Genomic DNA, 42017 nt, shown 5'->3' with positions numbered 1-42017 from the left:
CACAAGTGCCATGAACTTAAAGCACGATGCGAAAGAATATTTTTTCATTGTTTTCTACTTTTACTTTGTTCTTTTAGTTTATTACTCTCTGTTAGTATTCCATGCTGGCGTTTCTTCCTCGTATTCTGACATCCAACCTGGTGTTTGCTTAGCGTCTCCATGCGTTCCACCTAGTTGTGCAGGATTATGCTGACCATTAAAAGGAGAGCCTGCCATCAAATAAGTGCTTTCGTTTACCAAAACTATTTCACACTTTGGTGCAGAATAGTTCTTCTTTTGTTTCTTTTTCTCCATTGTTTTATCAATTAAAATAGTTATTATTTCGTGCTTAATTTCTTCTTATTTCGTTTACGTAGGGACACAAAAAAGCGAACAAAGGAAACTCCGAAAAGTCCTTTGTTTACAGGGGTTGCACGGCACGCCTCGCGCGCGTATGCGTGAAGAAAAAGTGGGGAGGTTAGGCCTGGCCTATATGAGAGAGAGAGAGAGAGAGAGAGAGAGTACAAAATTATTTGGAACTACCAAATAATTTGCGATATTTTTTTCATCTTTCTTCGTTAAAGAATCTAATGCAGCACAAAGTGTGTCTGCGCCTTTATTTCCTAATAAAGTGCAAACATTTGCTGAATTAATATTCTTTATGACTCTCATCGTTATTACGAGTTAATTTTAATTTAACTGGGCGCAAAGGTAGTGAGAATATATGAAACAAACAAGAAATTAGCAAAAAAATATAAAAAAGAAAGCGAATTATTGCTGTCCGATTTTCCCAAACTCTATGTGGCTACTCAAAGAAACCTTGTATTGAGACATAACTCATAAGTAGAATTCTTATCATTGTTGCCAAGCCTAAGAAGCCCCTGGATCTCTTTATTTTGTTCTTTACAAGTGTTATAGGCAGATTGGCTATAAGCGTAATCCATATTTGTATTTTTATATCATTCGCACTTTCTCCATAGAAGTATCTTAGAGGGAAATTCTGTTTTAATTGCTTAAATAAGGTCTCTATTTGCCATCCTCTCTTATAGATAGGTATAATATCTTCTGCCGACATCTGAAAATCATTGGTCAGCAGAGATATTAATCTGATCTTCCCTTTCTTGGTCTTATCCTGATATGTGATTTTTCCTACTTTATGGTAGATATCTTTTTCTCTGGTATTCTTCCTCTCACAGAGTTACACTGAAGAACAGGTTTCACAAAACCATTCAGAGGTGTTTAGCCAAACCGATAACAGAGAGCGTTTCAGCTATTGTTGGGTGTTAGGTGTTAATTGTTAGGTGTTGATGGTTAGCAGAAAGGCTCTGCGATATCTGTCGTCGCTTGCCGGCGTTTGTGGGTTCTCCCTGTGAGCATAAAGGTTTCTGTTCATCTGTGAAAATCTGTGAGAAAGAAAATATCCAACAAGCTTCTTGTGTTCTAAAAATTTATGAGAGACAAAAAGTTCAACGAGTTTTTCTTGTATTTGTACATCACAATATTCAACTTATCTATACACAAAAGTAAGGAAACAAGATTGGGGATATACTTCTCCTTTTATCCATACGAACATTAAAGTCGGATAAAAGAGACGTATATCCCCAAACTCTTTCTATCTAATTTATCAAGAACTTATTCCGTGTACAAGAAGCGTTTGATAGATTTCTTTGGTGTCTTCTCAAACTCTTCTTCATGAATACGTATCTCTGAAACCTTACAATAGGCTGGTACAATAGCATTCAACTGTGTACGATTCTCTTCCATAATATTCTTAATGTCATCAGCATTAAGTCCTAAGTTCTGAGCTTCATCATAATCAGGGTGTACCAAAGCTATAAGCTTCTCGCCACTCTGAATAACCAAGCATTCATTTACAAGAGGAAGAGAGTTTAACTTGTCTTCTATCTCTTCTGGATAGATGTTCTGCCCATTACTACCTAAAAGCATATTCTTCGAACGTCCTTTAATAAAGACATTCCCGTCTTCGTCCATCAGACCAAGGTCACCAGTATGGAACCATCCGTCCTTATCAATTGTCTGACTTGTGTCTTCTTCGTTCTTATAATATCCTAAGAGGACATTAGGACCCTTGGTAAGAATTTCTCCTGGAATGTTCGTTGGATCAGAACTATCTATACGTACTTCTTGATGTAAGGCAGCTTGTCCACAAGAACCTTGCTTAAAGCTATGCCAATCACGATAACAAATAATTGGACCACACTCCGTTGCACCATAACCTACCGTATACGGGAACTCTATACGACGTAAGAAAGATTCAATCTCACCATTGAGGGCTGCCCCACCAATAATAATCTCATATAGATTACCACCAAATGCTTGATAAACTTGTTCACGTATTTTGGCACGCACCTTCTTATTAATAACTGGCATATTAAGAAGCAAACGCATACGATTGTTCTGTATCTTTGGAAAGACCTTCTTACGAATAATCTTCTCTATGACCAATGGTACGGCAATCATGATTACTGGCTTAACTTCCTGCAAAGCTTGCGAAATAATTGCAGGAGAAGGTATGCGAGTTAGGTAATAGATATGAACACCTGAGAGGAACTCAAAGATAAACTCAAATGCCATTCCATACATGTGGGCCATCGGAAGGATACTGATGACATTATCGCCTGGCTTTATGATATTACCTAACACATGCTTTGCGAAATCAGCATTACTCCACAAAGAACGATAAGGAAGCATAACACCTTTTGAACGTCCTGTCGTTCCACTGGTGTAATTTATCAAAGCCAATTCATCTGGACTCTGTTCACGATAGTAATGGATATTTTCTTGACGGAAATACTTCGGGTAACGACGCCCAAACTCCTCATTGAGATGTTCGCGTGCATAGGTTAATTTGTCCGTGCGACTTACTACCAATGAATAATCTGGTATATAGATGATACCTTCCAACTTTGGCATCTTCATGGCGTCAACCTGTGTCACTACGACGTCACCAACAAAGAGTAGTTTTGCATCAGAGTGATTAACAATATTATGAATCTGCTCTGGCATAAACTCATGTAAGATAGGTACAGCTACTGCGCCATAGGTGAGTACGGCAAGAAAGGCAGCTGCCCATGCAGAAGAGTTCCTTCCACAAAGCGCTATCTTATCTCCTCGTTTAACACCACTTGCCTCAAACATAATGTGCAATTTCTCTATCTTTCTTGCAACATCATGATATTGAAGGGTCTTACCCTTATAATCGGTTAGAGCATCACGATCCCAAAATTCGATGATACTCTTCTCTATTAATTCATTAAAACTTGGAATCTTTTCCATTGCACAATATTTCAAACTCTGTGCAAAGATACATATTTATAAGCACATTTCAAAATATTATGTGCAGAAAAGTACAAAGATGAATTGAAAAGAAACATAAAAAGCGACGCGTCTAAACGAACAAAAAAAATGCCCCCTTGACACCAACAATGGTGACAGGGGGGTGTCATACGTTCATACGACTTGCCCAAAACGAGTGTATACAATATTAAAGAACTCAAAGACAACAAGCCATTTTATCACAATTGTAACATCTTAGAAGACAAAGGGTACATCAGTACGGAAAATCAACTTGACATTTTTGATACTGTCAACATCAGGCTTGAATGTCCATATAGGCTTATCCAAAAGAACTGAAAGCCAACCTTCAACCCTATAGCAAAGGCAAGAAAGAGGATTGAAACAGTACTTTCACAACTTACAAACCAGTTCCTCGTCATCAGAAAGTACGCCAAAGAAACATGCGCTCTTTTTGTCCGAATAGTGGGAAAAGTCTGTGCGATGACCGCATTAGAACACATCAACTACATTATCAACAAGCCTATAAGCAGGTTCAAATACACACTGATTTAATTCCACCAATGGGTTGAGACTATCAAATATACCCGAAAAGCATAATATACATCAAATGTCAATACCCTTATAAAATTATGTTCAAAGTGTTTGGTAATCTCGAGAATATCGTAACATCTGCTCTGTGTATGACTCAGAATAATCTACGACAACATCTATTACTTCACCAAAATCATTATATATAGGTGTAAGGACTGGGTTTATAAACCCTTTATAAGGTGCTATATTCAAGTTTTCATAGCGACGTAATACTTCTGCATGAAGAACAGAATTCAGTTTGATAGCATACTTCTCCACTAAAGCACGAGCCATATAGAAGTCTCCTTCGCTCTTAATACGCTGTATCTCTGCAAGTTGATAAGCAAAGATATACCGTAAAGTTTCATAGTCATTAATACGCACAAATGTTTTTGATTGGCCTGTCTTTTCATCTTTACAAGTTACAAGCTCTACAACATTATCATCTTTTCCTAACTCCAAAGCCCATTGCGCAATAAGTGCACGGTTCTGCATGTGCGACTCTTCTATCTGTTTGCCAGGTTTAATACGGACTTGTTGGGTGAGCAAACCATTCATCATATAGCTATAATACTGCGCCTTATAAGCTTCTTCATTATCTAAGAGTCCAAGCTCTAAAAGTTTCAGATCTGCTATATAATATAACCCAAATAAATCAGCACGAGCCTCTTCTATAGTATTACCATAGTTCTTCAACGCATCAGGATCAGTACCAGGCAGTAATCGTCCACTCCCATGTCCTAAGCATTCATGAAGATCTGTATGAAGATCATCGGTCTTATCAGCATATAGTTCTAATAGTCTTCGTGTATCATCGTCAATGACAAACTCCTCCCGAAAGCCGTTTCCTTTTGCAGCCATATTGTAAGCATGGGTAAGATTAGATATTGTCACACTCTTCGAACCATGCTCTGCTCGAATCCAGTCAGCATTTGGCAGATTTATACCTATAGCTGAAGATGGATACTCATCACCTCCCAACATTGCAGCACAAACAACATTTGCTGTAACACCTTTTACAACCTCTTTCCTAAACAAAGGCTTAATTGGTGAATGGTCCTCAAACCACTGTGCATTAGCAGATATAGTTTGTGTACGATGTGTGGCTTTAAGATCTTTATATTCAACGATACCTTCCCATGAGCCTTTCAATCCCATAGGGTCACCATAGACCTCAATAAAACCATTGATAAAGTCTATTCGACCATTCTGCTCACGTAACCACTCTATAGAATATGTATCGAAATCATGTAAATCACCTGTCTCATAATAACGAATTAACAATTCTATCACACGTTGCTGTCGTTTGTTTTCAACAAATTCTTTTGCACGATTTAGCCAGAATACTATCTTTCTAATCGCAGCCCCATATTTCCCTTCTACTTTCCAGACATCTTCACGGATTAAATCACCTTCTTTTACAAGAGTAGAATTTAATCCATAAGATGGAACTTCACTTATTGGGCCTTCTTGCTTTAACTTAGCATAAAATTCTTCAACCTCCTGCTGAGAAACTCCGTCATAATAATTACATGCAGAGGAGCGTACAATATCTTTACCATCCGACTTATCAACTCGCTTTGGAAGAACTGTCGGATCAAATATTACAGGGCATAACTCATCAAGCAAAGACGTTACTGTCTCTCCCTCGTTAAGCGGAAGCTGATTAGTATCAAGCGCTAAGACTTCTTTACGAAAGAAATCTTCTGTAAATAATGGTGAGAACTTATCGCACGCATAATGATGATAAATACCATTAGCAAACCAAACGTGCTTCAGATATTCCTCTAAAGCACGAAAATTATAATCTAACTTTTCACCATTATAGTTCAAATAGACAGCCTCTAAAGTCTTTCTAATACGGAGGTTGTATTTGCCGAACTGATCAAATGTTATATCACGTCCAAATAGCGTAGCTTGCGACAAACAATATATTAACTGTTTTTGCCTAATTGTCAGTGATTCGAAATCCGGGAGCCGATATCGTAATAGTTGTATATCGGCAAACCGTTCATCCTGAAAGTTAAAAGTTTCCTCTCCTATTGATTCGATCATTTTTTATTTATTTCTTAAGCGGTTTCTTCACACGTACATCTTCAGATGAGTGTTGTGTTGAATGCCGCATTCTATAGTCACGTGGGGTGACACCATTTAGTTTATAGAAAGAAGCATAGAATGATTGTCTGTTTGAGAAACCCACCATATCACTGATATCTTCCATATTCAGCTCTTGATAACGTTTATCAACCAATAGAGCCATAGCCTCCTCTATTCTGAATTTGTTAACGAATGACGTATAGTTCATGTGAAATCTCACATTTACTACCGCCGAGATGTAGCGTGTATTAGTCCCCAAGTCCTCAGCAAGTTGCTTGGCAGAATAATTCTTGTCTTTGTAACGTTGCTGAATAAGAATGATATTAAGGATTTTCTCCTTTAATTCATCCATTAGTTGCGGACTGACCAAACTTCGGTAAGCAGCTACCTTCTCTTTCTTTTCAGTTAAATTGTACTTAGCCATAATCCGTGTATTTTTAGTTACCTATTTGTTATTACACTGCAAATATAACATTTTTAATTAAGAATGTCAAGTTTATAGCAAGTTTTTTAATATCTATTAGTTATTATATTTCACAAAGAAATAATTACACTCTCTATTATCCATGTATAAATTATTTACATATATAATCTTAACATCTTTTTATACAAAGCGTTTCCGATTTTATCTTTTTACGTTCTTCTTTACATAAGACAAATCTTATACGTCGTAAACAAAGAACCACTACCTTTATATTTTTTTAACCTTACCCCGTCACAAATGTTACCTTGTTCACTTTCTTTCATCATATACCTTTGCATCCGAAAATAACATTATTGAAATAAATATAGAACTAAGAAACATGGCAGAAAACAAAATGTTCTGTTTCCAATGTCAGGAAACAGCAAAAGGTACAGGGTGTACTATTCAAGGTGTATGTGGTAAGAAAGCAGACACAAGCCGTTGGCAAGATTTGTTACTTGGCGTTGTAAGAGGTGTTGCTACTATAGCAGATTCACTTCGCAAAGCTGGTATAGAAACGAATCAAGAGGTTGGTGATTATCTCGTAGACGCACTTTTCGCTACGATTACAAATGCCAACTTTGACGATCAAGCTATATTAAATAAGGTGGACAATGGTGTTCGAATTAAGCACGAACTTCTCTCTCTTGCAAAGGAGAAGAATGTAATTCTACCTGATTACCAAGAAGTAAATTGGGGAGGTGAGAAGGCTGACTACGAAGCAGAAGGTAATCGCGAAGGTGTACTCCGTACAGAGAATGAGGATATACGTTCGTTGAAAGAGTTGACAGTCTTAGGTTTGAAGGGTATGGCTGCTTACTACGAGCACGCTTCACACCTCAACGAGCGCAACGAAGACATCATCGCTTTCATGGAGAAGGCTCTTGCTACCATTTCAAACCCAGCTGCTGACATGGATACATTGCTGGCTACAGTAATGGAAACTGGTAAATTCGGTGTAGATGCAATGGCATTGCTTGATAAAGCGAACACGCAGGCTTACGGCAATCCAGAACTTACAAAGGTTAATATTGGTACAGGTAGCCGTCCAGGTATACTTATTTCTGGTCATGACTTGAAGGATATTGAGCAACTATTAGAGCAGACAGAGGGTACTGGTGTAGACGTTTATACTCATGGTGAGATGCTCCCAGCTCACTATTATCCACAGTTGAAGAAATACAAGCACCTTGTAGGCAACTATGGTAATGCATGGTGGAAACAGAAAGAAGAGTTCGAGACATTCAATGGTCCTATCGTCTTCACGACGAACTGTATTGTTCCTCCATCACCAAAGGCAAGCTATAAGGATCGTGTCTTCACGACTAATGCAACTGGTTTCCCTGGTTGGAAGCACATCGTAGCTGATGAGAATGGTCACAAGGACTTCTCTGAAGTAATTGAGATCGCAAAGACATGTAAGGCTCCAACAGCTATCGAACAGGGTGAGATCATCGGTGGATTTGCTCATGCACAAGTATTTGCGTTAGCTGATAAGGTCGTTGAGGCCGTTAAGAGTGGTGCTATCCGCAAGTTTGTTGTAATGAGTGGGTGTGATGGTCGTATGAAGAGCCGTGATTATTATACAGAGTTTGCAGCTCAGCTACCAAAGGATACTGTTATCTTGACCAGTGGTTGTGCTAAGTTCAAATACAATAAACTGAACCTTGGTGACATCAATGGTATTCCACGTGTATTGGATGCAGGACAGTGTAATGACTCTTATTCATGGGCTGTAGTTGCATTAAAGCTGAAAGAAATCTTTGGTGCAAACGATATTAACGACCTTCCTATCGAGTTCAACATCGCATGGTATGAGCAGAAGGCAGTTATCGTCCTACTTGCCCTACTCTACCTTGGTATCAAGAATATTCACATCGGTCCTACATTGCCAGCCTTCGTTTCTCCAAACGTTCTGAAGGTATTGGTTGAAAACTTTGGTCTGGGCGGTATTACCTCTGTTGAGGAAGACCTCAAGAACATGGTAGGATAAATTAATCACATATATAAACTTGAAGCTCATTCTTTTTTTGAATGGGCTTTTTTTATACCTTTCAGAGAAATGAGAAATAGAACCTGTTAAAGAAAGGAGATATACATCTACCTCCTTTCTTCCTTCTACAAGTGAAAATCTAAATAATAAGATTTCAGCTATAAAGAAGCTAATAAAAGAAGTGAGAACGTTAAACAAACACGAAGAATACGTTAGACATTTCTGTGGTTAATCCCCTTCTATTTGAGGAAAGGGCAGGAATAAGACTATTACTCATGCTTTTATGTCAATACTTTTCGCACCTATCAATCCTAACACATGCTCTATAAGTTCATAGAAAAGCCTTATCTACGTTCAAGAACATGCCCTTCTTACATATTGAAGACGCCCTTCTTGAAGCAAGAGAAGCACCTTCTTTTACTATGCATATAATCTACTGAAACACAATTTATTATACAACCAATGCCAAGAGGAGGTATAGTATTATTTTGAGAAGATTACACACATCTTAATGTCATGCTTTTTCATAATCCTACCGATTACCTTGAAGTGTAGAGCAATTACTGATACATCATTATGAAGATGCTGGCAAATAAAGTAAAGCAAATCCATCTTTCATTGAGAAATGAGAACTGCCAACGACTTTCTTGCGTGTTATCTTATGAGTAGAACGAAGTATCCAACAACTTGAGGTATACAGAGAGTGTACATGTGAAGAGCTTACAACAATCACAAACTTAATCAAAAAACATGCAGAGAAACAAGTTCTAAAGCATAGGAAAGTTTGCACATATCCCTCGAAAAGGATGATAAACTAAACAATAGTTGAGTTCAAACATCATAGTTAGAATTAAATTAAATATAAATTTAAGGTTTATTATCCGTAAAAAGATAAATTATTAATAATAATTTGTATCTTTGTGCAACCATAGGAATATAATAATATCATCATAAAATATAATGCAGAAAAAAGCACTTATCACGGGTATTACAGGCCAAGATGGTTCTTATTTGGCAGAATTGTTACTCGAAAAAGGTTATGATGTGCATGGAACTATCCGTCGTTCATCAGTAGATTTCCGTGAGCGTATAGCTCATTTAGAGGGACGTCCTCATTTCCATTTGCATTATGCTGACCTCAGTGATTCAATGAGTATTCTTGGAGTAATCAGCAAAGTACGCCCTGATGAGATTTATAATCTTGCAGCGCAAAGTCATGTACAGGTCAGTTTCGACTCTCCAGAATTTACAGCTGACGTCGACGCTGTGGGCGTATTACGTATTCTTGAAGCTGTTCGTCAGTTGGGAATGACAGAGACTTGTCGTATCTATCAAGCTTCGACATCCGAATTATACGGCAAGGTTGAGGAGGTTCCACAGAACGAAAACACCCCATTCCACCCTTACAGTCCCTACGCAGTTGCTAAGCAATATGGTTTCTGGATTGTGAAGGAATATCGTGAGGCTTATAATATGTATTGTTGCTCTGGTATTCTTTTCAATCATGAGAGTGAGCGTCGTGGAGAAACCTTCGTTACTCGTAAGATTACACTTGCTGCAGCTCGTATCAAACAGGGTAAGCAAGACAAGCTCTACTTGGGCAACCTCGGTTCTCTTCGTGACTGGGGATATGCTAAGGACTACGTAGAGTGTATGTGGTTAATCCTCCAACAAGAACAACCAGAGGATTTCGTTATTGCAACGGGTGTACAACATAGTGTTCGAGAGTTCTGCTATTACGCTTTCAAACGTGTAGGAATAGAACTTGAATTCCAAGGCGAAGGCATGGACGAAAAGGGTATTGACAAGGCAACTGGAAATGTTATCATTGAGGTAAGTCCTGATTTTTATCGTCCAACTGACGTTGTCAATCTCTGGGGAGACCCAACAAAGGCAAAGGCAAAACTTGGATGGAATCCTAACAGTACCAGCTTTGAAGAGCTTGTCAACATTATGGTAGACAGCGACATGGCAAAAGTTGCATCTGAAGGTGCTGCTGAGAAGGTTAGGACAAATCTTGAAGAGTATTTGGAGAAAGGTATCGTTAAGTAGGACATCTTTCGTCATTCTCTCTCCTCACAGATAGAGATAATTACCGCTTATGCTGATAGTTGGCGATTCTCAATAGTCGCTTTCTATCAGCTATTGTTACTTTTTACAGTCTATTCAACAAATACGCAATGAATAAAAATAGTAAGATATACGTCGCTGGACACAATGGATTGGTTGGCTCAGCAATATGGAACAATCTTCTACAACGAGGATACAAGAATCTTGTTGGACGAAGTCATAAAGAACTGGACCTAACTGATCAGCAAGCTGTAAAGCGATTCTTTGATGAGGAAAAGCCTGATGCTGTTGTTCTCGCAGCTGCATTTGTAGGAGGAATTATGGCTAACTACCTCTATCGGGCAGACTTTATCATGCAAAACATGAAGATACAATGTAATGTTATCGAGCAAAGCTATCTTCATGGAGTAGAGAAACTCCTCTTCCTTGGTAGTACATGCATCTATCCAAAGAATGCACCACAGCCAATGCATGAAGACTCTTTATTGACTTCTCCTTTGGAATACAGTAATGAAGAGTATGCTATTGCAAAGATAGCTGGACTGAAGATGTGTGAAAGCTATAACCTTCAGTATGGTACGAATTACATAGCAGTTATGCCAACAAACCTCTATGGGCCTAATGATAACTTCCATTTGGAGAACTCTCATGTGATGCCAGCAATGATGCGCAAGATTTACCTTGCCAAACTAATCCACGAGAATGATTGGGATGCTATACGTAATAATATGAACAAGCGCCCTATCAATCCAACCGACAAGTTGCGTGCAGAGATTGGTGAAGGTAATGTTGATGGTAAGAATACAGAAGAACGTATCTTGAAAGCTCTCGCTTTCTATGGCATTGAGAATAATAAGGTAACGCTATGGGGTGACGGAAGTCCATTACGTGAGTTCCTTTGGAGTGAAGATATGGCTGATGCCAGCGTTCATATCCTATTGAACGTAGATTTCAAGGACATCATTGGAATTGAGAAATACTCAAGTGTTTTCTATGGTGCAAAGGTTGATGGTGTAGTCGACCGAAACAATTCTGAAGGCCGTGGTGGTGCTATCCCATCATTAGGAGAGATTCGTAACTGCCACATCAATGTAGGTACTGGCAAAGAGCTTACCATCAAAGAACTTGCAGAACTTGTCAAGAAGACAGTTCACTTTGAAGGAGATATAATCTGGGATACTGAGAAGCCGAATGGTACACCACGAAAACTCATTGATGTAGAGAAGTTGCACCGCCTTGGGTGGACACACAAAGTGGAAATTGAAGATGGAGTTGAGAAACTCTACGAGTGGTATCAAGAAAGCTTAAAGTAATTTATATCATTGATTGGGCATATTGGGCATATCAGCCCAATAAGCCTAATTAGACTAATAAGTCCGCCCTACCGCAAACAACATTAATTCATTAAAATCTTTACTATATGAAGAAACAAGTATTACTAACCGTAGCATTATTGTCTGCTACAAGCATGATGGCACAGAAGCTAACGTATCCACAAGCTCCTAAGGATGGGACTGTAGACACCTATTTTGGTGTGAAAGTTGCCGATCCTTATCGCCCATTAGAGAATGATAGTTCCAAAGCTACTGCTGAATGGGTAGCTGCTGAGAACAAGGTTACACAGGAGTATCTCTCCCGTATTCCGTTCCGTGGGAAACTCCTAAAACGTATGAAGGAGTTATCAAACTATGAGAAGATATCAGCTCCTTCCTACATTAAATCTATTGGGAAGTGGCTCTTCTACAAGAATGATGGTCTGCAGAACCAGAGTGTACTGTATATTATGAATCGACTTGGGGATGAGAAGAACGCACGTGTATTCCTTAACCCCAACCAACTGTCATCAGACGGAACCGTTGCATTGAAAGGTATCTACTTCTCACACAACGGCAAGTATGCAACCTACTCTATCTCTCGCAGCGGAAGCGACTGGCAGGAGTTCTATGTAATGGATGTCAAGACAGGAAAACTGCTTGATGACCATATTAATTGGGCCAAATTTTCTGGCGCATCATGGCAAGGTGATGGTTTCTACTACAGTGCCTACGATGCTCCACAGAAAGGACATGAGTTCAGTAATGTCAACTCTGTCCAGAAGATCTACTATCATAAGATAGGTACTCCACAGTCTGAAGATGTCCTCTTCTACCAAAATCCAGCAAACCCAATGCGGTTCTATGCTGTAAGTGTTAATGAAGAAGAGACCATGATGTTCCTCTATGAAAGCGGTGCAGGCTCAGGCAACATTGTCTATGTACGTGATCTCCGTCAACCTAATAGTCAATTCATTCAGATGACATCTAATCTTGACCTGCAGTATAGCCTGATTGAGACTATTGGTGATAAGATGTACTTCCTTACTAATGATGGTGCACCTAAGAACCGACTGATGGTCACAGACCTCAAGCACCCTGGTTTCAGTGAATGGAAGACCCTTGTACCAGAGTCTAAGGATATGCTTGAAGGGGTTACCTTTGCTGATGGAAAGATGATTCTGAACTATATGAAAGATGCTTCCAGCCACGCGTACGTTTATTCTATGGATGGTAAACAACTCTCAGAGATTAAACTTCCTACGTTAGGTAGTGCAGCTTTCTATGGAGAGAAAGATCGTAAAGAGGTTTTCTATTCCTTCTCTTCTTTCACCGTACCAACTACCATCTATCAGTATGACCTCAGTTCTGCAAACAGTAAGGTATATGCAGCACCTAAGGTAAAGTTCAAAGAGTCTGACTATGTCTGCGAACAGGTCTTCTATCCAAGTAAGGACGGAACAAAGATACCTCTCTTCATCACTTATAAGAAAGGTTTGAAGCGCAATGGTAAGAACCCAGTATTCCTCTATGCATACGGTGGATTCAATATAGCTTTAACCCCTTACTTCTCTTCTGTACGTATTCCTTTCATCGAAAATGGTGGAATCTATGCACAAGCATCCCTTCGTGGTGGTAGCGAGTATGGTGAGGATTGGCACGTAGCTGGTACAAAGATGCAGAAACAGAATGTTTTTGACGATTTCATTGCAGCTGGTGAATGGCTTATCGAGAATAAATATACAAGTAAAGATTACCTCGCTATCGTTGGTGGCTCAAATGGTGGTTTGCTCATAGGAGCTTGCATGACACAGCGTCCCGACCTTTATAAAGTATGTATCCCACAAGTAGGTGTTATGGATATGTTACGCTATCATAAGTTTACTATTGGTTGGAACTGGGCACCAGACTACGGAACAAGTGCTGACTCAAAGGAGATGTTTGATTATCTCCACGCTTACTCTCCACTCCACAACCTCCGTCCTGGTACAAAGTATCCTGCTACTTTGATAACAACAGCCGACCATGACGACCGTGTTGTACCAGCTCACTCATTCAAGTTTGCAGCTACATTGCAGGCTGACAATGCTGCTGACACACCAACACTTATCCGCATTGATACCAAGGCGGGACACGGAAGTGGCAAACCTCTGTCTAAGCAGTTGGAAGAGCAAGCTGACATCTACGGCTTCATCCTTTATAATATGGGATTGAAATATTAAGAGATTAAAGGGGTTATGCCTATTGCTCATATCCAAAGGACTATCTTTAATAAAGGTATAACCCCTTACCTTTTTTATATTTCTCAACAGGTAAAATATAGTCCTATCTCCATTTCACCCTTTTAATCCTAAGTTTTCAATCAAATGCAGATACTATTAGCATCCGCTAAAATAATGAACAGTACCACAACGGTACCAACTCCTAACACTCATCTGCCTCGTTTCCATAAAGAAGCGGGGCAGATGGCATTAGAGCTAAGCAGCCTTTCTGTAGAAGAACTTGCCCAAACGATTCCATGTAACGCTAAGATAGCACTTGAAAACAAGCTACGCTATCAAGATTTCTTCAATGAAGAAGCCTTTCTCCCTGCTCTCCTCGCCTATTACGGACAAGCATATAAATGTCTTAAAGCACACGAGTACAGTCAAGAAGACTTCAGCTATGCAGACAAACATCTCTGGATAACAAGTTTTCTCTATGGCCTCTTACGTCCATTAGACCTTATCCATCCTTATCGTCTGGAAGGGAAAGCAAAGCTACCATCGGCTGAAGGCAAGAATATGTTTGCTTATTGGAAACCACTCCTCACAGACCTCCTCATAGAAGCAGTGCATGCTGACGATGGTATCTTAGTACATTTAGCAACAGAAGAGTTCCAACATCTCTTCGATTGGAAACGATTACAAAAAGAGGTACGCATTATTCAGCCACTCTTTATGGTTGACCAGGGAAGTCGTCTGAAGGCTGTCAGTGTGTATGCAAAGAGTTGCCGTGGTGCAATGACAAGTTACATCCTCCGTAATCAACTGGCCTCGCCTGACGAGCTCCTCACCTTTGAGTATGATGGTTTCACCTATCATAAAGATTATGGAGATGAAGACCATCCACACTTTATCCTAAAGCCTTAATCAGTATTCACACCTTATTATAAATGTAAAAGTCAAATTAATTATGTCAATAGAAGAATATCGTCAACAGATCCTAACCTCCCTACTTGCCAAAACCAATAGTAAGGGAGAACCACGTTTTGATGAAGCAGCTGCAAAGGAACTACTCGCTCAACTGTCAGACGAGGAGTTAGAAGAAGGCATCATGTTCAATACACCTGATGATGTAGCAGAAGTTCTATCAGAAGTCGGAAAGCTTTGAAAGATAGTCAAGGGGTTATTAACCTTGAAATAGAGTGATTGACTAAAGAGCAATTATACATCTTTCACATGCCTATCAAGGTTTAGTAGGAATACAAAGTGACATTTCTACACATGCCGTAAAAATGGCTCTAATAAGAGAGAGACTATAACCTCTATTATATAAATAAAGTTTTAAATTCATTTGCTGTCATTTTTAACATTTGATGTAAGTATGCTATAAATTAATAAGTTAAGTGTCTACGAAGAATGACAACAATGACAGGAAATTAAGTTTAGACGAATTAAGCTACTTAGTCACTTGAGACATCGGATAAGTCTATTATTATCGTTATTAGACCATCCAACAAAGATCAATTATGACAAGAGCAACAAAAAAGGTAAAAGAAAGAAAACTCCTTTACCTTTTATGCTTTATATCTTTATATAAGTTCCTTAGAAACGATAACCAACAGTGAGTAGTAACTGACTTCTGTTATTCTTAACATCAGTAGTTGTAGCCACGTTAGACTCTGTTACAGTTGTCGTACCAGCCGGTATAGATATGTTCCTAATATTAGAGAATGGAGCAAAAGAACCTTTCTGTGCACTATACTGATAAGCCAAGTCTATATTGAACTTCTTAACCTGATAACCAACACCTAATGTGAAGCGATTAATTTCGCCCCAGTTTGTGTAGTCTGTTGTTGAAGCATACGTTGTACCTAAAGAAGCAAGACCGGGATCTTTCTGCGCATCACTTACATATTTTGGACTTACATAGTTGTAACCTATACGTAAAGCAACATTGCTTACAGGCTTGTATTCAACACCTAACTTCAAAGTGCTAACGCCCTTCAGAACTTCCTTAGTGTGGTTATTCATAGTCTTGTCAGGGCTTGATGACTTGTAGTACTGACCGTAATAATCATAGTATCCACCATCGTTGACTCTACTGTTTATATTACTGAAGTTCTCATACTCGTAAGTTGCACCCAAGGCGAGGTAATTACCAACGGTGTGACCAAGAGAGAAACCAAACTTCCAAGGTGTCCACAGCTTGAAATCGTATGAGTTGCTAATAGATGAATCCGTGCTTCGCACACTCGTTGTACTTGGGGAATAAACAAGACGAGTATTATTTGATGTCGTCAAGTCATACCAGGTAGGAGTCTTCACGTATGCACCAATTCTGAAAGGGGACTCAGCTACAGGACGAACAATTACACCAGCAGTGATATCAAAACCTGAACCTGTAATCTTTCTCTCATCTCGGACAAGTACACCACCAGCATTGCTGAAATTCTCACGATACTCGCTATATCCCTTATAATTAACATCCTTCATACCGAATGTCAGACCAAGATAAACCCTGTCATTGAAATTCCCGCTCACAGCAAAGTCATAATTACCAATATAACCAGTGTTTGCACGAGCAAGATTATAGCCCGAAGCCGACTCATAGTTAAGCCTTCCTGTATTTTTATCAGGGATAAGATTATTCCAATAGAGGTAATCAATCTGACTCCAAGTGTATGCGACATTCTCTGATGTAGAATTTACATAACCGATATTCTCACCATACTTATTCTTATCAACAAAGAATCCACCAGAATTCTCATTAGCAAGCATACCCTTAATATATGACTGCTTATTCTGTGAACTTCCGTCCAATGAGTTAGCAGCATTGAGGATATAATCAAAGTTCTTACCCTTATGATAGTTGAAACCAAAGTTAATGAACGATTTCTGTCCAGTACGAGTAGAATAAACACCACCTATCTGGTCGAAGCTCAGATTAGTCTTTTTGCCGTTAGAGAAGTCCTTACCATCAGACTGCATAAGTAGTCCACCACTGATACTAACATTGCTATGACGGAACAGACCGATACCAGCTGGGTTAGTACCAATAGTAGAAATATCAGCACCCAAAGCTTCCATAGCTCCACCCATACCAACATAGCGTGCAGTACCATTCAAGTCCTCGCCTGCTAACTTAGCATTCTCGTATGTCTCTTGTGCATTTGCTGACAAAGCAGCAAACAACGATACTGCGAAGAAAATATATTTACTCTTCATATCTGATATGCTTTATTAATTAAACATTCATTATCCAAAATACTATCTATGACTACCAAAGGCACTGCGTGAGCCACCAGAACTGCTGCCTCCACCGCCAGAATATGAACCACCGAAGCTACCACCACCTCTTGCACCACCAAATGAGCTTGGTGAAGGCTGTGAGAATGTAGAGCGCTCTGGCTGAGAATAAGAGCGTGTCTGATTCTCAAAACCATTCTGACGTGCACCACCAAAGCGGTCATAGTAATTGCTCATGTCATTACGTGGAGCTGCTGTATTACCATACTGGTTCACATTACCACGACGATTTGAGTATGTAGATTGTCCATTGCTATAGACATTACTTCTTGCCTGAGAGCCAAAGTCCCTTTGAGAACTACCCCAGTGATTGGCAGTACCAGTGTGTCCATTGTAAGCATAGTAGCCACTCCTTCCGTAACCATAGTAAGGATAGCCACCATAATAGCCATAATATCTGCTCCAAGGACTGTACCAACCATAACCAGCATAACCATAATAGTATGGATAACCGCCGTAGTAGCTATAATATGGATAGCCACCGTAATAACTATAATAAGGATAACCACCATAATAACCATAATACCATGGTTCGTCCCAAGTGTCATACCATCCACTATAATAAGGTGAACGCCATCCCCATCCTACATAGAACGAAGAGCGACCAGCAAACCATGGGTCATAATAGCCACCCCAGAAGCCATCGAAACGACTCATTCTTCTGCTATAAGCAAAGTCATCGTTATCACTTTCGTACTGACGAGTAAAACCTCCATAGATAGTATCTAACACTACAGAGTCGCCATGCAACGTAGAAACACGTGACATAAAGATATCATTACCCAAAGAGTCAACACCTATCTTCTTATAGTTATACTTACCACGACGATTGTATTCGTCATTAGACTTACCAATGCCACTATAATAGACAGGACGATCTTCCTCTATCTTATTCTGTTGATAAGCAGACTGCTCTGCCTTTGACGGGGTAAAATAAAGGTCATCTTGTGCCATTGAAAGTAATGGCATAGCTCCAAACAAAACCGAAAGAAAAACTAATCGTTTCATATACCCTATATTTAATTACTAACTATTCTTTAACACCAATAATAATGTATGTACACTATTTCGATAGTGCAAAAATAAGACAACTTTACTTGCAAATATACGGATTTTCCCTAATCCATGGTAGGTTTTTCCCTATTTTTTATAATTTTGCAGTAGAAATTTAACACCAAGATGAAATATATACAAGTAAAGTTTACGGCAGAACCTGATTCTCAGGACGTAAGAGACATTATTGCAGCCCTTACAGGTGAAATAGGATTCGACTCCTTTACGGACGAGCCTGACGGACTCGTTGGCTACTGCCAAGAAGACCTTTTCAACGAAGATACACTCACTGAGACCCTACATAACCTGCCTCTACCAGACGTAACAGTTACTTTTACGGCTAATCAAGCCGAGGATAAGAACTGGAATGAGGAGTGGGAGAAAGCTGGCTTTGAGCCTATTATCATTGATAATCGCTGTGCTATTGTCTGTAAGAATATGGAAGAGGAAGCTATTGCTAACTATCCCCAGCTTGAGACTATCCCAATGAAAATACTTATTGACGCACAACAAGCATTTGGCACAGGTACACATGAGACGACACAGATGATTGTTTCCTTGTTACTAAACCAAGACCTGAAGGACAAGAGAGTTCTCGACTGTGGCTGCGGTACGGGTATCTTAGGTATTGTGGCCGCAAAGTGTGGTGCAAAGGAAGTTGTAAGCTATGACATTGATGAGTGGAGTGTGCGCAATGCCGAGCATAATGCCGAACTAAATGGTGTAGAGTTAGATGTGCTTGAAGGCGACAAGCGAGTCCTCTCTCACGTGAGTGGAGTCTTTGATGTTATCTTAGCAAACATCAACCGTAATATTATCCTTGAAGACATAGACGAGCTTGTCAGTGTTATGACAACTGATTCAAAAATTATTCTGAGTGGTTTTTATGAGCAGGACGCAGAAGCTATCCTTCAGAAAGCTAACGATCTCGGTCTGAAAGAGAGTCAACGTTTATTGAATCATGACTGGTGCTGCTTACTTCTTGAACGTCAGTAACATCTTCTTGTATAAGTAGTTGCTGCAAGTCATAGAAGCTACCATTGTAGATGTTTAAGTCTACGTATCCCTTAATACCTGGCAGTTTCCCAGCATCGGTATGCTGCCAGAATTTCCAATTCCCCTGATACTCCATCTGATGAACATAGTAGTGAGCTATCCAATAAGGGTAGTCATCAAAGCGAGAATCTGAGAGATATTGGTCCTTAAACTTATAATAGGTGTAGATGATAGGCTTCACATGATACCTATCTTCTACTATATGCAACCATGTAAGAATATTCTGTTGGAACTCTTCCGTACTAATATTCTTCGGTTTGTGCTCAACATCAAGTACAGGAGGCAAATCTCCTGGCTCAAGATGAACCATAGCCAAGAAGAAATAAGCTTGTCTGCGCGCAGAAGAATTATTACTCCAGAAATGATAAGCGCCACGTATAAAGCCCGACTCCTTTGCATTATAGAAATTATCCCTAAACTTCATGTCAACATGACTGTCGCCCTCTGTTGACTTAATTATGATGAACCGTATGGGTAAACGGTCTATCATTGCATTCCTAAGACGGTTCCAATTAATCGTACCTTGATAACGACTCACATCAATACCATATATCGTGTAACCCTCAGGATAATCAGGGTCACCATAAATAGCACGCCATCTAAAACCAGTAGGTGCGACAAATAGGAAATAAAACAAGAAACTATATCCTGCAGCAAGACACAATCCTACAACCCATCTCATCCAACCTGGCATCTGACTCCAGGTCTTTCTCAATGAATGAAGCACTTTGGGAATAAACATGTTCTTACTGATTGATAATTTAGAGTTCTACTTTATCTTGCATTAGACGGTTACTTTCACAAAATCTTTTCATGAAAAAAAATATTTCTTGTCGTGAAAAAAAATATTTTTTATCGTGAAGAGAATTATTTCTCTTCATGAAAATAAATTAGTAAAGCAGCTGAATATGCTGAAAGAATACCGTTTCTTTTAATTTAATAAACAATGAGGAAGCCAACAATTAAGCATGGATTACAGTCGTAATCATACGATTGAGGACTTGTATTAACACGATAATAATAGATTGAAAACCAAAGGTATAACTAAACCTTAATAACTAAACACTTGAAATAAGTGTATTGTATAAGAACAGACAATAGTAAAAAACAAAAGAAGAAACAGAGGACACAATTATCCCCTATTTCTCCTTTATGAATATACTATTACTTAGCCTGCTCTAATTCAAGCGTCTTAGTAGTCAAATCACATACTGAAGAAGGACCCCAGTACTGGATAGGACCTGGATAAACATAGCATGTTTCCTTAGCCCACTTATCACGCTGAGCAGCGAAAGTCTTGAATGGAGCACCATCAAGCTCAACCAGTGCCTTACGGATAACAGGCTTCATTTCACCATTACGTCTCTCCATGTTCATCATCATAGTGATTGGCACACCACCAGCCTTCCACTGGTCAGCAGGTGCTGTGGTATTCTTAACGATAGCCATATAGCCCGTCTTGCCATTAGCAATCAGCTGGGCTGCAGATGAACCGAGTGCATAGCAGTAGTCTGCATCAAAGTTAGAAGGAGCTGCGCAACGACCCTCATAACCGAAGAAGTGGTGCTGAGCAGCAAACTTACCTGTATATTTGCCTTCCTTCTTCCACTGATCAAGCTTCGCAGCAACCATCTCTGAGATAAGTTTCTCAGTCTCAATGAGAGACACCTGTACGTTTCCGTGTGGGTCACGGTCAAGAGAAAGCTGACGTGCTACACCTTCTGGGAGTGTTTCGAAAGTAGCCTTGTTCTCTGCAGAGAGATGTTCAAGGATATATACACGCTGTGCCTGCTTGTCAAGGTTCAAGTATTCTGCACCGTGAGCAGCCAACAAGTCATTCAATTCCTGGATTAGACGACCAATAGCAGGGACAAATTCAATAAGACCCTCTGGGATTAATACAACACCAAAATTATTTCCCTGTGCTGCACGATAAGCAACAACTTCAGCAATGTTCTCAACGATGTCGTTCAAAGTCTGGTCCTTTGCCTCAATCTCTTCAGAGATTAGACAGATGTTAGGTTGTGTCTGCAAAGCACACTCAAGCGCAATGTGAGAAGCAGAACGGCCCATCAACTTAATGAAATGCCAGTACTTACGAGCAGAGTTACAGTCACGCTCGATGTTACCGATAAGCTCAGAATAAGTCTTCGTTGCTGTATCGAAACCGAAAGAAGTCTCAATCTGACTGTTCTTCAAGTCACCGTCGATAGTCTTAGGACAACCGATAACCTGTACGCCATACTGTTTAGCAGCATAGTACTCGGCCAATACGCAAGCATTGGTATTAGAGTCATCACCGCCAATGATTACTACTGCCTTGATATCTAACTTACGAAGAATCTCAAGACCCTTCTCGAATTGATCCTCTTTCTCGAGCTTTGTTCTACCAGAACCAATCATATCGAAACCACCAGTGTTGCGATAAGCCTGAAGACTCTCGGCTGTTATCTCGATATAATTGTGGTCAACAAGACCGCCAGGACCCATGAGGAAGCCATAAAGACGGTTCTCTGGGTTCAACTTCTTAACCTCATCAAAGAGACCAGAAATAACGTTGTGACCACCAGGAGCCTGACCACCAGAGAGGATAATACCAACGTTGATCTTTGCATTGTTAGCTGAATCAGCTGGAACAAACTCAACGAGAGGCATTCCGTAGGTGTTAGGGAATAGCTTCTTGATATCTTCCTGATTGTCAACACTCTGTGTAGGAGCACCTTCCTGCACCTTTACTGCACCCTGAAGAGCCTTAGGCAACTTTGGCTGATAGCCTGCTCTTTCCTTCTGCAATGCGCTAATTTCCATGTGTTTAATTTAATGTTTGAAATATAATAATTCTTTGTTATATCCTTATCTACTCTGCAAAATTACTTTTTTTATCCGATAATAGAAAGGAAAAGACGCTAAATTAAAATTTTAACTCTATTTTTATGTAAGAAAGCCTTGCCTTTCTAATTTTTTACTTATCTTTGAACGATGAATATAAATATAGCTATTTAGGATTAATATGAGCAACAAAAGAGATTTAAAACGCACCATCAATTATATTTGTGGTGACTTGTTTACAGAGGGTATCGCAGCATCCCTCTATGGTGAAGAGCATGATAATGATAATACTGAGGCAATCCTCACGTCAATATTGGTAATGCATAGCAACTACATCAGACGCGTATCTCATGTAGAACCAGGCATGCCAGCCAAGGTTTACTTCAATGATTTGAAAGATAAGTTTAGTAAAGAAGTCAATGAGATAGTAGACCAACTCAATAACCTTGCATAATGTTACAGGCTATAGCTAAGTGGCTACTTTATAGTTTTATGGGGTGGAAGAAAGATGTTAGGTACACTTTACCTAACAAAGCTATTATTTGTCTTGCACCCCATACGAGTAATTATGATTTCCTTATAGGACAACTCTACGCAAGGGCCGAACAACAGAAAAGCAACTTCCTAATGAAGAAGGAATGGTTCTTTTGGCCGTTGGGTCCTATCTTCCGTAGGCTTGGTGGAATTGCTGTATGGCGAGACAAGCATACGAGTATGACCGACAGACTGGCCGAACATGCTATGAAGGCTGATAGTTTTCAACTATGTATTACGCCCGAGGGTACCAGGAGTCTGAACCCAGAATGGAAGAAAGGCTTTTATTATATAGCCTTAAAAGCGCAGTTGCCCATCCACCTTTATGGCTTAGATTACGAAAAGAAGCTAATTCAATGTTCGAAAGTAATCATACCATCAGGCAACATTGAGGAGGATATGAAGGAAATCAAATTGTATTTCAAAGACTTTAAGGGTAAACATCCAGAACTGTTTACGATAGGAGAATTAGACGGATAATGAAGATAAAATTGCTTTGTACTGCACTTCTTGCTATGTCATTTGCTACGACAAATGCACAAACAGGTAAGGCGTCATGGGGAAGAACGAATTATGAAGATGCACCTTGGGTTAAGAATGTATCCCGCCCAAATGAGATAACAGATGGCTTACAGAACAGACACCTTTCTGTTTGGTCGTCTCATGGAAGATATTATGATGCTAAGAAAGGTGGATGGAGATGGCAAAGGCCTATCTTGTTTGGTACTACCGAGGATCTTTACACACAAACGATAGTTCTCCCTTATCTCATACCGATGCTTGAAAATGCAGGAGCAATTGTCTACTCTCCACGTGAAAGGAACTGGCAAAGGAATGAAATCATAGTTGATAATGACAATAGAGTCAACTATAAAGAGGAAAGTCTTAAGAAGAAATGGAGTAACACAAACGAGAAAGGCTTTGCACTTCACTATGGTAGTTATAACGATGGAGAGAACCCGTTTACTGCTGGTACGGCTCGACAGGTCAAGGCAAGAAAGCGTGATAGCAAGCTGAGTTCCGTTGTCTATCAACCTACTTTCCTCGAAACAGGACGTTATGCAGTATATGTAAGCTACCAGACACAGAAGAAGAGTGTGGAAGCAGCGGAGTATATTGTATTCCACCAAGGCCAAGAAACTCATTTCCACGTCAACCAGCGCATGGGTGGCGGCACATGGGTTTATCTTGGAACATTTGAGTTTGACAAAGGAAACAGTATCAACAACTCTGTTGTACTGACTAATCATAGTTCGCATAGAGGCATAGTAACTACTGACGCAGTACGCTTCGGTGGTGGTATGGGTAACATTGTTCGTGGAGGAACGTTGAGTGGCTTACCTCGATTCCTTGAAGGAGCAAGATACTCAACACAATGGGCTGGTGCGCCTTGGAGTGTCGTCAGCAAGAGTAATGGCTCTAACGACTATAACGACGACATCAATTGTCGCTCACTGATGACGAATTGGTTGGCTGGAGGTTCATGTTATCTCCCTGATAAGAAAGATGGGAAGAAGGTGCCTATCGAGCTTGCTTTGGCTGTTCATAGCGATGCTGGATATAAAGCCGACAATAGTTTTGTGGGTACCTTAGGTATTTGTACAACCCAAGAAGGGAATAAGACATTAGGAGATGGCCTTTCACGTAAGGTTTCAAAAACACTTGCAGAACAGTTGGTTAGCAATGTTAAGAGAGATATAGACAATGCCTTTCATGTGAACTGGGCCACTCGTTCTGTGTGGGATCGCAACTATAGCGAGACTCGTCTGCCTGAAGTACCATCAGCCATACTTGAGACACTATCACATCAGAACTTCCCTGACATAATGTTAGGGCAAGATCCTAACTTCAAATTCACGCTTGCACGCTCGGTCTATAAGACTATCTTGAAGTATGAAGCTAACATGCACGGTAAGACTTATAGCGTACAACCCCTTGCACCAAGTAATTTCAAGATTGAATACATATCCCCTAAGAAGATTAGACTACAATGGAAACCAACCTTCGATGCCAATGAGCCTACAGCAGCTCCTACCTCTTACAACGTTTATGTTGCTATGGGAACAACCGGATTTGACAATGGTATGAACGTTCGTAACCCGTCTTTTGAGATAGAGTTACAGCCTGGTTTAGTCTATAACTTTAAGGTAACGGCTTGTAATCGTGGTGGTGAGAGTTTCCCTACAGAGACCCTTTCTGCCTTACGTAACGATGGTGCAAGTCAGACAATACTTATTGTCAATGCCTTCCATCGCCTCTCTTCTCCAGCTGTGGTGAACACAAACGCAGAACAAGGGTTTGACCTTGAGGCTGACCCAGGCCTTAGCTATGGTCCTGTCGCTGGATGGGCAGGAAGACAAGCTAACTTCAACAAGACAATGATTGGTAAGGAAGGACCTAACGCCTTAGGCTATGGAGGAGAGGAACTTGTTGGTAAGATTATAGCAGGAAACGACTTCAACTACGTAAGAGAACATGCAGAAGCACTACGTCATGCTGGTAGATACAACATTGTTAGTTGTAGTAGTAAAGCCGTTGAGAATGGTGAAATAAACCTTTCAAAGTATGCTATGGTAGACTTACTCCTTGGCAATGAGAAAGATGATGGGCATAGTTTATTATATTATAAGACCTTCAAACCATCCCTTCGTCAACAACTTACAAAGTATCTCAATGGCCGTGGCAATCTCTTTGTCAGTGGTTCTTATCTTGCATCAGACATGCAAGGGACTGACGAACAAGACTGGTTGAGAAACAACCTCAAGATTACATTTGACAGTGCTAACCCTGATAATTATAACTCTATTGTCACGGGTATGGGTATGTCGTTCGATGTCTATCGAACTATCAACGAACAACATTATGGTGCTTACACGCCAGATAACATCCAACCTGCCGACAACGCCTTCAGTACATTGACTTATGCCGATGGCCATACAGCGGCTGTAGCCTATAAAGGAACCAACAACAGTGTGTTTACACTCGCCTTTCCTTTTGAATGTATCAAGGATGCTGCTACCCGCAATAGTATTATGAAGGGAATAGTTAACTTCTTGCTAAAGAAATAAATAGAATTATCTAAAAACGCAATTACTATGTATAAAATTCAAGCAAACGCTTCTGGCACACGAAGCATTGAGATAACAGACTGCCATCTTGAGACTATCAAGAAGTATTCACTCCTATCAGGACTGGTCAATTCCAATGGGATTATCGACGAAGACATCCTTGACAAACTTAAGTTTAACGTACGTGGTCTGCTTGAGTCAGAACCGGGTAAGGACAAAGACTTACTTGACTTATGTCTTGATGTCATCTATAATCAAAACATGAAGGGTATCGGACTGAAGAATCTTGTTGCTCTCTACAAAGAATGGAGTTTGTCTCATCAAGACACTGAAGAGTAGACGATGATGTCTATCTATCTGTGTTCAAAACAATAACAAGCCCCTATGCGTAGGAGATAGTTTATCTCCTCTGAAAGTAAATCAATTAAAACAAACATCATTTGAGTTCACAAAAAGGAAATACAAGACCTGCTAAGCAGCATAAGAAAACAACACCAACTCAACAACAGAACAGAGAACGTGCTGTTAAGAAAGAAGAGAAAGTATTAAAACCATCAAGATTTCAACTAACAGACTTCCTCCCTACCACTAAAAAAGAGGTGGAACTGCGTGGTTGGGACCAGTTAGATATTATCCTCTTCTCGGGTGATGCCTATATTGATCACCCTGCCTTTGGAGCAGCTGTCATAGGTAGAACACTTGAAGCAGCTGGCTATAAGGTGGCTATCGTACCACAACCCGACTGGCATGGAGACTTCCGTGACTTTAAGAAGTTAGGCCGGCCGCGCCTTTATTTCGGTATTTCACCAGGCGCAATGGACTCGATGGTGAACAAATATACCGCTAATCGCCGTCTACGCTCGGAAGATGCCTACTCTCCTGATGGTAGACACGACTTGCGACCAGAGTATCCAAGTATAGTCTACTCTAATATTCTCCGACAGCTCTATCCCGATGTTCCTATCGTCTTAGGTGGCATTGAGGCTTCACTACGGCGTCTTACCCACTACGACTATTGGAAAGATTGCCTTCGTAAGTGTATTCTCTGCGATGCACATGCCGACATGATTATCTATGGTATGGGCGAGAAACAGGTGGTTAGCATTGCACAGGAGTTAGAGAATGGGGCTCATATCAAGGACTTAAAGCATATTCCACAGACTGTTTACCTCTGCAAAGAGGATGATATCCCAGGTGGGATTAATGAGGATGACATCCTACTTCATTCGCATGAAGCATGTCTTCATAATAAGAAATATCAAGCGGAAAACTTCAAGCATATAGAAGAAGAGTCTAACAAGAAACACGCACAACGTATTCTGCAGGCTGTCGACAACGTCTATGCTGTCGTCAATCCGCCCTATCCTACTATGTCAACAGCAGAGGTAGATGCGGCTTACGACCTCCCATACACACGTGAACCACACCCAAAGTATCGTGGTAAGACAATCCCAGCATACGAGATGATTAAGCACAGTGTGAACATTCATCGTGGATGCTTTGGTGGTTGTTCGTTCTGTACCATCTCTGCTCATCAAGGTAAGTTTATTAGCTGTCGCTCAAAAGAGAGTATCTTGAAGGAGGTAAAACAGGTTGTTCAGATGCCTGATTTCAAAGGCTACCTCTCTGACCTTGGTGGTCCGTCAGCAAATATGTATGGTATGGCGGGCAAAAACCAGAAGGCGTGCGAACATTGCAAACGTCCAAGCTGCGTCAATCCAGAGATTTGTCCTAATCTCGAAACCGACCACACCAAACTACTTGAAATCTATCATGCTGTAGACGAGCTGCCAGAAATCAAGAAGAGCTTTATCGGTTCAGGTGTACGCTACGACTTACTGCTTCATAAGAGTAAGGATGAGAAGAGTAATGAAGCTGCCAAACAATATACGCGCGAACTGATAACACGCCATGTCAGCGGCCGTCTGAAGGTTGCGCCAGAGCATACCTCTGACCGAGTACTCCACCTCATGCGCAAACCTTCTTTCCAACAGTTTTATGCGTTCAAAAGGATTTTCGACCGCATAAACCGTGAGGAGAATATGCGACAACAGATTATTCCTTATTTCATTTCCTCCCACCCTGGATGTCAAGAAGAGGATATGGCCGAGTTAGCAGTACTGACGAAGGACCTCGATTTCCACCTCGAGCAGGTGCAAGATTTCACCCCTACCCCTATGACTGTCTCCACGGAAGCATGGTACACAGGCTACGACCCCTATACGCTTGAACCTATCTTCTCGGCAAAAACACCAAAGGAGAAACTTGCTCAACGCCAATTCTTCTTCTGGTATAAGCCTGAAGCACGTCGTGACATTGAACGAGAACTTCATCGCATTGGGCGTAGTGACCTGATAGCCAAGCTCTATGATAATCCACCTAAACAGCATCCACGTGCTGTCTACGACCCTAAGGCGATTGGAAGTACACCTGACGTCCCTAACAAGAAACGTAAAGGACGCGAAGAAAAGCCGACGGACAATCGCAGAAAATCGGCAAAACAAAATGATAAGCGACCCAAGAGTTTCAATCCAAACTTCACTGGTAACCATCGACGCAAACAAAAATAAGACATCTGAAGAAGGAGTTATGACCCATTAATCATAGCTCCTTTTTTAGCTTTTAATGATAACAGAGACGAGATTTCACTGTCGAATAGTTTTTATAACATACCAAGTACTTTGAGTGAGGAAATACAGAAAGGACTATGAAAACTAACTCTACATTGTTATGAAATAATATGACAAAACAAAAGATAACCAGTTCATAATCCTTCTCAAAGGTAAGCTCTCAATAAATTCATAACCAACTAATATCCAAAGAGATAGAAACTGCGACAAAGAAGAGGCTTAGCTTGGTTCAAGAAGGGCGTTAGTAAGCCCCAAGAAAGGCGTCTTCAACAAGCAAGACAGGCCTTGTTTAGAAGTCAAAAGAGCATGTCTAATTTTCTTGCTCAGATTTTTTATTACAAAACAAAGGGATTAGTGGCGAATAAAGAGACGACAAGCAACTCCTTTTATCATCTATGACACGATAAAGGATGGGCATAAATGATATACTTTAGGTATATTCAGAAAGTTTATAACTAACAGATTGCCAGTGTGATGAGAGTTCCTTTTCAAACCTCTGACTACAAAAGACTTTCAAGGTAGCAGTCATTGACTATTGCACTGCACGAATCAGTCTTTCCCTATAGGCAACCCGTGCTTTGGTTATTATGACCTCTGCTGACTTCTGACAACAAGCTTTACTCCGTTATGGTATAGCAAAGACATCATCTTCACCTGCGCCCATGAAACATCCTCAGATACACCCTTTCTTTAGCTATGTAATTCCCGCTATCATGCTTACTCGTGATTTGAACCCGTTAGATAATGCTCATGCCGGGCATACCAAAGAAAGAACATGCATTCTCGTCTGTCCTTACTTTAAGCATATTGGTAAAGGCAAACATGATAAATTACTATTAAGAATGATTTATTATACTTGTGATATTATTTAGTTAGTTTAACAATATGGTAGTAGCACAGATACAAAATAATACGTATTTTTGCAATAAATAAAAGAAAAATAGTATGTGCGATATTAAGGACGTAGCCAGATATATTGGCTTATCATTAATTAATAAAGGCTTATCAGTTAGTCCATTGAAGCTTCAAAAAGTACTTTATTATGTTCAATCATGGAATATGGTAATCTTTGGTCGGGACAAAACATTGTTTCCTCAAGCTCCACAAGCTTGGGTTAATGGTCCTGTATATCCAGAGATTTATTATGAATACAAAGATAAGGTACCGAATATGTGTGATCATTTAGATGAAACTAATTTTGGTACTGATAGTGCTCATATCGATAAAACTCTTCAAGAACTGGCAGAGAAATTATCGTTCTCAAAAGACCAAATTGAGTTATTTGAATCAATATTCATGCTGTATGGCTCGAAATCGCAGAATGATCTTATATTTTTAACTCATTCTGAAAAGCCATGGGTAGAAGCCCGTGGTAGTCTTAACCCTTTTCAACGTTCAGAAAAGAGTATTAGTCTAGATACAATGCATAGTTTTTATAAAGATAGATACGATAGAAATCGGAAGCACCATGAAGCTCAATGAATGTGATATTGATATACAACGTGAAGAATTAGAAACAATCAATAAACCTGATTCTTTTAAGAATAAGATTCATACAGATGATGTTTTGATATCAAAGGATTTACCAATAGTCATTAAGTATGATTATATTGATTTGGGCAAAACTGATTATCATTTCCATCAAGATTTTACTTTGAGAGATACGCAAGCCTATTTCTCTAAGATGAAAGAGATATCATCTAACACTATAAACAATCTAGAGAAAATAGCAAAGGAACATCACTTCTATTGTTCACCATTCACAGGGAAGGTAAGAGAGAATATTCTAAAAATTATGCCTAATGTAGATGAGAGCATTATTATCTATCATTTTGGGCTATATGAATGTGATAGCAGAGAAGCAAGAAGAGAAACTGGAGAAAGGTCTCCTAGAATCTATTTTGTGTTAGGCAATTATGGCTTTATCTATATCTTATTTTTTGATCCTTTCCATGAATTAAATCCTTAAATAAATACCAGTGAGTCTGTCCAAAATTAAATCAATACATGACAAGGTTATTTCTTACCTTATGTCGATAATAAAAAAGAGCTATATAATACCTTAACAATATTTAAAGAGGTGAAGATAACTATCTCACCCTTTTTTAGTAATTTTGCATTTGATTCAGTAAGAAGGGCTCTTAAATACATAAGTGAAAGTAGCAAAGGAGCCTACTAACAAGATGAATAGATAACAATAAGAAGCTATAAATAAGAAAATAAATTCAAATTATGAGTAAGCAAACAGAAAAGATCAAAGCACTCGTGGAGAAGCGCGAGTTAGCACGCTTAGGTGGTGGTCAGAAGGCCATCGACAAGCAGCACGAGCGCGGAAAGTATACTGCACGTGAGCGTATTGAAATGCTGGTTGACAAAGGCAGCTTCGAGGAATATGATATGTTCAAACTCCATCGTTGTCATAACTTCGGTATGGAGAAGAAGCAGTACCTCGGTGATGGTGTTGTTGCTGGTTCAGCAACTATCGACGGTCGTCTCGTCTACCTCTATGCACAGGATTTCACCGTAAACGGTGGTTCGCTTTCTGAAACAATGGCTCAGAAGATCTGCAAGGTAATGGATATGGCTATGACCAACGGTGCACCTGTCATCTGTATGAACGACTCTGGTGGCGCACGTATTCAGGAGGGTATCTCTGCTTTGGCAGGTTACGGCGAAATCTTCGAGCGTAATATCCTCGCTTCTGGTGTTATCCCACAGATCTCAAGCATCCTTGGTCCATGTGCCGGCGGTGCGGTTTACTCTCCAGCATTGACAGACTTCATCATCATGAAGGAACAGACAAGTTACATGTTCTTGACTGGTCCTAAGGTTGTAAAGACCGTAACTGGTGAAGATATCGACGCAGAGCACCTTGGTGGCGCAAGCGTTCACGCTTCAAAGAGTGGTGTAACAAGCTTCACAGCTAAGACTGAGGAAGAGGCAATGGACCTTATCAAGAAGCTCCTTTCTTACATTCCTTCAAACAACCGTGAAGAAGCACCACGTGTAGAGTGCACTGACCCTATCGACCGTAAGGAAGACCTCTTGAACGAGATTATCCCAGACGATCCAAACCAGGCATACGATATGTACAAGGTAATTCAGGCTGTAACTGACAACGGAGAGTTCTTCGAGGTTCAGCCAAAGTTTGCTAAGAACATCATCACTGGTTTCGCTCGTTTCAATGGTCAGAGTGTTGGTATCGTAGCTAACCAGCCATCAGCATATGCCGGAGTATTAGATACCAACGCAAGCCGTAAGGGTGCGCGCTTCGTTCGTTTCTGCGATGCTTTCAATATTCCAATCGTTTCACTTGTTGACGTACCAGGTTTCCTCCCAGGTACTGGTCAGGAGTATAACGCTGTAATTCTTCATGGTGCACAGTTGCTCTATGCTTACGGTGAGGCTACAGTTCCAAAGATTACTATCACATTGCGTAAGAGCTATGGTGGTTCACACATCGTTATGGGTTGTAAGCAGCTCCGTTCTGACCTCAACTTTGCATGGCCAAGCGCTGAGATTGCCGTTATGGGTGCATCTGGTGCTGTTGCCGTTCTCTGTGGTAGAGAAGCTAAGGAAGTTAAGGAGCAGGGTGGCGACGTTAAGCAGTTCCTTGCAGAGAAGGAAGAGGAGTACTCAGAGAAGTTTGCTAATCCATATCAGGCTGCTCAGTTCGGCTACATCGATGATGTTATCGAACCACGCAACACTCGTTTCCGCATCTGCCGTGGCTTAGCTCAGTTGGCTCATAAGAAGCAAGACTTACCAGCTAAGAAGCATGGATGTATGCCAATGTAATAAAGGAGGCACACGACTATGGATAAAAACGTATATGCAGCTATTGCAATGGCACTCTATGAGTATGCCGGAAACAATGTTCACGATAACGAACCTGGCTTTATCACTATTCTGCCAAAGCAGACAATGTGGGATGCTAAGTTCGAGATAATGACAAAGAAACCATAATAGACAACAATGAAAGAATTCAAATATACTATCGACGGCAAGGAATATAAAGTCGAGATTGGTGAGATTAATGCCGAGAATGTTGCAGAAGTATCTGTCAACGGCGAGCAGTATGCAGTACAGATGGAACAGCCTGCTGAACCAGAGAAGAAGAAGGTTGAGCTTGGTAAGCCAGCTGCTGCTGAGGCAAGTGAGGAGGCTACTCCTGCTGTTGCTATCAACAGTTCTGCAGCTGTTAAGGCTCCACTTCCAGGAACCATTACATCTGTTGAGGTGACTGTTGGTCAGGAGGTAAAGGCTGGCGATACTGTTGTTGTCCTCGAGGCTATGAAGATGCAGAACAACATCGAAGCTGAGATGGATGGCAAGGTAACTGCTATTGCTGTGAAGGTCGGTCAGGCTGTGCTTGAGGACGACCCATTGGTTGTTATAGAATAATTCCGTTATCAGCAGACTAATGTTGCTGACACTGTATAGCATTTTATTAAGGAGGGTATGTCGACATGATATACCCTCTCTTTTTAGTATCTCATCTTTCCATCTTGACGTATGGCTATCTTCTTATAAAACAAGAACTGGATTCAAATAAGAAATGTACAGAATGTAAATTGACCAAAAATAATTTTGCTGTCATTCCTGTCATCGTTCATAGTAGTATAACCAATTAGTTCACAAAGGATTATACGAAATGTTAAAAATGACAGCAACTTAATTTAAAACTAAATCGTAGTATTAGGTTAGTATTATACGTACTTGTATGATGCCCAATATGAGCATCACAAAGGAGTAAGATTCTTTCACTTATACCTTACCCTTTCTGAGAAGAACTGAAACACGAATTATCCTATGACTCTACAATTTATAGAATAGTATTAGAAACTCTGTAACACGATATAGGAGAAAGAAGATAGATGGACTATATTATATAAGGTATAGTAAGTCACACACAATAAACTGATATAGGCTAAACTTTTATCGTGTATCTCTCAATAAAAAACAGACAACCACATATCCTCCTCCAAGTTACCCAAGCACCGATTTATTATAAGTTCGAACTTATTAATAAAGGCCCCTTTGTCGAACAATGGAGAACGAAATGTGATTGTATGGTTATAAAAGTGTGAGCTATGCACACACCACTTATAAATTCGAGGGATTAAAGTCCCTACAACCAGCTTACAATATCTACTTACAGTTTATTACCTTCCTTTGGAAAGACAACAGAAGGCTTAAAGGATTTTGCTTCTTCAAAATCCATCAGCGCATAAGAGATGATAATCACCTCATCACCAACTACAACCTTGCGAGCTGCTGCACCGTTAAGACAGATACAGCCAGAACCTCGCTCACCTTTTATAATATAGGTCTCGAAGCGTTCACCATTGTTGTTATTAACAATCTGAACCTTCTCGCCTGCTATCATATTAGCCGCATCCATCAAATCTTCATCAATGGTAATGCTTCCCATATAGTGGAGATTGGCCTCTGTCACAGTGGCACAATGCAACTTACTCTTTAATACTTCAATCAACATCTTTACTTATTATCCTCTGTATTTTATGTGGTCAATAAGGCGGATTGGCGTATGACCACAATAAACCGTAATACAACCAACAACATAATCCTCCCATGTATTTACTTTAAGGAGTGTGTTGCCATCTACAATCTCAAAATATTCAACCTCAAGTCCGTCAACTGCATTAATCTCATTAACGACCTTCTCTTGCGTCTCAGCAACACTATGCGACTGAGAGTAATCAACACTCTTGCGCAAGGCCTCATATATCTTCGGTGCTATCGCCCGTTCATCAGCAGTCAATAGCATGTTACGAGAACTCATAGCTAAGCCATCCTGCTCACGCACGATTGGACATTCCACAATAGTAAAACTGTCCTTCATACCGATAAAGTCGACAAGTCGCTTAATGACAGCTATCTGTTGCCAATCTTTCTCACCAAAGTAAGCCCTATCAGGACGAACAATATAAAACAATCTACTGACAACTTGGCAAACACCATTGAAATGACCAGGACGCTTTGCACCCTCCATCACTGTAGACTGGGGCGAGAACTCAAATTGACGATTATCTGGTTTTGGATAAATCTCTTCAACTGTTGGAGCAAATACATAGTCTGCACCACACGCTTCAAGAAGCTGGCAATCAGCCTCTAACGTACGAGGATAACGTTCTAAGTCACCCTTATCATTAAATTGTGTAGGATTAAGAAAAACTGAAACGACCGTTACATCATTCTCCTTGACACTTTGTTTCACAAGTGAAGCATGCCCAGCATGCAACGCCCCCATCGTAGGAACTAAGCCAATCGTCTTATTGTTCTTACGGTAAGAGAATAGTTCGTTCTGAAGTTCAACAATCTTTTGAATAACTTTCATCAATCATTATAGTTTTTGACAATGCAAAGTAACAACAAAATAATTAAATAGACGAGATTTTAATTAAATAATCTCAATGTGCTCTACTTTTTATTTGTTTTCAGAAGAAAGCAACTGTATTATCAGTTTTTTTAGTAACTTTGCACCCAATAAGTTGCGCCTTGGAGTTTATACATTCTTGGCGCATACTTATTATAGTTGCGAAAACAAAAATGATAAGATAAGAATGGGAAAAAAGTATTATTTGTTAATCAAGAAATCATGCCCTATGTGCCAAAAACAGAGATGTCTTCTTATGGCGCTGAAATGCCACACATCATGCAAGAAGCGGGATTCGAAATTCGCACTTTCATGCCAAGATGGGGGAATATCAACGAACGTAGAGGGCAGTTGCATGAGGTTATTCGCCTTTCAGGTATGAACTTGATTATAGACGATACCGACCATCCATTGATTATCAAGGTTGCAAGTATTCCACAAACACGTATACAGGTTTACTTCATTGATAATGAAGACTATTTCCAAAAACGCCCAGCTATGACAAAGGACGAATTAGGAAATGACTACCCTGATAATGGTGAGCGTGCCATCTTCTTCGCAAGAGGAGTTCTTGAGACTGTTAAGAAACTTAGATGGACACCTGATGTAATCCACTGCCAAGGATGGATGTCATCTGTAATCCCATTTTATGTAAAGACAGCTTACAAAGATGAACCACAGTTTGCCAACTCTAAAGTAGTTACCTCACTCTTTGCTGAACAACCACAAGATAGCTTAGGAACAAACTTTAAGCATTGTCTTGAGTTCCGAGATGCAAAGGCTAAGTACTTAAAGGAGTATGGTGATAACTTTGATTTTAAGGAGTTAGGTAAGTTAGCTATTGATTATTCGGATGGTGTTATTGGAACCAGTGATGGAGTACATACTGACCTTATTAATTATGCAAAGAGTAATGATAAGCAGTTATTAGAACATCCTATTGATGACACTGAGCTTAAAGAGAAATATTCAGAATTCTATAACAAGCTATTCTGATATACTTAGATTATTACAAATACGATATTCTAAATGAGAAGGAAGATTATTGCAGCTTGTATGCTTGCAGCTTGTATCAGCATGATATCATGCGATGATACCACAAATACCATCGGCGACTCACTAATTGACAATGGCGACAAGCTCTCTATAACAGCAGACACATTCAGCGTAGCCTCTGAAACAATGGTTGCAGGACGAGTTATTGCTCGTTCATCAACTGGATATCTGGGTAGAATGGTTGACCCTGAGACAATGACAACTGTTACGGGTAACCTTATGTCACAGTTTCATGTACTGAGTAATTATGAGTTACCAGCGAAAGACTCTATCATGAGTCGTGATGCAAACAATGAAATTATTGCTGACTCTTGCGATATAAGATTGTATTATAGCACCTACTATGGCGACTCTCTTAGCCAGATGAAAATGACAGCATACGAGCTTTCAACACCTGTTAAGGAGGGAGAGAGCTATTACTCTGACTTTGATCCAGAGGCACAGGGTTATATCCGACCAGCTGCACAAGGTGGTATAGCAGAGAAACGTTCCTTTACTCTAACAGATTATACGGAAGCTGATAGCATAAGAAATAGAAGAAACTATAACAGAAACATCATTGTCCGTCTGAATAAACAGTATAAGGATAAGAATGGAGTAACGTACAATAACTATGGAACTTACCTGCTACGCAAGTATCAGCAAGACCCATCTGCATTCCGTAACCCTTATCGCTTCTTACATGAGATTTGTCCAGGATTCTACTTTAAGGTAGATGGTGGCTCTGGTTCAATGGCTCACATCCAGCTTGCACAGCTGAACATCTATTTCAAAAATAAGCAGAATGGTAAGGTATCAGAGATATCTACTAACTTTGTAAGTACTGAGGAGGTACTTCAATTGACTAATTTCTCTAATGATAACACCAAGTTGCAACAATTAGCCAACGAGTCAGGACATACTTATCTCAAGACTCCTGCAGGCTTATTTACAAAGTTGACGTTGCCAATGTCTGACATTATGGCAGGACATACGAATGATTCTATCAATACGGCAAAGGTTGTTCTTCACCGAATAAACAACAGTTCAACTTCTGACTATCAATTCGGAATACCACACAATGTCGTGATGGTACCTGCAGACAGTCTGCAATCGTTCTTTGCAAATAATCGTTTACCAGATAATAAGACTTCGTTCATGGCTACTTACAATAGTAAGACAAACGCATACGAGTTCAATAATATATCTGGCATTGTCAATCTCTTCTCACGCAACAGAACTATGCCTGCATGGGGAAAGGTAGTTGTAGTACCCGTTGAATTACAGTCTGTTACACAAGGAACTGGTAGTAGTAAAAAAACAGTTATTACCAAGGTCTCTAATGATATGGGCCTATCAAGTACAAAGCTCTTGGGTAACACATCTACAGGCAAGAATATTCAGATTTCGATAATATACGGTAAGTTCAATGGCAGATAACTATTTGGAACGACATCGTGAGGAATATGAGCAGCGCAAAGAGAGGTGGCTTCGTAAGAAAAAGAACCTGAGACGACCTGTGAAGGTAAGACTTCAGAAGCCAGACGACGAAGCACTATAACATAAAATATACATATAGAATCGAACTTACAATATAGATGTACGTTCGATTCTTATGTTTTTGGCACAACATTTGTTTGTAATGACCAACTAAAAGAGGACATGTTGTCCACAGAAACAAGCAAAAAAAGAAAGGTTAGGATATGATGAATCAATTTTCACCAAAGGTTTCTGAGGTTCTTTCATTCAGTAGAGAGGAAGCAGAGAGACTGACGAGTAAGTCGGTAACTCCCGAACATATCATGCTTGCTATCCTACGAGAAAAGTCAGGACCAGTTTGGGAACTATTCAGTAAATGGAAGGTTGATATAGACAATATAAAGAGAGAGATAGAAAAGAAGGTTCAAGAGAAATCCATTGATACTACGGTTTCAATACCAGACATTATTTTGGACGAGCAAGCTAATAACATTTTAAAGTTAGCTGTACTCGAAGCTCGTATGCAACATGCTGAGACTGTAGATATTCTACATCTATTCCTTGCCATCCTACATGACTCATCTAACAATGGTGCAAAGGTAGTTTTGGAAGACAGTGGATTCAATTATAACAACGCAATATCAATGTTACAACAACGTGCAAACCAGCCAAAAGACGGTATAGGGATGGCTGATGAGGAAGAAATGGATGATGACATGATGTCGTCGTCATCTAATAATGGTGGTAACACAAAGACAACACAAAGCTCACGAACAAAGTCTAAGACGCCAGTACTCGATAGTTTCGGTACCGACCTCACTCAGGCTGCAGCAGAGGGGAAGCTCGATCCTGTTGTAGGAAGAGAGAAAGAGATTATGCGCGTTAGTGAGATCCTTGGTAGAAGGAAGAAGAATAACCCAATCCTTATCGGTGAACCAGGTGTTGGAAAGAGTGCTATTGTAGAAGGCTTAGCACAACTTATTGTAAAGCATCTCACCTCTCCTATCCTTTTCGACAAACGAGTCATCACACTCGACTTGACAGCTGTAGTTGCAGGTACTAAGTATCGTGGTCAATTTGAGGAACGTATCCGTGCATTGATAAAGGAAATTGAGCAGAACCCAGACATCATCATCTTCATTGATGAGATTCACACGCTTATCGGGGCAGGTTCTTCTCCAGGCTCTATGGACGCTGCTAATATCTTGAAGCCAGCCTTGGCAAGAGGTACAATACAGTGTATCGGTGCTACGACACTTGATGAATACCGTAAGTCAATTGAGAAAGATGGAGCCTTAGAGCGTCGTTTCCAAAAAGTTTTGGTCGAACCAACAACAGCAGAAGAGACGCTTCAGATTCTTGAGAATATTAAGGATCGCTATGAAGGCCACCATCATGTACGCTACACAGAGGACGCTTTGAAAGCTTGTGTTAAGTATGCTGAGAGATATATCACCGATCGCTCATTCCCAGACAAGGCGATAGATATTATCGACGAGGTTGGTTCACGTGTTCATTTACAGCATGTTAAGGTACCACAGTCCATTCTCGATATTCAAAAAGAGATTGAAATAGCACAGGAGAAGAAGCAGGCTGCTGTAAAGAATCAGAACTTCGAACTTGCTGCAAGCTTCCGTGATAAACAAACGGAACTTGAACAAAAATTGAAAAATGAGCAGGAAAGATGGCAAAATGGCGACACCGAAGATAAGATTGAGATTGGAGAAGATGCCATTGCTGATGTTGTCTCTATGATAACAGGTGTCCCTGTTCAGCGCATGCAAGAGGCCGAAGGCATCCGATTAAAGAACATGAATGACGATCTCAAGCAGGTTGTCATTGCTCAAGATGCTGCTATCGACAAGATGGTTAAGGCTATTCAGCGTAATCGTGTCGGTTTAAAGGATCCTAATCACCCTATCGGTGCGTTTATGTTCTTAGGTCCAACTGGTGTAGGTAAGACTTATCTTGCCAAACGCCTTGCTGAGATGATGTTTGGATCAGCCGATGCCTTGATACGTATTGACATGAGTGAATATACGGAGAGTTTCAACACCTCACGCCTTGTTGGTGCTCCTCCAGGATACGTAGGATATGATGAAGGAGGACAGTTAACCGAGAAAGTGCGTCATCATCCCTACTCTATCGTCCTACTCGATGAGATAGAGAAGGCACATGGCAACGTGTTCAACATGCTTTTACAGGTACTTGATGAAGGTAGATTAACTGATGGTAACGGTCGATTGATAGATTTCCGCAATACTGTCATCATTATGACATCTAACGCTGGTACACGTCAACTGAAGGAGTTCGGGCAGGGTGTTGGTTTCAAAGCAACTAATCTGAATGGCTTATCACAGAATGAAGGTGACAAGGAGCGTGCTCGTGCTATCATTCAAAAGAGTCTTAGCAAACAGTTCGCACCAGAGTTTCTCAACCGTTTGGACGAGATTATCACCTTCGACCAGCTCGACCTCGAGGCTATCAAGAAGATTATCAACATTGAACTCAAAGGTTTGTTCAAGCGTGTGCATGAACTGGGCTACGAGATGGAGATAACAGATGAAGCCAAGGAGTATGTGGCAACGAAGGGATATGATGTACAATTTGGTGCACGTCCATTGAAGCGTGCTATCCAAAATCACATCGAGGATGGATTAAGCGAACTCATTCTCTCTGGCGAAATCAAGGCTGGTGACACCATCAAGATATCAAAAGAGAAAGATAATGATAAACTGAAATTTGATATTCTACCAACAGAATAACAGCTAAGAGTGGGAGTTATATCTCTCCACACTTGTGCTCTATATCATCATAAGTCCGTCTTTGGAGATAAATTAAAGTCTACATGATTTCTCATTAAGCTCTAATGAACATTCAAAAGAGACTTAGTTAATATTCAAAAGGTGTTTAGTCAACAGCTGACTAAGCACCTTTTTTTATGCTCTTTTGTCATTCTTATTGACTGATAAATTCAGATAAGAAAGGATAACATGCTACTCATGAAAAGAGACAGCCGTAATTACGTATTATTACAAGAAAAGTTTAAAATTCATTTGCTGTCATTTTTAACATTTCATGTAACTATACTATAAGCTAACAAGTTAAGTTCATGAAACGAATGACAGATATGACAGCAAATTTAAAACTATGGGAAAACACTCAATAAGCCGTCTATTAAAAAGTGGCCACATCGGGATGCGATAACTTCATATTTCTACACAATATAGAGAATATAATAGTTCTACAAAATAATTCATATCTAACAAACGCAGATTTATAGATATTATATAATACTCGCTTTTATTCTTACTAATACCAACATAAAACTTTACTCGTCTTAAAAAGGGTATGCAAGGTTTTATATGTACAGAAATATCAAAAATAGTATCAGAGAGCTACCTCCCAACTTCTCCTCCATAGTAATCACTATCTATACCACCAACGATTCAAAGAGGAGCAGAAACTGTGCCTGAACCACCTAATCAACAAAAAACTGCACTACCTTTTCTAAAAGTATTCGATTATTTTAATTGTTCTTCTATGACCAAGGAAAATAAAGGTCTATCACAAGAATGATTTTTGTAAGCCCTTATGTAAGATTCAGATCTATTACAACTGTTTTGCACATAATTGTAATATGACTCACTTTGAGTCCTATCATAATACCAACTATCATCTAAGTCCTCTATTGTAGAATCAGTCAAACTATATACATCACCACCTAAGATTGGAATCAATAAAAGTTTGCATATTTGCACTATTTTAAGTGCTTCTTGTTCTGGGAAAGCATAACCTTCAATACCTAAATGGTTCAAGGAATAATATTCAGAAATATTATTATCTTGAATAATAGACATTATATCACTTTTTTCCATTTACAAGAGACTAAATAATCTATGACTTGAAAGGCTAAAATATCAAATAGCGTAGCACACTAAAAGAGACAGAAAGCTATCCAAAGAGTTATATACAAGAAGGCAAAAAACAATAAAAAACAGGAGTTTCCACAAATAAAACTTTATAGAGACTCCTGCTTTAACTATAATATAAAGCCCTCGCAAATATTATCAAAGGCTAAAAATAGACCATTACAAACCCAAACTCTTCTTGATAGCTTCAATCTTTTCACAAGCACGCTGCTCGCAAGCAGGGAAATCAGAAGCAGAGTTCATTGTATCCTTTATCTCAAGATAGAACTTAATCTTTGGTTCAGTACCTGATGGACGAACGCTCACCTTAGTGCCATCAGTGCAGAACCACTGGAGAACATTGCTTGTATCAGGCATATCCATCTTCTCCTTAGAACCGTCAGCCTTCGTTAGTTCAAGGCTCTGGAAGTCCTTATAAACATCGATGACACTACCGCCAAGCTCCTTAGGAGGATTAGAACGGAAGTTCTTCATCATCTGCTGAATCTCGTCAGCACCGCTCTTACCAGGACGCTCCACATTGACTGTGAACTCATGGCTGTAACCATACTCCATATAAATATCCATAAGAATATCATACAAAGTTTTACCATGATCCTTTGCATACGCACAAATCTCTGCCAACAAAGCACAAGCACTTACAGCATCCTTATCTCTTACGAAGTCTTCTGCAAGGAAACCATAGCTT

34 protein-coding genes and 2 pseudogenes (1 of these 36 only partly in view) are annotated in these 42017 nt (G+C 39.9%); 22 read left to right on the top strand and 14 right to left on the bottom strand.

Features of this window, described 5'->3' with window-relative positions; translation table 11 throughout:
* Window positions 1–81: 81 nt before the first annotated feature.
* The 4 genes and pseudogenes from HMPREF0666_RS01930 to HMPREF0666_RS01920 form a co-directional block, all read right to left on the bottom strand.
* Window positions 82–294: a hypothetical protein gene (locus tag HMPREF0666_RS01930; protein WP_009010609.1), complete on the bottom strand. Its 213-nt coding sequence runs from the start codon at window positions 292–294 to the stop codon at window positions 82–84.
* A gap of 174 nt (window positions 295–468) precedes the next feature.
* The gene (locus HMPREF0666_RS17830; RefSeq protein ID WP_009010608.1) at window positions 469–651 is read right to left on the bottom strand and encodes a hypothetical protein; all 183 of its coding nucleotides are present in this window, start codon (window positions 649–651) and stop codon (window positions 469–471) included.
* Window positions 652–784: 133 nt separating this feature from the next.
* Window positions 785–1153, bottom strand: a pseudogene (locus tag HMPREF0666_RS01925) (transposase); the annotation flags it as partial.
* A 458-nt stretch (window positions 1154–1611) separates the two neighbouring features.
* Window positions 1612–3276: an AMP-binding protein gene (locus HMPREF0666_RS01920; RefSeq protein WP_009010606.1), complete on the bottom strand. Its 1665-nt coding sequence runs from the start codon at window positions 3274–3276 to the stop codon at window positions 1612–1614.
* Window positions 3277–3438: 162 nt separating this feature from the next.
* Here HMPREF0666_RS01920 and HMPREF0666_RS17825 point away from each other — a divergent pair.
* Window positions 3439–3849 (top strand): annotated as a pseudogene (locus HMPREF0666_RS17825) (transposase); the annotation flags it as partial.
* Between the two features lie 81 nt (window positions 3850–3930).
* Here the strand turns inward: HMPREF0666_RS17825 and HMPREF0666_RS01915 are convergent.
* Both HMPREF0666_RS01915 and HMPREF0666_RS01910 read right to left on the bottom strand, forming a co-directional pair.
* Window positions 3931–5922, bottom strand: coding sequence for a dihydrofolate reductase (locus HMPREF0666_RS01915; RefSeq protein ID WP_009010605.1), 1992 nt, complete (start codon window positions 5920–5922; stop codon window positions 3931–3933).
* Between the two features lie 7 nt (window positions 5923–5929).
* Window positions 5930–6388, bottom strand: coding sequence for an AraC family transcriptional regulator (locus HMPREF0666_RS01910; protein ID WP_009010604.1), 459 nt, complete (start codon window positions 6386–6388; stop codon window positions 5930–5932).
* 379 nt (window positions 6389–6767) lie between these two features.
* Here HMPREF0666_RS01910 and hcp point away from each other — a divergent pair, with 379 nt between their 5' ends.
* From hcp to HMPREF0666_RS01880, 6 genes are all read left to right on the top strand, one after another.
* The gene (hcp, locus tag HMPREF0666_RS01905; protein ID WP_042855891.1) at window positions 6768–8420 is read left to right on the top strand and encodes a hydroxylamine reductase; all 1653 of its coding nucleotides are present in this window, start codon (window positions 6768–6770) and stop codon (window positions 8418–8420) included.
* A 960-nt stretch (window positions 8421–9380) separates the two neighbouring features.
* The gene (gmd, locus tag HMPREF0666_RS01900) at window positions 9381–10472 is read left to right on the top strand and encodes a GDP-mannose 4,6-dehydratase (protein ID WP_009010601.1); all 1092 of its coding nucleotides are present in this window, start codon (window positions 9381–9383) and stop codon (window positions 10470–10472) included.
* Window positions 10473–10600: 128 nt separating this feature from the next.
* Window positions 10601–11803, top strand: coding sequence for a GDP-L-fucose synthase (locus HMPREF0666_RS01895; protein ID WP_009010600.1), 1203 nt, complete (start codon window positions 10601–10603; stop codon window positions 11801–11803).
* A gap of 107 nt (window positions 11804–11910) precedes the next feature.
* The gene (locus HMPREF0666_RS01890; RefSeq protein WP_009010599.1) at window positions 11911–14025 is read left to right on the top strand and encodes a prolyl oligopeptidase family protein; all 2115 of its coding nucleotides are present in this window, start codon (window positions 11911–11913) and stop codon (window positions 14023–14025) included.
* Between the two features lie 144 nt (window positions 14026–14169).
* The gene (locus HMPREF0666_RS01885; RefSeq protein ID WP_009010598.1) at window positions 14170–14934 is read left to right on the top strand and encodes a YaaA family protein; all 765 of its coding nucleotides are present in this window, start codon (window positions 14170–14172) and stop codon (window positions 14932–14934) included.
* Window positions 14935–14977: 43 nt separating this feature from the next.
* Complete coding sequence (locus HMPREF0666_RS01880) at window positions 14978–15175, top strand: hypothetical protein (RefSeq protein ID WP_009010597.1); 198 nt, start codon at window positions 14978–14980, stop codon at window positions 15173–15175.
* Between the two features lie 434 nt (window positions 15176–15609).
* Here the strand turns inward: HMPREF0666_RS01880 and HMPREF0666_RS01875 are convergent, their stop codons facing one another.
* Window positions 15610–17232: an OmpP1/FadL family transporter gene (locus HMPREF0666_RS01875; RefSeq protein WP_009010595.1), complete on the bottom strand. Its 1623-nt coding sequence runs from the start codon at window positions 17230–17232 to the stop codon at window positions 15610–15612.
* Window positions 17233–17274: 42 nt separating this feature from the next.
* The gene (locus tag HMPREF0666_RS01870; RefSeq protein ID WP_009010594.1) at window positions 17275–18321 is read right to left on the bottom strand and encodes a hypothetical protein; all 1047 of its coding nucleotides are present in this window, start codon (window positions 18319–18321) and stop codon (window positions 17275–17277) included.
* A gap of 171 nt (window positions 18322–18492) precedes the next feature.
* Here HMPREF0666_RS01870 and prmA point away from each other — a divergent pair, with 171 nt between their 5' ends.
* The gene (gene prmA / locus HMPREF0666_RS01865; RefSeq protein WP_009010593.1) at window positions 18493–19362 is read left to right on the top strand and encodes a 50S ribosomal protein L11 methyltransferase; all 870 of its coding nucleotides are present in this window, start codon (window positions 18493–18495) and stop codon (window positions 19360–19362) included.
* On the opposite strand, the gene HMPREF0666_RS01860 is transcribed toward prmA, so the two are convergent.
* Window positions 19286–20104: a glycoside hydrolase family 25 protein gene (locus HMPREF0666_RS01860; RefSeq protein WP_232214050.1), complete on the bottom strand. Its 819-nt coding sequence runs from the start codon at window positions 20102–20104 to the stop codon at window positions 19286–19288. The two genes, prmA and HMPREF0666_RS01860, sit on opposite strands and share 77 nt — an antisense overlap.
* Window positions 20105–20586: 482 nt before the next feature.
* On the bottom strand, window positions 20587–22230 hold the full coding sequence (locus HMPREF0666_RS01855; RefSeq protein WP_009010591.1) for a diphosphate--fructose-6-phosphate 1-phosphotransferase: 1644 nt from the start codon (window positions 22228–22230) through the stop codon (window positions 20587–20589).
* A 202-nt stretch (window positions 22231–22432) separates the two neighbouring features.
* Between HMPREF0666_RS01855 and HMPREF0666_RS01850 the strand changes: the two genes are divergently transcribed.
* The 10 genes from HMPREF0666_RS01850 to HMPREF0666_RS01805 all read left to right on the top strand — a co-directional run bounded on the left by HMPREF0666_RS01850 (window position 22433) and on the right by HMPREF0666_RS01805 (window position 32887).
* The gene (locus tag HMPREF0666_RS01850) at window positions 22433–22705 is read left to right on the top strand and encodes a hypothetical protein (RefSeq protein WP_009010590.1); all 273 of its coding nucleotides are present in this window, start codon (window positions 22433–22435) and stop codon (window positions 22703–22705) included.
* Window positions 22705–23265, top strand: a complete 561-nt coding sequence (locus HMPREF0666_RS01845) for a 1-acyl-sn-glycerol-3-phosphate acyltransferase (protein ID WP_009010589.1) — start codon at window positions 22705–22707, stop codon at window positions 23263–23265. The genes HMPREF0666_RS01850 and HMPREF0666_RS01845 overlap by 1 nt, the downstream gene beginning before the upstream one ends.
* The gene (locus HMPREF0666_RS01840) at window positions 23265–25853 is read left to right on the top strand and encodes a fibronectin type III domain-containing protein (RefSeq protein WP_009010588.1); all 2589 of its coding nucleotides are present in this window, start codon (window positions 23265–23267) and stop codon (window positions 25851–25853) included. The genes HMPREF0666_RS01845 and HMPREF0666_RS01840 overlap by 1 nt, the downstream gene beginning before the upstream one ends.
* A gap of 27 nt (window positions 25854–25880) precedes the next feature.
* On the top strand, window positions 25881–26192 hold the full coding sequence (locus HMPREF0666_RS01835; protein WP_009010587.1) for a hypothetical protein: 312 nt from the start codon (window positions 25881–25883) through the stop codon (window positions 26190–26192).
* A 101-nt stretch (window positions 26193–26293) separates the two neighbouring features.
* A complete protein-coding gene (locus tag HMPREF0666_RS01830) occupies window positions 26294–28423 on the top strand; it encodes a YgiQ family radical SAM protein (RefSeq protein ID WP_009010586.1) in 2130 nt (709 codons plus the stop codon).
* Between the two features lie 1005 nt (window positions 28424–29428).
* Complete coding sequence (locus HMPREF0666_RS01820) at window positions 29429–29965, top strand: Panacea domain-containing protein (protein ID WP_009010585.1); 537 nt, start codon at window positions 29429–29431, stop codon at window positions 29963–29965.
* Window positions 29952–30452, top strand: coding sequence for a hypothetical protein (locus tag HMPREF0666_RS01815; protein ID WP_009010584.1), 501 nt, complete (start codon window positions 29952–29954; stop codon window positions 30450–30452). Before HMPREF0666_RS01820 ends, HMPREF0666_RS01815 begins: the two co-directional genes overlap by 14 nt.
* A gap of 263 nt (window positions 30453–30715) precedes the next feature.
* A complete protein-coding gene (locus tag HMPREF0666_RS01810; RefSeq protein WP_004359500.1) occupies window positions 30716–32281 on the top strand; it encodes an acyl-CoA carboxylase subunit beta in 1566 nt (521 codons plus the stop codon).
* Between the two features lie 18 nt (window positions 32282–32299).
* Complete coding sequence (locus tag HMPREF0666_RS17610; RefSeq protein ID WP_009010583.1) at window positions 32300–32449, top strand: hypothetical protein; 150 nt, start codon at window positions 32300–32302, stop codon at window positions 32447–32449.
* 9 nt (window positions 32450–32458) lie between these two features.
* Window positions 32459–32887 carry a biotin/lipoyl-containing protein gene (locus tag HMPREF0666_RS01805; protein ID WP_009010582.1) on the top strand — a complete coding sequence of 143 codons (429 nt, stop codon included), beginning with the start codon at window positions 32459–32461 and terminating at the stop codon, window positions 32885–32887.
* A 751-nt stretch (window positions 32888–33638) separates the two neighbouring features.
* Here HMPREF0666_RS01805 and panD read toward each other — a convergent pair.
* Both panD and panC read right to left on the bottom strand, forming a co-directional pair.
* Window positions 33639–33983 (bottom strand): aspartate 1-decarboxylase, encoded by a 345-nt coding sequence (gene panD / locus HMPREF0666_RS01800; RefSeq protein ID WP_009010581.1) that lies wholly within the window; start codon window positions 33981–33983, stop codon window positions 33639–33641.
* Window positions 33984–33992: 9 nt separating this feature from the next.
* Window positions 33993–34844: a pantoate--beta-alanine ligase gene (gene panC / locus HMPREF0666_RS01795; protein WP_009010580.1), complete on the bottom strand. Its 852-nt coding sequence runs from the start codon at window positions 34842–34844 to the stop codon at window positions 33993–33995.
* Between the two features lie 285 nt (window positions 34845–35129).
* On the opposite strand from panC, the gene HMPREF0666_RS01790 reads away from it, so the two are divergent.
* The 4 genes from HMPREF0666_RS01790 to HMPREF0666_RS01775 all read left to right on the top strand — a co-directional run bounded on the left by HMPREF0666_RS01790 (window position 35130) and on the right by HMPREF0666_RS01775 (window position 40162).
* Window positions 35130–35879, top strand: coding sequence for a glycogen/starch synthase (locus HMPREF0666_RS01790; RefSeq protein WP_009010579.1), 750 nt, complete (start codon window positions 35130–35132; stop codon window positions 35877–35879).
* A 33-nt stretch (window positions 35880–35912) separates the two neighbouring features.
* Window positions 35913–37358 (top strand): DUF4270 domain-containing protein, encoded by a 1446-nt coding sequence (locus HMPREF0666_RS01785; RefSeq protein ID WP_009010578.1) that lies wholly within the window; start codon window positions 35913–35915, stop codon window positions 37356–37358.
* Window positions 37348–37479 (top strand): hypothetical protein, encoded by a 132-nt coding sequence (locus HMPREF0666_RS01780; protein WP_009010577.1) that lies wholly within the window; start codon window positions 37348–37350, stop codon window positions 37477–37479. The genes HMPREF0666_RS01785 and HMPREF0666_RS01780 overlap by 11 nt, the downstream gene beginning before the upstream one ends.
* Before the next feature lie 142 nt (window positions 37480–37621).
* Complete coding sequence (locus tag HMPREF0666_RS01775) at window positions 37622–40162, top strand: ATP-dependent Clp protease ATP-binding subunit (RefSeq protein WP_009010576.1); 2541 nt, start codon at window positions 37622–37624, stop codon at window positions 40160–40162.
* 759 nt (window positions 40163–40921) lie between these two features.
* Here the strand turns inward: HMPREF0666_RS01775 and imm40 are convergent.
* Together imm40 and HMPREF0666_RS01765 are read right to left on the bottom strand one after the other, a co-directional pair.
* Complete coding sequence (imm40, locus tag HMPREF0666_RS01770; RefSeq protein ID WP_157600227.1) at window positions 40922–41275, bottom strand: Imm40 family immunity protein; 354 nt, start codon at window positions 41273–41275, stop codon at window positions 40922–40924.
* A gap of 213 nt (window positions 41276–41488) precedes the next feature.
* Window positions 41489–42017 carry the end of a phospho-sugar mutase gene (locus tag HMPREF0666_RS01765; protein ID WP_009010574.1) on the bottom strand. It continues 1217 nt past the right edge of the window, so the window shows 529 of its 1746 coding nt (coding positions 1218–1746); its start codon lies beyond the right edge, outside the window; its stop codon occupies window positions 41489–41491.

It is taken from the genome of Prevotella sp. C561 (assembly GCF_000224595.1).
In the GTDB taxonomy this organism is placed as follows: domain Bacteria; phylum Bacteroidota; class Bacteroidia; order Bacteroidales; family Bacteroidaceae; genus Prevotella; species Prevotella jejuni.
The sequence above is the reverse complement of the archived record's forward strand: the minus strand, read 5'-3'. Positions and strand labels throughout refer to the sequence as shown.

Coding starts and splice junctions, on each gene's coding strand:
- HMPREF0666_RS01860 (WP_232214050.1), bottom strand. CDS start 20,104: ATGAGATGGGTTGTAGGATTGTGTCTTGCTGCAGGATATAGTTTCTTG.
- HMPREF0666_RS01880 (WP_009010597.1), top strand. CDS start 14,978: ATGTCAATAGAAGAATATCGTCAACAGATCCTAACCTCCCTACTTGCC.
- HMPREF0666_RS01835 (WP_009010587.1), top strand. CDS start 25,881: ATGTATAAAATTCAAGCAAACGCTTCTGGCACACGAAGCATTGAGATA.
- HMPREF0666_RS01840 (WP_009010588.1), top strand. CDS start 23,265: ATGAAGATAAAATTGCTTTGTACTGCACTTCTTGCTATGTCATTTGCT.
- HMPREF0666_RS17610 (WP_009010583.1), top strand. CDS start 32,300: ATGGATAAAAACGTATATGCAGCTATTGCAATGGCACTCTATGAGTAT.
- HMPREF0666_RS01845 (WP_009010589.1), top strand. CDS start 22,705: ATGTTACAGGCTATAGCTAAGTGGCTACTTTATAGTTTTATGGGGTGG.
- HMPREF0666_RS01775 (WP_009010576.1), top strand. CDS start 37,622: ATGATGAATCAATTTTCACCAAAGGTTTCTGAGGTTCTTTCATTCAGT.
- HMPREF0666_RS01885 (WP_009010598.1), top strand. CDS start 14,170: ATGCAGATACTATTAGCATCCGCTAAAATAATGAACAGTACCACAACG.
- HMPREF0666_RS01930 (WP_009010609.1), bottom strand. CDS start 294: ATGGAGAAAAAGAAACAAAAGAAGAACTATTCTGCACCAAAGTGTGAA.
- HMPREF0666_RS01910 (WP_009010604.1), bottom strand. CDS start 6,388: ATGGCTAAGTACAATTTAACTGAAAAGAAAGAGAAGGTAGCTGCTTAC.
- HMPREF0666_RS01815 (WP_009010584.1), top strand. CDS start 29,952: ATGAAGCTCAATGAATGTGATATTGATATACAACGTGAAGAATTAGAA.
- HMPREF0666_RS01785 (WP_009010578.1), top strand. CDS start 35,913: ATGAGAAGGAAGATTATTGCAGCTTGTATGCTTGCAGCTTGTATCAGC.
- HMPREF0666_RS01790 (WP_009010579.1), top strand. CDS start 35,130: ATGTCTTCTTATGGCGCTGAAATGCCACACATCATGCAAGAAGCGGGA.
- HMPREF0666_RS01850 (WP_009010590.1), top strand. CDS start 22,433: ATGAGCAACAAAAGAGATTTAAAACGCACCATCAATTATATTTGTGGT.
- HMPREF0666_RS01875 (WP_009010595.1), bottom strand. CDS start 17,232: ATGAAGAGTAAATATATTTTCTTCGCAGTATCGTTGTTTGCTGCTTTG.
- HMPREF0666_RS01810 (WP_004359500.1), top strand. CDS start 30,716: ATGAGTAAGCAAACAGAAAAGATCAAAGCACTCGTGGAGAAGCGCGAG.
- HMPREF0666_RS01915 (WP_009010605.1), bottom strand. CDS start 5,922: ATGATCGAATCAATAGGAGAGGAAACTTTTAACTTTCAGGATGAACGG.
- HMPREF0666_RS01805 (WP_009010582.1), top strand. CDS start 32,459: ATGAAAGAATTCAAATATACTATCGACGGCAAGGAATATAAAGTCGAG.
- HMPREF0666_RS01870 (WP_009010594.1), bottom strand. CDS start 18,321: ATGAAACGATTAGTTTTTCTTTCGGTTTTGTTTGGAGCTATGCCATTA.
- HMPREF0666_RS01895 (WP_009010600.1), top strand. CDS start 10,601: ATGAATAAAAATAGTAAGATATACGTCGCTGGACACAATGGATTGGTT.
- HMPREF0666_RS17830 (WP_009010608.1), bottom strand. CDS start 651: ATGAGAGTCATAAAGAATATTAATTCAGCAAATGTTTGCACTTTATTA.
- panC (WP_009010580.1), bottom strand. CDS start 34,844: ATGAAAGTTATTCAAAAGATTGTTGAACTTCAGAACGAACTATTCTCT.
- hcp (WP_042855891.1), top strand. CDS start 6,768: ATGGCAGAAAACAAAATGTTCTGTTTCCAATGTCAGGAAACAGCAAAA.
- HMPREF0666_RS01890 (WP_009010599.1), top strand. CDS start 11,911: ATGAAGAAACAAGTATTACTAACCGTAGCATTATTGTCTGCTACAAGC.
- HMPREF0666_RS01855 (WP_009010591.1), bottom strand. CDS start 22,230: ATGGAAATTAGCGCATTGCAGAAGGAAAGAGCAGGCTATCAGCCAAAG.
- HMPREF0666_RS01920 (WP_009010606.1), bottom strand. CDS start 3,276: ATGGAAAAGATTCCAAGTTTTAATGAATTAATAGAGAAGAGTATCATC.
- imm40 (WP_157600227.1), bottom strand. CDS start 41,275: ATGGAAAAAAGTGATATAATGTCTATTATTCAAGATAATAATATTTCT.
- HMPREF0666_RS01780 (WP_009010577.1), top strand. CDS start 37,348: ATGGCAGATAACTATTTGGAACGACATCGTGAGGAATATGAGCAGCGC.
- HMPREF0666_RS01820 (WP_009010585.1), top strand. CDS start 29,429: ATGTGCGATATTAAGGACGTAGCCAGATATATTGGCTTATCATTAATT.
- gmd (WP_009010601.1), top strand. CDS start 9,381: ATGCAGAAAAAAGCACTTATCACGGGTATTACAGGCCAAGATGGTTCT.
- prmA (WP_009010593.1), top strand. CDS start 18,493: ATGAAATATATACAAGTAAAGTTTACGGCAGAACCTGATTCTCAGGAC.
- panD (WP_009010581.1), bottom strand. CDS start 33,983: ATGTTGATTGAAGTATTAAAGAGTAAGTTGCATTGTGCCACTGTGACA.